56 protein-coding genes (2 of these 56 cut by a window edge) are annotated in these 54297 nt (G+C 65.1%); 30 read left to right on the top strand and 26 right to left on the bottom strand.

The genetic code is table 11. The features are described 5' to 3' along the window. The 5 genes from BRAGE_RS0132385 to BRAGE_RS0132360 form a co-directional block, all read left to right on the top strand. Positions 1-74, top strand: the 3' end of a protein-coding gene (locus BRAGE_RS0132385; RefSeq protein ID WP_027561035.1) for an NAD(P)(+) transhydrogenase (Re/Si-specific) subunit beta. 1324 nt of this gene lie to the left of the window's left edge; 74 of the gene's 1398 nt are visible here — the last part of the coding sequence; its start codon lies beyond the left edge, outside the window; the stop codon is at positions 72-74. A gap of 223 nt (positions 75-297) precedes the next feature. Continuing rightward, positions 298-1104 (top strand): alpha/beta hydrolase, encoded by an 807-nt coding sequence (locus BRAGE_RS0132375; protein ID WP_027561034.1) that lies wholly within the window; start codon positions 298-300, stop codon positions 1102-1104. 57 nt (positions 1105-1161) lie between these two features. After that, positions 1162-2259 carry a calcium:proton antiporter gene (locus BRAGE_RS0132370; protein WP_027561033.1) on the top strand — a complete coding sequence of 366 codons (1098 nt, stop codon included), beginning with the start codon at positions 1162-1164 and terminating at the stop codon, positions 2257-2259. 28 nt (positions 2260-2287) lie between these two features. After that, positions 2288-2572, top strand: coding sequence for a cupin domain-containing protein (locus BRAGE_RS0132365; RefSeq protein ID WP_027561032.1), 285 nt, complete (start codon positions 2288-2290; stop codon positions 2570-2572). Between the two features lie 94 nt (positions 2573-2666). After that, on the top strand, positions 2667-3590 hold the full coding sequence (locus tag BRAGE_RS0132360) for a hypothetical protein (RefSeq protein WP_027561031.1): 924 nt from the start codon (positions 2667-2669) through the stop codon (positions 3588-3590). Positions 3591-3619: 29 nt separating this feature from the next. On the opposite strand, the gene BRAGE_RS0132355 is transcribed toward BRAGE_RS0132360, so the two are convergent. Both BRAGE_RS0132355 and rpsU read right to left on the bottom strand, forming a co-directional pair. Further along, positions 3620-4270, bottom strand: coding sequence for a tetratricopeptide repeat protein (locus BRAGE_RS0132355; RefSeq protein WP_027561030.1), 651 nt, complete (start codon positions 4268-4270; stop codon positions 3620-3622). Between the two features lie 223 nt (positions 4271-4493). Then, on the bottom strand, positions 4494-4790 hold the full coding sequence (gene rpsU / locus BRAGE_RS0132350; RefSeq protein WP_008546194.1) for a 30S ribosomal protein S21: 297 nt from the start codon (positions 4788-4790) through the stop codon (positions 4494-4496). Positions 4791-5051: 261 nt separating this feature from the next. Between rpsU and aqpZ the strand changes: the two genes are divergently transcribed. Further along, positions 5052-5774 carry an aquaporin Z gene (gene aqpZ / locus BRAGE_RS0132345; RefSeq protein WP_027561029.1) on the top strand — a complete coding sequence of 241 codons (723 nt, stop codon included), beginning with the start codon at positions 5052-5054 and terminating at the stop codon, positions 5772-5774. A gap of 49 nt (positions 5775-5823) precedes the next feature. On the opposite strand, the gene BRAGE_RS0132340 is transcribed toward aqpZ, so the two are convergent. Together BRAGE_RS0132340 and purE are read right to left on the bottom strand one after the other, a co-directional pair. Continuing rightward, positions 5824-6930: a 5-(carboxyamino)imidazole ribonucleotide synthase gene (locus BRAGE_RS0132340; RefSeq protein ID WP_027561028.1), complete on the bottom strand. Its 1107-nt coding sequence runs from the start codon at positions 6928-6930 to the stop codon at positions 5824-5826. Then, positions 6927-7415, bottom strand: coding sequence for a 5-(carboxyamino)imidazole ribonucleotide mutase (gene purE / locus BRAGE_RS0132335; RefSeq protein WP_027561027.1), 489 nt, complete (start codon positions 7413-7415; stop codon positions 6927-6929). Before purE ends, BRAGE_RS0132340 begins: the two co-directional genes overlap by 4 nt. Before the next feature lie 141 nt (positions 7416-7556). On the opposite strand from purE, the gene BRAGE_RS0132330 reads away from it, so the two are divergent. Then, complete coding sequence (locus BRAGE_RS0132330; RefSeq protein WP_027561026.1) at positions 7557-8288, top strand: GGDEF domain-containing protein; 732 nt, start codon at positions 7557-7559, stop codon at positions 8286-8288. 60 nt (positions 8289-8348) lie between these two features. Here BRAGE_RS0132330 and BRAGE_RS0132325 read toward each other — a convergent pair whose 3' ends face one another. The 3 genes from BRAGE_RS0132325 to BRAGE_RS0132315 form a co-directional block, all read right to left on the bottom strand. After that, the gene (locus tag BRAGE_RS0132325) at positions 8349-8600 is read right to left on the bottom strand and encodes a hypothetical protein (protein WP_027561025.1); all 252 of its coding nucleotides are present in this window, start codon (positions 8598-8600) and stop codon (positions 8349-8351) included. A 21-nt stretch (positions 8601-8621) separates the two neighbouring features. Beyond that, complete coding sequence (locus BRAGE_RS0132320; RefSeq protein WP_027561024.1) at positions 8622-8837, bottom strand: hypothetical protein; 216 nt, start codon at positions 8835-8837, stop codon at positions 8622-8624. Positions 8838-8978: 141 nt separating this feature from the next. After that, positions 8979-9185, bottom strand: a complete 207-nt coding sequence (locus BRAGE_RS0132315) for a YdcH family protein (protein ID WP_008546179.1) — start codon at positions 9183-9185, stop codon at positions 8979-8981. A 328-nt stretch (positions 9186-9513) separates the two neighbouring features. On the opposite strand from BRAGE_RS0132315, the gene BRAGE_RS0132305 reads away from it, so the two are divergent. After that, positions 9514-9693 carry a YdcH family protein gene (locus tag BRAGE_RS0132305; RefSeq protein WP_025034152.1) on the top strand — a complete coding sequence of 60 codons (180 nt, stop codon included), beginning with the start codon at positions 9514-9516 and terminating at the stop codon, positions 9691-9693. A 115-nt stretch (positions 9694-9808) separates the two neighbouring features. On the opposite strand, the gene BRAGE_RS0132300 is transcribed toward BRAGE_RS0132305, so the two are convergent. Continuing rightward, on the bottom strand, positions 9809-10912 hold the full coding sequence (locus tag BRAGE_RS0132300) for an NAD(P)/FAD-dependent oxidoreductase (RefSeq protein ID WP_027561023.1): 1104 nt from the start codon (positions 10910-10912) through the stop codon (positions 9809-9811). A gap of 202 nt (positions 10913-11114) precedes the next feature. On the opposite strand from BRAGE_RS0132300, the gene BRAGE_RS0132295 reads away from it, so the two are divergent. From BRAGE_RS0132295 to BRAGE_RS0132265, 7 genes are all read left to right on the top strand, one after another. Next, entirely contained in the window at positions 11115-13802 is a 2688-nt protein-coding gene (locus tag BRAGE_RS0132295) for a sensor domain-containing protein (protein ID WP_027561022.1), read from the top strand. Between the two features lie 135 nt (positions 13803-13937). Beyond that, a complete protein-coding gene (locus BRAGE_RS0132290; protein ID WP_027561021.1) occupies positions 13938-15398 on the top strand; it encodes a glycerol-3-phosphate dehydrogenase in 1461 nt (486 codons plus the stop codon). A 74-nt stretch (positions 15399-15472) separates the two neighbouring features. Next, on the top strand, positions 15473-16642 hold the full coding sequence (locus BRAGE_RS0132285) for an ABC transporter ATP-binding protein (protein WP_027561020.1): 1170 nt from the start codon (positions 15473-15475) through the stop codon (positions 16640-16642). Continuing rightward, positions 16639-17553: an ABC transporter permease gene (locus tag BRAGE_RS0132280; RefSeq protein WP_027561019.1), complete on the top strand. Its 915-nt coding sequence runs from the start codon at positions 16639-16641 to the stop codon at positions 17551-17553. Before BRAGE_RS0132285 ends, BRAGE_RS0132280 begins: the two co-directional genes overlap by 4 nt. A 3-nt stretch (positions 17554-17556) precedes the next feature. Next, positions 17557-18369 carry an ABC transporter permease gene (locus tag BRAGE_RS0132275; RefSeq protein ID WP_027561018.1) on the top strand — a complete coding sequence of 271 codons (813 nt, stop codon included), beginning with the start codon at positions 17557-17559 and terminating at the stop codon, positions 18367-18369. A 100-nt stretch (positions 18370-18469) separates the two neighbouring features. Further along, a complete protein-coding gene (locus tag BRAGE_RS0132270; protein WP_027561017.1) occupies positions 18470-19453 on the top strand; it encodes a TRAP transporter substrate-binding protein in 984 nt (327 codons plus the stop codon). Positions 19454-19469: 16 nt separating this feature from the next. After that, positions 19470-21497, top strand: a complete 2028-nt coding sequence (locus BRAGE_RS0132265; protein WP_027561016.1) for a methyl-accepting chemotaxis protein — start codon at positions 19470-19472, stop codon at positions 21495-21497. A 59-nt stretch (positions 21498-21556) separates the two neighbouring features. Here the strand turns inward: BRAGE_RS0132265 and BRAGE_RS0132260 are convergent, their stop codons facing one another. From BRAGE_RS0132260 to BRAGE_RS0132245, 4 genes are all read right to left on the bottom strand, one after another. Beyond that, positions 21557-22408: a carbohydrate ABC transporter permease gene (locus BRAGE_RS0132260; RefSeq protein ID WP_027561015.1), complete on the bottom strand. Its 852-nt coding sequence runs from the start codon at positions 22406-22408 to the stop codon at positions 21557-21559. Further along, positions 22405-23277 (bottom strand): carbohydrate ABC transporter permease, encoded by an 873-nt coding sequence (locus tag BRAGE_RS0132255; RefSeq protein WP_027561014.1) that lies wholly within the window; start codon positions 23275-23277, stop codon positions 22405-22407. Before BRAGE_RS0132255 ends, BRAGE_RS0132260 begins: the two co-directional genes overlap by 4 nt. Before the next feature lie 94 nt (positions 23278-23371). Beyond that, a complete protein-coding gene (locus BRAGE_RS0132250) occupies positions 23372-24757 on the bottom strand; it encodes an ABC transporter substrate-binding protein (protein WP_027561013.1) in 1386 nt (461 codons plus the stop codon). Between the two features lie 207 nt (positions 24758-24964). Continuing rightward, positions 24965-26887: an AsmA family protein gene (locus tag BRAGE_RS0132245; protein ID WP_027561012.1), complete on the bottom strand. Its 1923-nt coding sequence runs from the start codon at positions 26885-26887 to the stop codon at positions 24965-24967. Positions 26888-27159: 272 nt separating this feature from the next. Between BRAGE_RS0132245 and BRAGE_RS0132240 the strand changes: the two genes are divergently transcribed. The 4 genes from BRAGE_RS0132240 to BRAGE_RS57215 are packed head-to-tail and all read left to right on the top strand — an operon-like array spanning position 27160 to position 29191. Beyond that, a complete protein-coding gene (locus tag BRAGE_RS0132240) occupies positions 27160-27867 on the top strand; it encodes a CoA transferase subunit A (RefSeq protein WP_027561011.1) in 708 nt (235 codons plus the stop codon). A gap of 15 nt (positions 27868-27882) precedes the next feature. Then, the gene (locus BRAGE_RS0132235; RefSeq protein WP_027561010.1) at positions 27883-28533 is read left to right on the top strand and encodes a CoA transferase subunit B; all 651 of its coding nucleotides are present in this window, start codon (positions 27883-27885) and stop codon (positions 28531-28533) included. 22 nt (positions 28534-28555) lie between these two features. After that, positions 28556-28921: a hypothetical protein gene (locus tag BRAGE_RS57220; RefSeq protein WP_231164212.1), complete on the top strand. Its 366-nt coding sequence runs from the start codon at positions 28556-28558 to the stop codon at positions 28919-28921. 18 nt (positions 28922-28939) lie between these two features. After that, a complete protein-coding gene (locus BRAGE_RS57215; RefSeq protein ID WP_231164213.1) occupies positions 28940-29191 on the top strand; it encodes a GNAT family N-acetyltransferase in 252 nt (83 codons plus the stop codon). 166 nt (positions 29192-29357) lie between these two features. Here the strand turns inward: BRAGE_RS57215 and BRAGE_RS0132225 are convergent, their stop codons facing one another. The 3 genes from BRAGE_RS0132225 to BRAGE_RS0132215 all read right to left on the bottom strand — a co-directional run bounded on the left by BRAGE_RS0132225 (position 29358) and on the right by BRAGE_RS0132215 (position 31838). Beyond that, on the bottom strand, positions 29358-30236 hold the full coding sequence (locus BRAGE_RS0132225; RefSeq protein WP_027561009.1) for an SUMF1/EgtB/PvdO family nonheme iron enzyme: 879 nt from the start codon (positions 30234-30236) through the stop codon (positions 29358-29360). 53 nt (positions 30237-30289) lie between these two features. Continuing rightward, complete coding sequence (gene nirK, locus BRAGE_RS0132220) at positions 30290-31387, bottom strand: copper-containing nitrite reductase (protein ID WP_027561008.1); 1098 nt, start codon at positions 31385-31387, stop codon at positions 30290-30292. Positions 31388-31631: 244 nt separating this feature from the next. Further along, the gene (locus BRAGE_RS0132215) at positions 31632-31838 is read right to left on the bottom strand and encodes a hypothetical protein (RefSeq protein ID WP_027561007.1); all 207 of its coding nucleotides are present in this window, start codon (positions 31836-31838) and stop codon (positions 31632-31634) included. Positions 31839-31997: 159 nt separating this feature from the next. Here BRAGE_RS0132215 and hemN point away from each other — a divergent pair, with 159 nt between their 5' ends. After that, a complete protein-coding gene (hemN, locus tag BRAGE_RS0132210; protein WP_027561006.1) occupies positions 31998-33350 on the top strand; it encodes an oxygen-independent coproporphyrinogen III oxidase in 1353 nt (450 codons plus the stop codon). A 178-nt stretch (positions 33351-33528) separates the two neighbouring features. Beyond that, positions 33529-33726 (top strand): DUF1858 domain-containing protein, encoded by a 198-nt coding sequence (locus BRAGE_RS0132205; RefSeq protein ID WP_027561005.1) that lies wholly within the window; start codon positions 33529-33531, stop codon positions 33724-33726. A 294-nt stretch (positions 33727-34020) separates the two neighbouring features. Here BRAGE_RS0132205 and BRAGE_RS0132200 read toward each other — a convergent pair whose 3' ends face one another. Continuing rightward, entirely contained in the window at positions 34021-34731 is a 711-nt protein-coding gene (locus tag BRAGE_RS0132200) for a Crp/Fnr family transcriptional regulator (protein WP_027561004.1), read from the bottom strand. Positions 34732-34859: 128 nt separating this feature from the next. On the opposite strand from BRAGE_RS0132200, the gene BRAGE_RS0132195 reads away from it, so the two are divergent. Next, entirely contained in the window at positions 34860-36071 is a 1212-nt protein-coding gene (locus BRAGE_RS0132195; RefSeq protein WP_027561003.1) for an NnrS family protein, read from the top strand. 1 nt (position 36072) lies between these two features. Here BRAGE_RS0132195 and BRAGE_RS0132190 read toward each other — a convergent pair whose 3' ends face one another. Then, positions 36073-37089, bottom strand: coding sequence for an AraC family transcriptional regulator (locus tag BRAGE_RS0132190; RefSeq protein WP_027561002.1), 1017 nt, complete (start codon positions 37087-37089; stop codon positions 36073-36075). 206 nt (positions 37090-37295) lie between these two features. On the opposite strand from BRAGE_RS0132190, the gene BRAGE_RS0132185 reads away from it, so the two are divergent. Together BRAGE_RS0132185 and BRAGE_RS0132180 are read left to right on the top strand one after the other, a co-directional pair. Continuing rightward, positions 37296-37916 carry a response regulator transcription factor gene (locus BRAGE_RS0132185; RefSeq protein WP_027561001.1) on the top strand — a complete coding sequence of 207 codons (621 nt, stop codon included), beginning with the start codon at positions 37296-37298 and terminating at the stop codon, positions 37914-37916. Between the two features lie 174 nt (positions 37917-38090). Next, entirely contained in the window at positions 38091-39773 is a 1683-nt protein-coding gene (locus BRAGE_RS0132180; RefSeq protein ID WP_027561000.1) for a mucoidy inhibitor MuiA family protein, read from the top strand. A 146-nt stretch (positions 39774-39919) separates the two neighbouring features. On the opposite strand, the gene BRAGE_RS0132175 is transcribed toward BRAGE_RS0132180, so the two are convergent. Genes BRAGE_RS0132175 through BRAGE_RS57210 form a run of 4 tightly spaced genes read right to left on the bottom strand, consistent with a single transcriptional unit; the run spans position 39920 to position 42971 of the window. Beyond that, complete coding sequence (locus tag BRAGE_RS0132175; RefSeq protein WP_027560999.1) at positions 39920-40720, bottom strand: heme ABC transporter ATP-binding protein; 801 nt, start codon at positions 40718-40720, stop codon at positions 39920-39922. Further along, positions 40717-41811 (bottom strand): FecCD family ABC transporter permease, encoded by a 1095-nt coding sequence (locus BRAGE_RS0132170; protein WP_027560998.1) that lies wholly within the window; start codon positions 41809-41811, stop codon positions 40717-40719. Before BRAGE_RS0132170 ends, BRAGE_RS0132175 begins: the two co-directional genes overlap by 4 nt. After that, positions 41808-42758, bottom strand: coding sequence for a heme/hemin ABC transporter substrate-binding protein (locus tag BRAGE_RS0132165; protein ID WP_027560997.1), 951 nt, complete (start codon positions 42756-42758; stop codon positions 41808-41810). Before BRAGE_RS0132165 ends, BRAGE_RS0132170 begins: the two co-directional genes overlap by 4 nt. Positions 42759-42764: 6 nt before the next feature. Further along, positions 42765-42971: a hemin uptake protein HemP gene (locus BRAGE_RS57210; protein WP_027560996.1), complete on the bottom strand. Its 207-nt coding sequence runs from the start codon at positions 42969-42971 to the stop codon at positions 42765-42767. 260 nt (positions 42972-43231) lie between these two features. On the opposite strand from BRAGE_RS57210, the gene BRAGE_RS0132155 reads away from it, so the two are divergent. From BRAGE_RS0132155 to BRAGE_RS0132130, 6 genes are all read left to right on the top strand, one after another. Next, positions 43232-45574, top strand: coding sequence for a TonB-dependent hemoglobin/transferrin/lactoferrin family receptor (locus BRAGE_RS0132155; RefSeq protein WP_027560995.1), 2343 nt, complete (start codon positions 43232-43234; stop codon positions 45572-45574). A gap of 98 nt (positions 45575-45672) precedes the next feature. Next, positions 45673-46008, top strand: a complete 336-nt coding sequence (locus BRAGE_RS0132150; RefSeq protein ID WP_027560994.1) for an antibiotic biosynthesis monooxygenase family protein — start codon at positions 45673-45675, stop codon at positions 46006-46008. A gap of 29 nt (positions 46009-46037) precedes the next feature. Then, positions 46038-46541 (top strand): heme utilization cystosolic carrier protein HutX, encoded by a 504-nt coding sequence (gene hutX, locus BRAGE_RS0132145; RefSeq protein WP_027560993.1) that lies wholly within the window; start codon positions 46038-46040, stop codon positions 46539-46541. Positions 46542-46567: 26 nt separating this feature from the next. Further along, positions 46568-47344 carry a tonB-system energizer ExbB gene (gene exbB / locus BRAGE_RS0132140; protein ID WP_027560992.1) on the top strand — a complete coding sequence of 259 codons (777 nt, stop codon included), beginning with the start codon at positions 46568-46570 and terminating at the stop codon, positions 47342-47344. A gap of 4 nt (positions 47345-47348) precedes the next feature. Then, complete coding sequence (gene exbD, locus BRAGE_RS0132135; protein WP_027560991.1) at positions 47349-47795, top strand: TonB system transport protein ExbD; 447 nt, start codon at positions 47349-47351, stop codon at positions 47793-47795. After that, positions 47795-48622, top strand: coding sequence for an energy transducer TonB (locus BRAGE_RS0132130; protein WP_027560990.1), 828 nt, complete (start codon positions 47795-47797; stop codon positions 48620-48622). Before exbD ends, BRAGE_RS0132130 begins: the two co-directional genes overlap by 1 nt. A 56-nt stretch (positions 48623-48678) precedes the next feature. Here BRAGE_RS0132130 and BRAGE_RS0132125 read toward each other — a convergent pair whose 3' ends face one another. The 5 genes from BRAGE_RS0132125 to BRAGE_RS0132105 all read right to left on the bottom strand — a co-directional run. Beyond that, complete coding sequence (locus BRAGE_RS0132125; RefSeq protein WP_027560989.1) at positions 48679-50034, bottom strand: esterase-like activity of phytase family protein; 1356 nt, start codon at positions 50032-50034, stop codon at positions 48679-48681. A gap of 163 nt (positions 50035-50197) precedes the next feature. Then, positions 50198-51169 carry an MBL fold metallo-hydrolase gene (locus BRAGE_RS0132120; protein WP_027560988.1) on the bottom strand — a complete coding sequence of 324 codons (972 nt, stop codon included), beginning with the start codon at positions 51167-51169 and terminating at the stop codon, positions 50198-50200. 99 nt (positions 51170-51268) lie between these two features. After that, positions 51269-52165, bottom strand: a complete 897-nt coding sequence (locus tag BRAGE_RS0132115; protein WP_027560987.1) for a carbohydrate ABC transporter permease — start codon at positions 52163-52165, stop codon at positions 51269-51271. Next, the gene (locus tag BRAGE_RS0132110; RefSeq protein WP_027560986.1) at positions 52158-53114 is read right to left on the bottom strand and encodes a carbohydrate ABC transporter permease; all 957 of its coding nucleotides are present in this window, start codon (positions 53112-53114) and stop codon (positions 52158-52160) included. Before BRAGE_RS0132110 ends, BRAGE_RS0132115 begins: the two co-directional genes overlap by 8 nt. Before the next feature lie 139 nt (positions 53115-53253). After that, a protein-coding gene (locus BRAGE_RS0132105) for an ABC transporter substrate-binding protein (RefSeq protein ID WP_027560985.1) crosses the window boundary here: on the bottom strand, positions 53254-54297 show its 3' portion. 306 nt of this gene lie beyond the right edge of the window; only the last 1044 of its 1350 coding nucleotides appear in the window; its start codon lies beyond the right edge, outside the window; its stop codon occupies positions 53254-53256.

Here is a 54297-nt window from a genome sequence, read left to right as displayed (position 1 = left end):
TCTATCGCGACAACACCATGATGCTGCTCGGCGACGCCAAGAAGGTCACCGAGAACATCGTCAAGGCGATGTAAGGCAAGAGGATGTGAGGCTACGGCGATGGCCTTGAACCGGGAGTGGCATCGCCTTCATCGCATGCCGCCCCAAGCCACGCGCGAGCAACGGATCCGGTGGCACGTCGCGCACGCACAAGCCTGTGCGTGCCGCGCCATTCCCGCCAGCATCAAGTCCGAGGTCGAGAAGCTGCTCAAGCCTCGGCGCGCCAAATAGCAGGGCAGATCTGGATTGCGCATCGCGATGACAATCCTGAAATGGATCCTGATCGTCAGCGCCGCTTTCTATCTGATCGGGCTGGCCGTGCTGTTCTTCAAGCAGCGCGATATGCTGTTTCCGATCCCGCCGGTCGGCCGTACCGCGCCTGCCGCCGCTGGCCTTCCCGAGGCCGAGGAGCATGTGCTGACGACCGCCGATGGCGAGAAGGTCATCGTCTGGCACGTGCCGGCCAAGCCCGGGCGTCCCGTGGTGCTGTTCTTCCACGGCAATGGCGATTTCCTCGCCGGCCGCGTCGCCCGCTTCAAGGCGATCACCGCTGACGGTACCGGCCTCGTGGCACTTTCGTTTCGCGGTTACGCCGGCTCGACGGGATCTCCGAGCGAGCAGGGCCTGCTGCAGGACGCCGCAGCCGCTTACGCGTTCACCGCGCAGCGTTACAGCGCCGATCGTATCATCGCCTGGGGCTTTTCGCTCGGCACCGGCGTGGCGGTGGCCATTGCGGCCGAACATCCCGTCAGCAAGCTGATCCTGGAAGCACCCTATAGCTCGACCGTGGATGTCGCCGGCTCGATGTTCCGCTTCGTGCCAGTCAGCCTGCTCATGCGGGATCAGTTCCGGTCCGACCAGCGCATCGCGCATGTCACGGCGCCGCTCCTGATCATGCATGGCACCAACGATCCCGCGATCCCGATCGCCTTCGGCGAGCGCCTGTTCGCGCTGGCGCATGAGCCGAAAAAATTCGTCCGCTTTCCGGGCGGCGGCCACGAGAACCTGGACGATTTCGGCGCGATGCAGACGGCGCGCCAATTCATCAACGCTCCCGGAGGCTGACGGCGGCGATTGCATGTCGCATAATCCCGTCGATTGACATTGGGGGGGCACGACGACATGAGCGCACACGGACCGATGCCGCGGTCGGCCTGGCTGTTTCCTGCACTGGCGGTGCTGCTGTTCCTGATCGTCACGGCGACGGGCTACGGCTTCACCGTTTCGGTCGGCGGATTCGTGTTTGCGGTCGTCCTGCTGGTGATCCTGTTCGGGACCGTGTTCGCAGCCGTGCATCACTCCGAAGTGATCGCGGAGCGGATCGGCGAGCCTTACGGGACGCTGCTCCTGACGCTCGCGGTGACCATCATCGAGGTCGCGCTGATCACCACGATCATGCTGGGCGACAAGCCGGCGCCGGAGCTCGCGCGCGACACCGTGTTCGCGGTGGTGATGATCGTCTGCAACGGGCTGGTCGGCCTTTGCGTCCTGATTGGCGGGCTGCGCTACCGCGAGCAGGGGTTTCAGGTCTCGGGCGCCAACGTCTATCTCAGCGTCCTGTTCGTGCTGGCGACCATGACCCTGATCATGCCGAACTACACGCTGACGACGCCGGGACCGGTCTTTTCGGCGCTCCAGCTCGGCTTCGTCGACCTCGTGACGATCGTGCTCTACGGCGTGTTCCTCTACACCCAGATGGTGCTGCACCGGGACTATTTCGTGCACGAATCCGAGGGCGGCGAGGGTGGCGCTGGCCATCTCTCGGCAAACATGCTGGTGCTCAGCATCGTGCTGCTGCTGATTTCACTCGGCGCCGTGGTGTTGCTCGCCAAGAAGTTCTCGGTGGTGGTCGATGCCGTCGCCGTCATGATCGGCGCGCCGCCGGCCTTTGCCGGCCTCGTGGTCGCGCTCCTGATCCTGATGCCGGAGGGCGTCTCGGCGATCGCGGCGGCGCGCAAGAACGACCTCCAGAAGAGCATCAACCTGGCGCTCGGTTCCTCGCTTGCAACCATCGGCCTGACCATCCCGGCGGTCGGGATCGCGACCTATGCGCTCGACCAGCCGCTCGTGCTGGGCCTCAACCCCCAGAACACGGCGCTGCTGTTCCTGACATTCTTGCTGAGCATGCTGACTTTCGGCACCGGCAGGACCAACGTGCTGTTCGGGCTGGTCCATATGGTGGTATTTGCCGTCTACGTGTTCATGGTGTTCGTGCCCTGAAGCGCCACACCCCCAAGCAGAGGTTCCAATGCTAGCCGCCGGCTCCGAGGTTCAGATCGACAATGAAGAGGTCCGGGTGACCGAGTGGCGGCTCGCGCCTGGTAGCGCCACCGGGCATCACACCCACGGCATGGACTACGTCATTGTGCCCGTGGTGGCCGGGGAGATGACCATCGTGGCGCCCAATGGCGAGCGCTCCAAGGCGCAGCTTGCGGCCGGGAAATCCTACTTCCGCAAGGCGGGCGTCCAACATGACGTACTTAACGAAACCTCAACCGAGATCGTGTTCCTTGAGATCGAGCTGAAGCCGTAAGGATGGCATAACCATTTGCCATCGATCCGTCGCAGTTGATCCCTTACAATGCCCCAAAGTTCCCGCATCAGATCGCGCGGGGAGTGGCCGAGAAATGCTGAAATACCTCGCTAAAATCTCGATGGATATTTTCCCCTCGGTGCTCGCGACGATCATCGGGGCCTACATCGTTAACCACTACATCAACGCCAAGCCCGCCGACGCCCCTGCGGCCGTGGTCGCCCCCACTGATGCCGGCAAGAGCGGCAGCAAGCCTGCCGACGTCGCCAACCTCCCGGCGCCCGGCGTCAAGGCCAAGGGTGTCTCCGAGAAGAGCGTGACCGAAAAGGCGTCGGTCGAGAAGCCCGCCGACAAGCCCGATACCAAGGCTGCGGACACCAAGGCTGCGGACGTTGCCCCCGCCGAGACCGCTTCGCACGGTCGCACTCCCGCCCGTGAGAAAGCCGCCGCCAAGTCGACCCCGGCAGCTCCCGCGCCCGCCGCACCGGTGGCGGAGGCCAATTCGGCACCGGCTGCCGCATCCCCGGCCGCGTCGCCCGACGCCAACGATCTGGCGCGCGCCGCCATCGAGCGCCTGCGCAAGTCGCCTGAGGGCAGGGCCGCCGAGGCCAAAGCTGCCGAGACCAAGTCTGCCGAGACCAAGCCAGTCGAGAGAGCCCCGGAGTCTGCGGTACGAGAAGCCGCCCGTACCCCGGAGGCTCCCCGTGTCGTGACGGCGGAGCCGTCTGCGGTCCGTCCGCTGCCGCCGCCGATCACGGTGTCCACGCCGTCGCCCGAGGCGTACGGCAATGGCACCTCCTCGCCGCCCTACACGGCTTCGGTCGGCAATGACGACCCGAATCGAATCACGCCGCCGGCCGACATTCCCGTCCCGATGATCGCGCCGCCGCTCGACCTGCGAGCCGATGCCGGCGCGTCCATGCCGTCGCAGAAGAAGACCAATGTCGCCGACGAGATGCTGTCGGGCATGAAGTCGATGTTCCACGCCGTTCTGCCGAAGAGCGGGACCCCCGACTAAGAGACGGCGCCTGCGCGGCGCCGAAACCGTCAGCCGCCGACGCGGGCGAGACCGCTGCGGGCGGTATCGTCGCGTGGACGAAGAGCGACCGCCTTGTTGTAGGATGCCGCCGCCTTGGCCTTGTCGCCGAGCCGTTCATAGGCCTGACCGCGGGCGGTCCAGATCTGGGCATTGTGCGGATCGGCCTCTGAGGCCTCGTCCAGGTCGTCCGCGGCCTCCTTGAATTTGCCGAGCGCGAGATAGCTGTTGGCGCGGCCGAGCAGCGGCTCGACCTTCTGCGGGTTGAGCCCGCTCGCGGCGCTGAAATCGGCGATGGCGAAGTCGTGCTGGTTATTGCCCTGGTAGATCAGGGCGCGGCCATAGAGCGCCTGCGCATTGTAGGGATCGAGCCCGACCGCGCGATTGAACTCGTCGAGCGCCGCCGCGGTCTCGCCCGCCTTGGCGAGGGACTGGGCCTTTGCAGTATGGGCCTGGGCCTCAGTGACGTTGCCGGCGCTGACCGCGCTCTCGGCGGCGGCGGCCGCCTTGGGCGCCTCCTGCGGCTTGTCCTTCTCCGGCATCAGCGATCCCAGGTCGAAGGAGCAGCCGCACAGCGCAACTCCCATCAAAGCCAGCGCGAGCGGTTGCTGCCAGATCTGGCGGAGCCGCGCCAAGCCGCGCTCGGGGAAAAGGGAGGCCATCTACCGTTCGCTCGCGCTAGAGCATGATCCGGAAACGTGCACAGCGCTCTTCCGCAAAGATCATGCTCGAACAACAACCTGAAGCGCGATGACGATTCGTCCCAATCTCATCGCGCTCCAATCCGCATCGGTAGTGCCCGTTCCCAGAAAGGCACCCCTCACAAACAATAACGCGGGCCAGGGGCCCGCGTCATCGAAAACTGAAGTCTTATGAGTTTGGCAATCAGCGCGGTCCGCGCGGACCAGCACCCGGGCCGCCGCGGCCGCCACGATCACCGCCGGGACCGGCGCCGAACACCGGCTTCGGCTTCATCGGCAGCAGGCCTTCGCGCTGCAGCTTCTTGCGGGCCAGCTTGCGCGCACGGCGCACGGCTTCGGCCTTTTCGCGGGCCTTCTTCTCGGACGGCTTCTCGTAATGACCGCGGAGCTTCATCTCGCGGAAAATCCCCTCGCGCTGCATCTTCTTCTTCAGCGCCTTGAGGGCTTGATCGACATTGTTATCGCGAACGAGAACCTGCACGCGGCATCCTCTTCAGTGGATCGGATTTGAATTCTGGTAAGTCAAAGGGGATGGCGAAACGCGCAAGCCCTTAACCTGAGGGCGCGGATGTATCAGACAAAACCCCTGATGTCCACCGGCCAAGCGGGTTTTCGGGCCAAGTTCAGCCATTAAATACGGCGAAAATGCCCTATGCGGTCCTATTTTGGGGTGATTTGGCGCCCAGGGCGGGCCGTTTTCCGGAAGTTGATCCGGAGATCTTGCAATCAGGGGAGACGCCACATGGATATGAAGAAATACGCCGCCGAGGCCATCGGCACATTCTGGCTCACATTCGCGGGCTGCGGCAGCGCGGTGATCGCGGCCGGCTTCCCCCAGGTCGGCATCGGTCTGGTCGGTGTCTCCCTGGCGTTCGGCTTGAGCGTCGTCACCATGGCCTATGCGATCGGCCACATCTCGGGTTGCCACCTCAATCCGGCCGTCACCGTCGGGCTTGCCGCCGGCGGGCGCTTTCCGGCCGGCCAGATCCTGCCTTACGTGATCGCGCAGGTCTGCGGTGCGATCATCGCCGCAGAGCTGCTCTATGTGATCGCGAGCGGCGCCCCCGGATTCGACGTCACCAAGGGCTTTGCTTCCAACGGCTATGACGCGCATTCGCCCGGCCAGTACAGCATGGTCGTGTGCTTCATCACCGAGGTGGTGATGACCATGATGTTCCTGTTTGTCATCATGGGCTCAACGCACGGCCGCGCGCCCGCGGGCTTTGCGCCGCTCGCGATCGGGCTTGCGCTGGTGATGATCCATCTCGTCAGCATCCCCGTCACCAACACTTCGGTGAATCCGGCACGTAGCACCGGCCCGGCGCTGTTCGTCGGCGGCTGGGCGCTGGCGCAACTCTGGCTGTTCTGGGTCGCACCGCTGATCGGCGGCGCGCTGGGCGGGGTGATCTATCGCTGGCTCAGCGAGGAGCCCGCCGGCGTCGTCGCGGGCGTGAAGACGGCCTAGCCGAGAGGCGGGATCGCAGCTTCAAACAATAGTCGCAGCTGCGGTCCCGCTACTTGAATTTCGGCGGCCTGACTTCAGTGACATGGCCCATCTTGCGGCCGGGGCGCGGCGCGCCCTTGCCGTAGACGTGCACGGTCGCACCCGGCACGCTCAGCCACTTCTCGTAATCGTGGATCTCGTCGCCGATCAGATTGGTCATGGTGACGACCTCGCCGTGACGCACGGGCTTGCCGAGCGGCCAGCCGGCGATGGCGCGGATGTGCTGCTCGAATTGCGAGACCGACGCGCCATCGAGCGTCCAGTGCCCGGAATTGTGCACGCGCGGGGCGATCTCGTTGACCAGCACCTTCGGCCCGGTGCCGTTGGCGAGCACGAACATCTCGACCGCCAGCACGCCGACATAGTCGAGCGCGGTTGCGATCTTGCCGGCGATGCTGCGCGCTTCCTCGGCGAGCGCATCCGGAATCGGCGCAGGCGCGCGCGAAATCTTCAGGATGTGGTCGCGGTGCTCGTTCTCGGTGACGTCGAAGCACTCGACCTCGCCCGTGGCCGAGCGCGCGGCGATCACGGAGATCTCGCGCTCGTACGGGATGAAGGCTTCCAGGATCGCCGATTTGGTGGCGAGGCTGGTCCATACCTTGGCGATGTCGTCGCCTTCGCGGATGATGGCCTGGCCCTTGCCGTCATAGCCGAAGCGGCGGGTCTTCAGCACCGCCGGCAGGCCGATCCTCAGGATCGCCTCGCGCAGCGAGGAGACCGAGGTGACGTCGGCATAGGCCGCCGTGCCGATGCCGAGCTTGGTCACGAAATCCTTCTCGGCGAGGCGGTCCTGGGTGGTCTCGAGAATTTTGCGGTTGGGCAGCACCGGGCGGCGCGCGTCCAGCACCATTGCAGCTGCGGACGGGACGTTCTCGAATTCATAGGTGATGACGTCGACGTCGCCCGCGAACAGCTCCAGCGCCTCGACGTCAGCATATTCGGCGCAGGTCGCGTTCAGCACCACGTCGAAGGCCGGCGAATCCGGATCGGGCGAGAATATCTGGCAGCGCAGGCCGAGCCGCGCGGCGGCCATGGCCAGCATTCGCCCCAATTGTCCGCCGCCGAGGATTCCGATGGTGTCGCCGGGCTTCAGCTTCACCTGCTTTGCGTCAGTCACGCCTTGTCCTCCGGGCGCTCGGCAACCGCCTCGGTCTGCGCCTTGCGCCAGGCGGCGAGGCGATCCGACAGGGCCGGGTCGGACAATGCCAGCACAGAAGCGGCAAGCAGCGCCGCGTTGATCGCGCCGGCCTTGCCGATGGCGAGGGTGCCGACCGGGATGCCCGCGGGCATCTGCACGATCGAATAGAGCGAATCGATGCCCTTGAGCGTCCGGGACTCGACGGGAACGCCGAACACCGGCAGTTCTGTCAGCGCCGCGGCCATGCCGGGCAGATGAGCCGCGCCGCCGGCGCCGGCGATGATGACCTTATGGCCGGCCGCCTTGGCGCCCTTGGCGAAGGCAAACAGCCGGTCGGGGGTGCGGTGAGCCGAGACGATGCGGGTGTCGGCGGCAATGCCGAGCGCTGCGAGCGTGTCGGCGGCGTGCCGCATCGTCTCCCAGTCCGACTGGCTTCCCATGATGATGGCGATCGGCGCGGTCATGACTTCAATTGTGCTCGGAAAATAGAAAGATAGGCCAGATTAACGGTTCCGGCCGGCGGCTCGCAAGGCGGTGGCAAGGAGAAGGGAATGCACTATCCTGTCTTGGTGAATCCCCGCAAGCCTTCATTGAGCAGGATGCCCATGAAGAAACCAAAAAGGGCAAGTGCTGCGAAGGCCAAAAGGGGCCGGAAGACCAGCGCCAGCCGATCCAAAGCCGCTCCCAAGCGCGCCGCCAGGCATTCTGTCAGGCATTCTGCCAAGCCGGCGCGGCGCGGGGCGTCCGACGGCGGCGCCAAGGAGAGCGCAAAAACGATCCGCGACCTGCGGAGCAAGCTGAAGGCGGCCTTGCTGCGGGTTGCGGAACTCGAAGACGCTGCCGATACCGATTTCCTGCTCGAGATTCCGAACCGGCGCGGTTTCGAGCGCGAGCTCGTGCGCGCCATCGCCTACATGAAGCGCTATCGCGCCAGCGGCGCGCTGATCGTGCTCGACGTCGACCGCCTCAAACCGATCAATGATTCCTACGGCCATGCGGCCGGAGACGAGGTGCTCAAGGCGATCGCGGCCACGCTGACGCGGCAGGTCCGCGCTTCTGACGTAGTCGGCCGGCTCGGCGGCGACGAGTTCGCGCTGCTGCTCTGGAATCTCAGCGAGACCGATGCCAAGGCCAAAGCCGCGGCTCTCGAGCAGGCGATCGACGAATTGTCCTTCAGCTTTCGCGGCCAGGGCGTGACCGCGGGCGCATCCGCCGGCGTTGCACTGCTCGGAGCGCAGTCCGATGCAGGCCGCGCCCTTGAGGAAGCAGATGCCGCCATGTATGTGCGCAAGGCGCGCCGGCGGCACGAGCCGCGGATCAGGCTCGTAAGTAGCTGAGCATGATCCGGAAGCGTGTGCAGCGGTTTTCCGGAAAGATCATGCTCAAACAATAATCCTCTAAAGCGTCGCGAGATCTTCCGGCACGTTGCCGAATTTGCGCAGCAGCGTGGCGTCGCCGAATTCGCCGGTCATGGGATCGCCGCTGCGGCTGAACGCGACCGCACCGATATGGCCTGCAACGTGGGCCATGATCTCGGCGCGCCGCAACGCGGCCGTCGAGCTCTGGCATTCCTCCGCGGTGCCTGCGACCGGCGATCCGTCGGCATCGATCAGGAAGGGCATTGCAACGTAGTAGGTCACGTCCGACATGGCGTTGCTCCGGGAATAAAATCAGGCGGCGCTACTGCTCCGCATCTTGCTGCGTGAGGTCTCTGGAATGCAGCCGGCCGCAATCGCCGCCTGCAACTCCTCGAGCTCGGCTTCGAGATATTCGTTGGCCATGATCAGCGCCTTGATGGTGCTGCGCAGATTGCCGTCGCACATCGCGATTGCCTGATCGCAGGCCTGTTCGTAATGGCTGTTGTCGAGAAGGGCGGTTGCCGACATCTGCGTTGTCCTTGTGTGGACTCCTTGCGGAGCCCTTGGGCGTTTCCTGGGGGCGTAGGGTGCTTGAATGTTCCTATTTTGTTCTTTTGGAGTCAAGCGGATTCAGAGGCGCGCAAGGCCGCCGCGAAACGCCAGCGCGGATCAGGCGATGATGTCGGGCGTGATCTGGTCTTCGATGAACGCGATGCGGTCGCGCAGTAACAGCTTGCGCTTCTTCAACCGCTGCAAGCGCAACAGGTCGGGGGCGGGCGATTGATGCAATGCATCGATCGCCGCATCGAGATCTCGGTGTTCCTGCTGCAACCGGGTGAGCTCGGCTTCGAGCTCACGCTCGTCTTCATTGGTCATGTCTGCGGTGGCCGAAAACCGATGGGCTTGAGATTAAGGCTGTGGATGCCCTGTGGAAATTATCGTCCTTGCGCGGCGTGATCGCAAGCGATCTCGGGCCGTTGCTCACCGATCTCCCGCGGGATATTTCAGCGATTCGCGGCAGCGCTGCGCAAGCGCATTGATATCATGGATTTTTCCAGCGCGGTTCCTTACTCACCGTTCGTTACATATGAATTTTCAAAAATGAAGCTGAGACGACGGATAGATATCGACAGAACGAATCGGTGATGTAGAGTTGCGCGTCCGGATCGAATCCTGAGGTTCACCCCTACCGAGGAGGTTTCGAATGACAATTCAGGCACATCTGGTTGAATTGGAGCGGAAGCACAAACTTCTCGAAAACGAATTGCACGAAGCTCTCGTGCACCTTTCAACAGACGACCTGCAAATTGTTGAGTTGAAGCGCCGGAAGTTGATGGTCAAGGACCAGATCGAGCGTCTGAAGCAAGGCGATACGCTCCACTAGTAACCCCCGTAACAGCATTGAGTTGACCGCACCCTTTCACGCAGGGATGGACGCTGTTGCGCTCGTCCCTGCCGGAAGGTGCGACACCGCGCAAGCAAGGATGTTTGCGCGGCGCTTAGAGTCCTGCAAGCTCGGCGACGTGATCGGCGATCGCGAGCGACGACGTCAGTCCCGGCGATTCGATGCCGAACAGATTGACCAGACCTTCGACGCCGTGATCGAGCGGGCCTTGCATCAGAAAATCCTGCGTGGCGACCGCGGGCGGCACGATCTTCGGGCGAATGCCCGAATAGCTCGGCATCAGCGCGCCGTCAGGCAGCGTCGGCCAATATTTGCGGATCGCCGGATAGAAGCGCTCGGCGCGTGACGGGTCGACCTCGTAATTGATCGTCTCGATCCATTCGACGTCGGGGCCGAAACGCGCCTGCCCTGCCATGTCCAGCGTCAGATGCACGCCAAGCCCGCCAGGCTCCGGCACCGGATAGATCAGGCGCGAGAACGGCGCCTTCGCGTTGCAGCTGAAATAGTTTCCCTTGGCGAGATAGGCCGGCGGAATCCGGTCGATCGGCATGCCGTCGATGAGACGCGCCACCGTGGTTGCCGAAAGCCCCGCGGCATTGACGAGCAGGCTGCACTGCAAGGTCATCGGCGCTTCGCCGCCGGCGTCGATCTCGATCACGCCGCCGGCCGCCTTGGCGCGGATCAGCGGCGTGTGAAACGCGAAAGCCGCGCCGGATTCCTCGGCCTCGCCGCGCAGCGACAGCATGTAGGCGTGGCTGTCGATGATGCCGGTCGAGGGCGAGAGCAGCGCGGCGTCGCAGGCCAGCGCCGGCTCCAGCTCGCGTGCGGCCTCGCCTGATAGCAGCTGCATGTCGAGCACCCCATTGGCCTCGGCATGCGCCTTGATCGATTGCAGCTTCTCGGTCTCTTTCGGACTGGTCGCGACGATCAGCTTGCCGCAATTCTTGTGCGGGATGCCGCGCTCGGTGCAGTAGCGGTAGAGCGCGTGCTTGCCGCTGACGCACATGCGCGCCATCCAGCTGCCGGCGCGGTAGTAGATGCCGGCATGGATCACCTCGCTGTTGCGCGAGGAGGTGACGGTGCCGATCGCCTCGGCCGCCTCCAGCACGATGACCTCGCGCCCGGCCTGGGCGAGCTTTCGCGCCACCGCGAGCCCGACCACGCCGGCTCCGATGACGACACAGTCGACCCTATCCATGGTTGTGCAGCATGTCCGCTGGAAGCGCTGGTGGTATCAAACCCGGCTGCAACGGCGCGGGGCCGTTGTCCGTTAAGGAAGCATTTATCATGTCAGGGCAATTGCCGTATTTCACGTCACATTTTTCTGTTGCGCGTACAGGCGTTTACCCGATCCAAACCCGCGAGGCCAGACAATCCGACGTTGAAATCGCGGGTGGCTGATGGCTGAGAAGAACTGGCACGTGGGCAGCACGCTTCCGATTGCTGTGCAGGCCGTGCTGTGCCTGGCCGGCGCGGTGGCGCCCGCGCGCGCCTATGCGCTCTCGGACAGCTTCGCCCCGCCGAGCTATCTCGGCCAGCTCGATCCGAGCGTGGTCTGGGAGGCCCTGATCGCGGGCATCGCGATCTGCGCGTTCCTCGCCGCCATTGTGCTGTGGATCCATTCCTCGCTGCGGCGGACCAGGCGCCTGCAACTGCGGCGCAATGCCTTCGTCTCCTCCGCCATGAACAATCTCAACCAGGGCGTGGTGATGACGGATGCGCAGCGGCGCATCATCTTCTGCAACGACCGCTATCTGGAGATCTACGGCCTGACCCGGTCGGATCTCCGCGCCGGCATGACCGGCTACGACATCCTCGAGCTCAGGCGCAAGCGCGGCGTGCTCGGCGGCGTCTCCGACGAGGAGTTCTACGAAAAGGCGGCGAGCCCCAACGGCCTGGTCACCGAGCTGCCTGACAACCGAGCCATCCTGGTCAAATATTTCATCCTGCCGAACGGCGGGTCGGTGGCGACCCATCTCGATGTCAGCGAGCAGCGCAAGCTGTCGCGGCAGCTCGCCTCCACCAAGCAATTCCTGGAGACGGTGCTCGACAACGTGCCGGCCTGCGTCGCCGCCAAGAGCATCGAGGACGGCCGCTACATCTTCGCCAACAGCGCCTATGAACGCTTCTGGGGCTTTTCGCGCGACCACGTCGTCGGCAAGAACGCGCGCGAGCTGTTCGCGCCGAAATCGGCCGCGAGCATCGAGGCGACCGACCGGACCGCGCTGCTGGCGCCGGACGGGCAGTATCGCAACGAGTTCGAGGTCGAGCGCGGCGGCGAACGCCGCATGGTGGCCTCGATCCGGATCGTGGTCCGCAACGAAAGCAACAAGCCCGAATTCCTGATGCTGGTGTTCGAGGACATCACCGACCGCCGCTCGCTGTCGCAGGAGCTGGAGAGCACCAAGAAGTTCCTTGAGCTCGTGGTCGACAACATCCCGGTGGCGCTGATCGTCGAGCAGGTCAAGGATGGCCGCTATCTGCTCGCCAACCGCAGCGCCGAGACGATCCTCAACCGCAGGCGCGAGGAAGCCACGGGCCTGACCGCATCCGACATCTTCAATCCCAAGGAAGCCAAGCTGATCATCGCGCGCGACGAGGCCGCGATCAAGAAGCGCGGCATGATCACGGAAGAGCACCCGATCTCCACCAAGGACGGCCTGCGGCTGTTCCTGACCCGCCGCGCCACCGTGCTCAGCGATGCCGGCGAGCCGCAATACCTGATCAAGACCCACGAGGACGTCACCGACCGCCGGCAGACCGAGTCGCGCATGGCGCATATGGCCTATCACGACGGCCTGACGGACTTGCCGAACCGCGCCGCCTTCCTGCAGGCGCTGACCCAGATGATCGAGGCCTGCGAAGGTACCGGCGAGGAGTTCGCCGTCCTCTGCGTCGATCTCGACGGCCTCAAGGAGGTCAATGACGTCTTCGGCCATGCGCTCGGCGACAAGCTCCTGATCGAGGTGGCCCAGCGGCTCCAGGACTCCGCGCGCGGCGGCGTGGTGGCACGCCTGTCCGGCGACGAGTTCGGCCTCATCATCGACGGCAAGCAGCCGGAGGCGGGCCTCGCGCTGGCGCGGCAGATCGGCGAGGCCGTCGCCCAGGAATTCCAGATCGACGGCCGGCCGGTTCGCGCCGGCGTCACCACGGGCATGTCGATTTTCCCGCACAATGGCGCTGACGCGGCCTCGCTGCTCGCCAATGCCGGTGCGGCGCTGTTCCGCGCCAAGCAGAAGTCGCGCGGCACGATCAGCCTCTACCAGCCGGAGATGGACCAGCAGATCCGCGACCGCCGCGTGCTGCACCAGGACCTGTCGATGGCGATCAAGAACGGCGAGCTCTCACTCGCCTTCCAGCCGCAGGGCGTCGCGCGTCACAGCGTCGCCGAAAGCGACATCATCGGCTTCGAGGCGTTGGCGCGCTGGCAGCATCCGGTGCGCGGCCAGGTCTCGCCGGCCGAATTCATCCCGATCGCGGAAGAGAGCGGCCTGATCGTCGAGATGGGCGAGTGGATCCTGCGCGAGGCCTGCCGCGAGGCGGCATCCTGGCCGAATCCGCTCCAGGTCGCAGTCAACCTGTCGCCGGCGCAGTTCATGCACGGCGACGTGGTCGGCCTCGTCCATTCGATCCTGATCGAGACGGGCCTTGCGCCCGGCCGGCTCGAGCTCGAAATCACCGAGGGCGTGCTGATCGAGGACTTCGATCGCGGCCTGGCGCTGCTCCGCCGGCTGAAGGCGCTCGGAGTGCGCATCTCCATGGACGATTTCGGCAGCGGCTATTCCTCGCTGAGCTATCTCCAGGCGTTCCCGTTCGACAAGATCAAGATCGACCGCGCCTTCATCATCAATCTTGGTCGCAATCCGCAATCGGCCGCAATCGTGCGCGCCGTGATCGATCTCGGCCACGGCCTCGAAATGTCGATCATCGCCGAGGGCGTCGAAACCGTCGAGCAGCTCGCCTTCCTCGCCAAGGAAGGCTGCGACGGCGTGCAGGGTTATCTGCTCGGCAAGCCGCTGCCGATCGAGAAATATGCCGGCCTCGTCGGCCGCGCCGAGGCCATGGAGCTTGCGCTCAAGACCGGCTAGAGCGTTTTCGAGCGAAGTGGCCGCCGGTTCGCGTCAAGAAAACGCGTCAAAATAAGAATCTAGAGCCCCGTTCTGATTTCATCGGAACGGAAATGGCTCTAGTGATGGTGAGCTTCGCTCCCACCCGACGGCTTCATGGCGGATTACGACCTTGCGATCATCGGCGGCGGCCTGAACGGTGTCAGCCTCGCCCGCGATGCGGCCGGCCGCGGCCTGCGCGTCATTCTGCTGGAGCAGGGCGATCTCGGCGGCGCAGCCTCGTCGGCGACGCCGCGGCTGGTCCATGGCGATCTGTCGGTGCTGGAGCGCCGCGGGTTCTGGCGGGTGCGCCGGGCGCTCGCCGAGCGCGGGATCTGGCTTCGGATTGCGCCGCATCTGGTGCGGCCGATGCGTTTCGTCATCCCCGCCCATTCCGAGGAGCGCCCGCCCTGGCTGCTGCGTGCCGGCCTGTATGTCTATGACGGACTCACGAAGCGAGGCGGCCTGCCGCCGTCAGCGACCCTCGACATCACACATCATCCCGTCGGTAACGCGCTGAAACGTCCGTTCGGCATGGCGTTCGAATATTCGGACTGCGTGGTCGACGATTCCCGCCTGGTGGTGCTCACGGCGCTGGACGCCGCCGAACGCGGCGCCGCGATCTGTACCGGGGCGCGCTGCGTGCGCGCCGACAGGACCGACACCTGGCGGCTCGCGGTGGTCGATCGCGGCCACCGCCGCATCATTACGTCGCGCGCTCTCGCCAACACCACCGGCGCCTGGACCTCGATGGTCGCGGACACCGTGCTGCGGCAGCCGCAGCCTGCGATGGCGGCCACGCAGATGAGCCAGATCATCGTGTCGAGGCTGTTCGAGTCAGACAATGTCTACGTCTTCCAGAACAGCGATGGACGGCTGATCTTCGCACAGCCCTTCGAGCGCGACTTCACGCTGGTCGGCACGGTCACGCACGCGTTCACCGGCGATCCCGCCATCGTGGCGATGCCGGGTGCCGATGTCAGCTATCTCTGCGAGGCGGCGAGCCGCTATTTCCGTGAGCGTGTTGCCCCGACCGACGTGGTCCGGACGGTCTCGGGCGTCAACCTGACGCTGGCGTCCGCACGCGGGCGCGACGGCACCACGCTGTTCCACGCACGCCGGCGCAAGGCGCCGCTGATCACGATGTTCGGCGGCGACGTCACCACCTCGCGCCTGCGCGCCGAGCGCGCGGTGACGCGGCTGACGCCGTTCTATCCGATGTCGCGACCCTGGACGGCAGGTGCACCGCTGCCCGGCGGCGATTTCGCCTGGGATCGTTTCGACACCGAGGTCGACCTCGCGCGTGATCGCTGGCGCTTTCTTACCGAGCCGCAGGCCCAGCGTCTCGTTGCGGCCTATGGCTCGCGCCTATCGACGGTACTCGGCGAGGCGCACACCGGCGACGATCTCGGCCCCGCGTTCGGACCCGAGCTGACCGGCGCCGAAGTGCGCTATCTCATGACCCACGAATGGGCGCGCTTCCCGGAGGACATCCTGTGGCGTCGCTCCAAGCTTGGCCTGACCATGCCTCAGGCGGACCGCGATGCGCTGGCGGCGTTCATGGCGAACGTGATGTGAGGATCCATCCCGAACCGGTTGAGCAAAGGCCAATCGGCCGCTAGCGTGCAGCGGAATCGGGGTTGGCAGGGACCATGACGGACGAGTTGCCCAGAAGGGATGCCGCGGCGGCGGCCGGCGGAAATGCGCTTCCTGGGGCGGGCCAGCCGCTATTGCGCATTGAGAACGTCGCCAAGACCTTTGGGACGTTCCGGGCCGTGGACGGCGTCTCGCTGGATATCAAGGCCGGCGAATTCTTTGCGCTGCTCGGGCCGAGCGGCTGCGGCAAGACCACGCTCTTGCGCATGCTCGCCGGCTTCGAGGCACCGGACGAGGGCCGCATTTTGCTCGGCGGCAAGGACATCGCGCAGGCGCTGCCGCATGAGCGTCCCATCAACATGATGTTCCAGAACTACGCGCTGTTCCCGCACCTCTCCGTGCGCGACAACATCGCCTTCGGCCTGAAACGCGCCGGCATGGCGCGCGCCGAGATCGCGACGCGCGTTGCGGAGATGGTCGCGCTGGTGAAGCTTGGGGGTCTTGAGAAGCGCAAGCCCGACCAGCTCTCCGGCGGCCAGCGCCAGCGTGTGGCGCTGGCGCGTGCATTGGCGCGCCGGCCGCAACTCCTGCTGCTCGACGAGCCGCTCGCAGCGCTGGACAAGAAGCTGCGCGAGAGCACGCAAGGCGAGCTGATGGAGCTGCAGCGCCGGCTCGGCATGACCTTCATCATCGTCACCCACGACCAGGAGGAGGCCATGACGATGGCGAGCCGGATCGGCGTGATGAAATCAGGCAAGCTTGCCCAGGTCGCGCGTCCCCGCGAGCTCTACGAGGCGCCGCGCTCGCGCTGGATCGCGGAGTTCGTCGGCGACATCAACCTGTTCGACGGCGAGACCAGATTGCGCGACGGTCATCGTCTGGTCATCGGCACGCGTGATGCGGGTCCGCTGGTGGTGGCCGAGCCGCGCGAACCGGTCGGCGCAGGAAAATTTGCGGTCGCGATCCGCCCCGAGAAGGTCAAGCTGTCGCGGCGTGCACCCGTGAGCGAGGCCGGTCGTGAAACCGCGATCAACGCTCTCGACGGCGTGATCGACGACATCTGCTATCTCGGCGGCACCACCACCTACAAGGTGAAGCTCGACACCGGCGGGCTGATTGAGGCGTCTGTCGCCAACAGCGCGCGCCTCGACGTCGACGCCTACAGCCTGGACCAGCGCGTTGTCGCCTGGTTCACGCCCGACGATTGCATGGTGCTGCCGTCATGAGCTCGCGCCGCATCTTCGCAAGGCCTGCGCGCTTCGCCGCGATCGCGCCCTATGTCTGGATGGTGCTGTTCTTCCTGGTGCCGTTCGCCTTCGTGCTGAAGATCAGCCTGTCGCAGACCGCAATCGCGCAGCCGCCTTACGAGCCGGTGTTCGACCTGACGGCGGGATGGGAGGCGCTGAAGTCCGCCTTTGCCGCGCTGTCGATCGATAACTTCAAGCTGCTCGGCTCTGACGACATCTACGTGTTCGCCTATGTGCGCAGCCTCACTGTCGCCGTCACGGCGACCGCGCTGTTGCTGCTGATCGGCTATCCCATCGCCTATGGCATGGCGCGATTGCCCAAGCGCTGGCAGGCGGTGGCGATGGTGCTGGTGATCGTGCCGTTCTGGACCTCGTTCCTGATCCGCATCTATGCCTGGATCAACATCCTCCAGCATGACGGCCTGCTCAACCAGATCCTGCTGGCGCTGCATCTGGTCAGCCAGCCCGTGGTCTGGCTCTCCACCGACGGCGCGATGTATATCGGCATCGTCTATTCCTATCTGCCGTTCATGATCCTGCCGCTCTACGCCACGCTCGCCAAGATGGAGCCGGCGCTGGAGGAGGCGGCCTCCGATCTCGGCGCACCGCCCTGGCAGGTGTTCTGGCTCGTCACCTTTCCGTTGTCGCTGCCCGGCGTCGGCGCCGGCGTGCTGCTCTGCTTCATCCCGATCGTCGGGGAGTTCGTCATTCCCGACCTTTTGGCCGGCTCCAATTCGCTGATGATCGGCCAGACCCTGTGGCTCGAATTCTTCACCAACAAGGACTGGCCGGTCGCCTCCGCCGCGGCGATCGTGCTGCTGGTGGTGCTGCTGCTGCCGCTGCTGCTCTACGAGCGGCTGCAGAAGCGGCAGCTGGAGCAGGGGCGCTGAGCCATGCGCAAGGTCTCCCGCCTGTCCCGCTTCAACGTCGCCTCGCTCGCGCTGGGGCTGGCGTTCCTTTATCTGCCGATCCTGATCCTCGTCATCTATTCCTTCAACGCCTCGCGGCTGGTGACGGTGTGGGGCGGCTGGTCGCTGCGCTGGTACCGCGAGTTCTTCAATGACCGCGCCATGATCCAGGCGGCCTGGATGAGCTTGCGGGTCGCGGTCGCCTCCGCGACCATCGCGACGCTGCTCGGCACGCTCGCGGCAGTGGCGCTCTCGCGCGGCGAGCGGTTCCGCGGCCGCACGCTGTTCTCAGGCATGCTCTATGCGCCGCTGGTGATGCCGGAGGTGATCACCGGCCTGTCGCTGCTGCTGCTGTTCGTGGCGCTGAATGCAGAGCGCGGCTTCTGGACGGTGACGATCGCGCATACCACGCTGACGATGTGCTTCGTCGCGGTGGTGGTGCAATCCCGCCTCGGCTCGCTCGACCGCTCGCTGGAGGAAGCGGCGATGGATCTCGGCTGCAACCCGGTCCGCGCGTTCGTGTCCGTGACGCTGCCGCTGATCGCGCCCGCGATCGTCGCAGGCTGGATGCTGGCGTTCACGCTCTCGCTGGACGATCTCGTGATCGCCAGCTTCACCACCGGCCCAGGTTCGGCGACGCTGCCGATCCGGATCTATTCGGAGGTGCGGCTCGGCGTGAAGCCCGAGATCAACGCGATCTGCACGCTGGTGATCGGCCTGATCGCGGTCGTCATCGTGATCGCCTCGCTCGCCTCGAAACTGTCGAGCTCGCAGGGCGAGAGCGCGGCGCCGCTGTAGCCGTCCAACACATCATATATGGTGCTCAGGCACCACCTGACATAGTTAACAATTCATATAGCTTATCTGGCTATCGTCACCTCGCTTGGGGAAGAGGGCGATGAAGCGGCTTTATATTGGTGTGGCCAGCACGGTTCTGGCGTTACTCTGTCTCACTGTTCCGCCGTCGGCTGCTGCGACCCAGATGGTGTCGCTGGTGTACAACGGTTCGCCGCAGTCGCCGCAGCAGATCGGCTCCGACGAATTCCGCCGCAAGCTCGCCGAGACCGCACAGGGCCGCATCATCCTCGATGCACGCGCCGGCAACGCGATGGGCAGTGAGACGGCGATCCTGGCCGCCATGCGCAGTGGCGTGGTCGACATGGCGACGCTGTCGGGCTCGGTGGTCAGCTCCGCCGTGCCGGAGTTCGGCGTGTTCGACGTGCCGTTCCTGTTCCGCGATGCCGCGCAGGCCAAGGCTGTCGCGGAGGGGCCGGTCGGCGCGCTGTTCGCCAAGCATTTCGCCGACAAGGGATTGGTGCTGCTCGCGATCGGCAAGCAGGGCTTTCGCAACGTGACCAATTCGAAGCGGCCGATACAGACACCCGCGGATCTCCGGGGCCTGAAGATCCGCGTGCTCCCGAACGAGGTCTATCAGATGACCTTCAAGGCGCTGGGCGCCGAGGTCGTGCCGATGGAATTCACGCTGGTGTATTCCGCACTGAAGGACGGCCGTATCGACGGGCAGGAGAACCCGGTCGCGACGATTGCCGCCAGCCATCTCGAGGAGGTGCAGAAATATGCCAGCCTGACGGGCCATTTCTTCGCTCCCATTGCTTTCGTTGCCAATCGCGATGCGTTCCAGGCTCTCACGCCCGCGGACCAGGTCGCGATCATCGCCGCGGCAAAGGCCGGCGCGGAGGCGACCTGGAAGAGTGGCGTCGCGGAGGAGACGAAGAAAATCGAGGAGCTTCGCAAGGGCGGCATGGAGATCATCGAAAAGGTCGACCGCCAACCCTTCATCGATGCCGTGAAGCCTCTCGAGCCCGAGTTCGAGAAGCGCTTCGGCAAGGATCTGCTCGCCCGGATCCGGGCGACGCCGTAATCGCGCGGGAAACATCATGAACCTGTCATTGATCCTGTCACGCATCGGCATTCGCCCGCGCATCTTCGGCGGCTTCGCGCTGGTGCTGGGTTTCCTCTGCGTGCTGGCGCTGCTCGCCGTCATGCGGCTGTCCGAGATCGGCGGCACCGTCGGAGAGCTCGTGACCAGCGCCGACGGCGATGCCGGCATGGCGCGCGTGCACGCCGCGCTGCTCACGGCGAACGTCACCGTTGAGAAATTCGTCCGCACACGCAATCTCGGCGACCGCGATAGCGCCATCAAGGCGATCGACGGCTTTGGCCAGACCTTTGATCAGGTCGATCAGCAGTTCGGCCGCCTGCCGGCGATCGCCGCCGGCCGCGCCGCTCTGGTGGATGCGCTCGGGACCTATCGAAAATCCTTCACGGCAGTCGCGGGCGCTGTCGACCGTTTGCGCAACGCAAGCACCAAGAGCGAGGCGCTCGGTGCCACGGCTGGTCTCGATGTCGGCGCGATCAATGTCGCGCTTGTCAACCAGCCCGACCGTCTGCTCCAGCCCCTGCGTCTGGCCGGCACGGTGGATGCGATGCGGGTCTCGGTGCTGCGTTACACCATCACCCAAGCCCAGGTCGATGCCGACGATGCCGGGCTGACGATTGGCTATGTGCTGGCCGCGGTGGCCGATAGCGAGGCGGAGATCGCCGACGTCGAGGCGCCGCGACTGAAGAATCTGATCGCGGCCCTGAAGAAGGTGCTCACCGATCAATCGGCGACGCTGACCGAGCTGTCTGCCGCGATGGGCGAGTTGCGCAAGGCGCAGGCCGATCTGGTTAAATCCAGCAGCGCGATCGACGCCAAGGCCGCCGAGATCAGCAGGGCTCTGGGTGCGACGCGCACCGAGCAGAGCCGGTTGACGGCTGGGTCGGTCGATCAGACGCGCAATCTCGTGTTCACGGTCGCAGCGTCCGCGCTCGTGCTGGGTGCATTGCTGGCCTGGTTGATCGGACGCAGCGTGTCGCGGCCCATTGGCCAGATGACCTTGCGCATGCAGAGCCTCGCGGCGGGCGAGCTCGACGAGGCAATCCCGGGCGGCGGGCGCGGTGACGAAATTGGTCACATGGCTGGCGCTGTCGAAGTGTTCCGCCGGAACGCACAGACCGTACGACGCATGGAGCAGGAGTCTGCCGCGCAGCGTGCCGCAGCAGAGACGGAGCGTGCGGCGATGATGGCGCAGCTTGCCGATCGCTTCGATAGCGGCATGGAGGGCGTCATTGGCGGCGTCTCCAGCCGTGCCGAGGAGATGGGGCAGAGCGCCGCGAGCCTCGCCCGCGTTGCCGAGCGGGGCCGCTCGCTGGCCGAGCAGGTCGCCGCGACATCGGCCCAGGCGTCCTCGAACGTGCAGACCGTTGCGGCGGCGACGCACGAACTGGCAGCCTCGATCAAGGAGATTTCCAGCCAGGTCGCGCGCTCCGTATCGGTGTCGGACCAGGCCAAGGAAGAGGCCTCGCGGACCGAGGCCCTGATGCGCGCGCTGTCGGATTCCGCCGAGCGGATCGGCACGGTGGTGCAGCTGATCCAGGCGATCGCGAGCCAGACCAACCTGCTGGCGCTCAATGCGACGATCGAGTCGGCGCGGGCCGGCGACGCCGGCAAGGGCTTTGCCGTGGTCGCCAACGAGGTGAAGAGCCTCGCGACCCAGACCGCGCGCGCCACCGAGGAGATCGCAGGGCTCGTCGCCGAGATTCAGAACTCGACCGGACAGTCGGTCGCCGCGATCGGTCAGATCGGCAGAACCATCGCCGAGATGACGGAGATCGCGACGACGATTGCCTCCGCCGTCGAGGAGCAGGGTGCGGCAACCAGCGAGATCGCCCGCAATGTCGAGCAGGCGGCGAACGGCACGACAGCCGTGACCGACCAGGTCGGCGCCGTTCGCACCGTGGCGGGTGAGACCGATGCCGGCGCCGAAGCCGCGCTCACGGCCGCGTCGGCGTTGCAGGATCAGGCCCGCGCGCTCAAGAAGGACGTCGCGGAGTTCCTGCAGACGGTGCGCAAGGCGGGGTGAGAGCATCTCCCCGCGGCCGCCCTCCTATGGGCGCACCGCGGGAAGTGCACATCTGACATTCAGGACTTCACCGCACCCGCGGTGAGCCCGCCCACCATGTAGCGGCGGAAGGCGTAATAGACCGCGGCTGGCGGCAGCGCGTAGATGAAGCCGGTGGTCATCAACAGCTCCCACGGCGAGTCGTCGGCGGCGAGGAAGTTGCCGAGCGCCACGGGCAGCGTGATCTCGCGGTCGTTCGAGAGCAGCAGGAACGCGTAGAGGTACTCGTTCCAGGCCAGCAGCACCGCATAAGTGCCGATCGCGACCAGCGAGGGCATCATCAGCGGCAGGTACACCAGGCGGAAGATCTGCAGCGTGGTCGCGCCGTCCATCACCGCGGCCTCATCCAGCTCGACCGGGAGCTTGTCGGAGGCCTGCTTGAGCACCCAGATCGCATAGGGGCTGGCGATCGTCACCATCGCCAGGATCAGCGACCAGTGATTGTTGAGCAGGCCGTAATTGCCCATGGTGCGGTACATCGGCACGGCGAGGAACGCCGCGGGGATGAAATAGGTGAACAGCGCGAGGTTCAGCACCATGCGCCCGCCCGGCACCTTCAGCCGCGAGATCGAGAACGCCGCGGCCGTGGCGACGAACAGCGTCAGCACGCCGACCGCGGCTGCGATCAGCGTCGAATTCCAGAACTGCACGTAGAAGTCGCGCAGGAAGTAATGCTGCTGCTTGAACACGATCTCGAAGTTGTGCAGCGTCGGGTGGTCCGGCCACAGCTTGCCCGAGAACGCGTCCTCCTTCGGGGAGATCGCGAACAAGAACATGTGATAGATCGGAATCATCGTCCACAGGAAGACGGGAATGCCGATCAGGAGCAGCCGCGCTTCCGTCGCGACGTCACGGAGAGAGGGAAGCTTCATCGCGACAACCGTTTCATCATGAAGTACACGAGCGGCAGGACGAACGGCATCGCGCAGACGATGGAGGCCATCGCGAGCGAGAGCTGGTCTAGCCGGAGATAGCGGATACCGAGCGTCGCCAGCACATGCGTGAGGTCGGCCGGACCGCCGCCGGTGAGCAGATAGACGCTGTTGAAGTCGCCGAGCGTCCAGATCATCGAGAGCAGCGTGCAGGTGATGTAGAGCGTCTGCATCGACGGCCAGGTGATGTAGCGGAATTTCTGCCACCAGCTCGCGCCGTCGACCTCGGCGGCCTCGAACAGGTCGTGCGAGATCGCAAGGCGTCCGGTGATCAGGATCAGCGTCCAGAATGGCAGCGACTTCCAGATGTGCACGCCGATCGCCATGCTCAGCGCCACAGTCGGGTCGTTCAGCCAGTTCGGGCCGTCATCGCCGGTGAAGGAGAAGATGAGGTGGTTGATCACGCCCCATTCGGGGTTGAGCATGAAGCGCACCGACAGGATGGTCGGGATCGACGGCACTGCCCAGGGCAGGATGAAGATCACCGAGAGCCATTTGATCCAGGTGCGCTGCATGGCGAAGAAGCCGGACAGGAACAGCGCGATCAGCATCTTGATGTTGATGCCGATGACCAGAAAGATCAGCGTGTTGACTGCGGCACGCGCGAAGATCGGGTCGTTGTACAGCGCGACATAGTTCGCCGGAGCGCGCGCCAGCCATAGCCCGTAGCAGACGGGATAGACGACGAAGGCGAGGAAAACCAGCAGATAGGGCGCGAGCAGGATGATGCCCCAGACCTGCGCCGGGGTCAGCCGCGACGACAAGGGTGGGCCGGGGAGTGCCTGATCGCCAGAGAGCGTGATCGCCATTCTTTCGGACTCTTTGAAAGGACTTCCGGCCGCACGAGGCGGCCGGTGTTGGTCTTACACCTCTCCCCGCAAGGCGGGGAGAGGTGAGGACGAGTTAACCCGCGACCTGCTTGATGCGGGCGATCAGCTCGTCCACGGCCTTGTCGACCGGGACCTTCTCGCTGACCACACGGTTCATCGCCTTCGCCCACACGTTCTCGTTGTTGAGAATGGTGAACTTCCAGTTCTTGGTGAAGTCGAACGCGGCGGTGCCGCCGGTGAACTGGGCATAGACCGCCTTGCGATGCTTGTCGGCCTGCCAGAACGGGCTGGCCTGGCTTTCCTTCGTCACCGGGAACCAGCGGCCGAGCGCGCCCTCGATATAGGGACGGACATTCTCTTCCTGGAGCAGGAAGCTGATGAACTGCTTGGCCTCGGCCTTGTTCTTGGCCGCGGTGAAGATCAGCCCGGTCTTGACGTCGGAGCGGTAGCGGATGGTCGATCCATCGGGCGCCTTCGGGAAGGACGCCGTGACGATGTCCTGCTCATAGGCCTTCTTGCCGGCGTCGCGCTGCTCCTGGGTCAGCGCCTGGTTCTGCGAGTCCTCGAACCACTTCGCCGCGATCGAAATCGTGAAGTTGTGGGTCATCACGATGGTCTTGTTGTGGAAGGCGACGTTGTTGTCCGGATCCTTCCAGGTGGTCGAGGACGGCGGGGTGCAGCCCTTGATGTAGGTGTCGGTGTAGTCCTTCAGCGCACTGATCAGGTTCTCGCGCACCTTGGGATCGTCGACCAGCAGCTTGCCGTCGTCGTCGACCAGCTTGACGTGGTAGGCGTCCATGAAGGTGTAGAACGACTGGAAGGCGTCGGTGGACTCCACGCCCATCGGCTGGCCGACGCCGTAGATGCGCTGGCCGGTCGCCTTGCGGATCGCCGGCTGCACCTTGTCGCACCAGAACGTCCAGTAGCCCGCCCAATCGGTCGGGATGTCGGAAAGCTTGAAGCCGGCCTTCTCCAGCATGTCGTTCCAGATCTCGACATGCATGCTCTGCTGCTTCAGCGGGAAGCCGTAATAGGCCTTCTTCTTGGCGACGTCGTTATAGAGGATCGAGGCATCCAGCGTGTTCTGCACGAACCGGTCCTTGATCGGCTCCATGACATCGCTGAGGTCCTCGAGCTTGCCTTCATAGGCCCACTTGCCCTGCGCCTGCACGTCATAGGAATCGGAATAGGCGACATCGGGCACGGTGCCGGCATCGAGCGCGGCGACCGTCTTCGGAATCATGTCCTGGATCGCGTATTGCGACAATTCGACCTTGATACCGGTCTTGGCTTCGAATTTCTTGATCGTCTCGATCAGCGCGTCGTCTTCGGAGCGGTAGAAGCCCTTGCCCCACCAGACCGTAATCGTCTTCTGCTGCGCAAAGGCAGGTGCAGTGGCGGCAAACAGCCCAGCCGCAGCGACCGCCAATGACACTGCGCCAATAACCTTGGATCTCACGTTTTTCTCCCTCAAACGGCCGGAGTTTTTAACCGGTCGTATAAAACACTAGCGCATGGCGGTGAGCCGATCTAGCGGCATCTTGTCAGACCTAGGTCGTGGGGTCGCGGGCGGGATGAGATGCTTAATGCGTGCATCGATCCAATCGCCGCATCAATTCGGCCGGATCAATTCGCAGCCGATCGGCCGATGTCGGCCGATCCGTCCTCAATTGGATTTCGCGTTCTCTTTGGTGTTCTCGGCCGTCGGCGAGTCCGCCGGCGCGGGGCGCTTGACGCCGGTGATCTTCTCGATGACCGAGCGCACCGTATCGCCGCTCTTGTCGTCCTTGCCCTTGAGCAGCGGCGCGGCGAAGGGCGAGCGGCGGATCAGGACTTCCGAATCGGGGAAGATCAGGGGATCGTCCCAAGGGCCCTGCACCACGAAGGGCAATTGGAAGCCCGAGGACGTGTTGAGGCTCGCGACGCCCTTCATGTCGTATTCGCGCGTCGGCACCGACGCGGTGCCGGTCAGCGTGATTTTCGCCGACGGTCCCTCGATGCGGATGTCCTCGGCGGTCGCAACCCCGTCGGCGAATTTCAACGCGATGGTGAGGTTGTCGTAAGGCGTCGAGCCGTTGCGGAAATTTCCGCCGCCCGACAGCGGCCGCCGCTCCAGCCGCTTCAGCAGCTGCTCGGCGTTGATGCCGGCGATCGCACCGTCATGCCCGGTCACGGTGGCGGTGCCGTCGAGCGACTGCACGAGGCCGAACGGGCTCGAGCCCGAGGCGACGAGGGAGACGTTGATGTTGCCACGGCCGGACAGCTTGTTGAGGCCGAACAGCTCGGAGGCGCAGGCCTGGAGGTCGACATCGGTGAACTGGAATTGCGCTTTGACGTCGGCGACGGTGTCGGAGCGCGCGATCCCGAACGAGCCCTTGGCGATGCCGCCATAGACCTGGGCCTCGCCGACCGAAAGCGCCAGCGTGCCGTTGCGCAAATTGGCGCCGATCGCGGTACGGCCGAGCCTCGATGCGCCGACCGTCAGCCTGGCTGCCGACAGGCGCATGTCGAGGTCGGTGGTCGAGAGGCCGTTGAGATCGAACAGCTGCCTGTTCCAGTCGCGCGCGCCGCTCGCGAGCAGGCGGAAGGTGGAGATATAGGGCGTGAAGTCGAGCGCGTCGGCGGCGAGCGTCGCCTGCAGTGTCTGCCTTCCGTTGTTGGCGTAGGTCATGACGCCCTCGGCGGTGTTGCCGTCGAGCTCGACATTGACGTTGGTGAGCGCGATCGAGGCGCCCACGACGTTGGCGCGCGCCTTCAGCGCGAAGCGGCCGAAGCCGCCGCTGCCGGGCTGCGGCTGGCCGGTCCAGCGCAGCGCGCTGCGCAAGGACGGGCTGTCGATGGTGAGCGTGCCCTCCATCATCGGGCTGGTGCGGTTGGCGACGCTGCCGTCGAAGGCGAGCTTGAGCGGGGTGCTGGCGATCCGCGCCTTCAGGCCCGAGCGGTCGCCGGAGAGGGCGGCGACGAAATCGGAAAAGCTGATCGAGCCGTCGACGCGTTCGCCGCGCCAGTCGAATTGTCCGGTCGCGGCGAAGGAGCGCGAGATCGAGGGCCAGGCCAGCGACAGGTCGATGTCCTCGAACTTCTCGGTGGCGTGGGTGGCAGCGTCCTCGTAATTGAGCACGCCGTCCTGGATCCGGATCTCGGAGAACGAGACCTGGTTGTCGGCGCCCGGCTTCATGGTCCGCGCGATGGTCTGGATGAAGGGCGTCCAGTTGCTCTCGCCGTCCGGCTTCAGGCTGACATGGATGCGCGGCCGCAGCAGCGTCAGGTCGGCGATCTCGAACCGTTGCAGCAGCAGGGGCAGCAGCCGCAGATTGGCGGTGAGCACGTCGACATGGAGCGCGGGATCGCTGGTGCCGCCGCCCTTCAGGCCGACGTCATGGAAGGAGATGTAGCTCGCCGGCAGCACCGAGATGTCGATGTTGCCCGTGACATTGAGCTCGAGCCCGGTGACGTCGCGGATCTGCGCCTCCACGGCCTTGCGCAGCGCGTCGCGGTTGATGAGCCATGAGGTCGCGATCAGGGCGATCAGCGCGACGCCGAGCAGCGCCGCGATCGGCGTCCCGAGGCGCTTCATTCCTTGGGCCATGGTCAATGGCATGTCCTGGTCGGGTTGGTCGTTGGAGCCAGAAGGGCGGGCCGGGAAACCTGCGTACCCACTCCCAACCCCCGCAACTTGATCGGTTTTCTTGTCGCTTTCAAGGCCGCGGGCGGGTCTGCCCACGGTGTGGGCAGCTTCTAGCACCGGTGACCTGAACGGAGAACCCCGTATCATTGACGGCTTCGGAGGATTTCGCCTAATAATCGCCGCCAATAAGGCGCGACGCCTGCCAGCCCAAGGTTCAGTCGAAGGTTTTTTGCATGAACAAGGTCTATCCCGACGCCAAGTCGGCTCTCTCTGGCATTCTCAAAGACAACATGATGATCATGTCGGGCGGCTTCGGCCTCTGCGGCATCGCCGAGGAGCTGTCGGACGCGATCCGCGAGTCCGGCGTCAAGGGCCTGACGGTGGTGTCCAACAATGCCGGCGTCGACGGCATCGGCCTTTCCCGCCTGCTGGAAACCCGCCAGATCAAGAAGATGATCTCGTCCTATGTCGGCGAGAACAAGCTGTTCGCCCAGCAATTCCTCGCCGGCGAGCTGGAACTCGAATTCAATCCGCAGGGCACGCTGGCCGAGCGCATCCGCGCCGGCGGTGCCGGCATCCCGGCCTTCTACACCAAGACCGGCGTCGGCACGCTGATCGCCGAAGGCAAGGAAGTGAAGGAGTTCGACGGCGAAAAGTACCTGATGGAGCGCGGCCTGTTCGCCGACCTCGCCATCGTGCACGCCTGGAAGGGCGACGCCGCCGGCAACCTGATCTACCGCAAGACCGCGCGCAATTTTAACCCGATGATGGCGACGGCCGCGAAGATCACCGTGGCCGAGGTCGAGCATCTGGTTCCGGCCGGTGAACTCAATCCCGACCACATCCACACGCCCGGCATCTTCGTGAAGCGCATCGTCGAGGTCGGCACGGCCAAGAAGCGCATCGAATTCCGCAACACCCGCCCGCGTACCGCCGCCTAAGCGCAGGAGACTCACATGGCCTGGACCCGTGAACAGATGGCTGCGCGCGCCGCGAAGGAACTGCGCGACGGCTACTACGTCAATCTCGGCATCGGCATCCCGACGCTGGTCTCGAACTACATCCCCGAGGGCGTCGACGTCAGCCTGCAGAGCGAAAACGGCATGCTCGGCATGGGCCCGTTCCCCTATGAGGACGAGGTAGACGCCGACCTCATCAACGCGGGCAAGCAGACCGTCAGCGAGCTGCCCTCGACCTCGTATTTCTCGAGCGCGGATTCGTTCGGCATGATCCGCGGCGGCCACATGGATTTGTCGATCCTCGGCGCCATGCAGGTGGCCCAGAACGGCGATCTCGCCAACTGGATGATCCCGGGCAAGATGGTCAAGGGCATGGGCGGCGCGATGGATCTCGTCGCCGGCGTCAAGCGCGTCGTCGTGGTGATGGAGCATTCGGCCAAGGACGGCTCGAAGCTCCTCAAGAAGTGCAATCTGCCGCTAACCGGCGAGCGCGTGGTCGACATGGTCGTCACGGATCTTGCCGTCTTCACTATCGACAAGCACGGCGACGGTGGCATGGCCCTGATCGAGCTCGCCGACGGCGTCACGCTCGACGAGGTCAAGGCCAAGACCGAAGCCGAATTCCGCGTCGCGCTGAAGAATACGTAAGGCGATCGCGAAGGGGGCGCGCATGACGATACGGTCTGCGCGTCCCGACGACGCCGCTTTCATCGCAGTGACCATCCTGCGATCGATGCGCGGCTACCGGCCGCACGGCTGGTTCGACGTTGCGCTCGGCTGGCCCGAAGCGGAATGCCTCGATTTCATCGCGCGCGTCGCGGTCGCGCGCGCAGTGTCGATGTGGCACGTCTCGCAGTTCTGGATCGCAGAGGTCGATGGCAAGCCGGGCGCGGCGCTTTGTGCCGTGCCTGCGGCCGGCACCGGTCCTGCGGCCTGGCGCGCGATCGAGGAGGTCGCTTCCGCGACCGGGCTCCCTGCTTCCGAGCTCGACGCCATCCGCCGGCGCGGCGCCTACACGCGCGCCTGCTGGGTTTAGGGCGGCGAGGGCGACTGGATGATCGAGCATGTCGCAACCGATCCCGCCTATGGCGGCCGCGGTCTGGTGCAGGCGCTGATCGCGCACGCGCTGGATCAGGGGCGGGCGGCCGGATTTGCCCGGGCGACCGTATCGTTCCTGATCGGCAACATGCCTGCCGAGCGCACCTACGCCAAGGCCGGCTTTGCCTTCGCGGAAGAGAAGCGCGATCCCGCGTTCGAGGCGATCATCGGCGCGCCCGGCTTTCGCATGTTTGCGCGCGCGATTTGATCGCGGGTAGTTTCGGCACGCGACGCTGTCATGCCCCGGCTTGACCGGGGCATCCAGTACGCCGCGGCTTCTCGAATCTTTCGCTGACGTCTCGGAATACTGGATCGCCCGATCAAGTCGGGCGATGACACCGAGCGTGTGGTACCCGCGCCTCAACGGCGCGTCGCTACGACCTCGCCGCCCACACCTTGCCCCAGCGCGCCGACACGCTGGCGACCCACGACGGCTCCTCGCGCACCAGGCGGAAGCCGAGATTGGCGGGTGGCACGCCCTGCGCGCAGCCGCCGGCGCGAGCGTCGCGGATGAAATCGGTGACGTAGGCGCGGTGCGCGCCCTCGGCGACGCGCACGCCGCAATTGACGGTCGGACGTCCGGCATTGCCGGCTTCGTCGATCCGCGCGCGCACGAAGCAGGTCGAGGTCCACTCCCAGACATTGCCGGCGATATCAGCGATGCCGTGCTCGTTCGCGCCGAACTTGCCGAACGGATAGGCCGTGGTGTCGGAGAGGTCGCGCTCGGACTCGCGCTCGTAACGGCTGAGCCAGCGCTTTGAAGGGTCCTCGGCGTCCACCGGCGCGCCGTCGTCCTTGAATCTGGAGCCCGCGGCAAAGGCCCATTCCGCATCGCTCGGCAGGCGATAGGTGTGGCCGGTCTTGCGCGACAGCCAGGCAGCGTAGGCTTCGGCATCGTGCCAGTTCACCTGCACGACGGGGTGATCGAACGCGATCGCGACGCCGCGATCGAGCGCGCGGCAGCCGCCGTCCTGCACGCAAAGCTGATAGTCGGATGACGAGACCTGGTGCCGCATGATGTGCAGCGGCCGGTTGAAGCGCAGTGCGCGCAGCGGCACTTCCGCCTGCTGCCCGGCGCGGGTGAAGTCGCCTGCCTCGCGATAGGCGAAGCTGCCCGGCGCGACCCTGACGATGGCGGGCTCCGTCGCCGTGCCGTGCACCGCCATGTCCGAGACCAGTGGCGCCATAGCGATCGGCCCAGCGAGGCCAGCGGCGCAGGCCAGCGCTAACTTCAGCTTGAATGCGATCAACATGGTCGTCCCCCGAAAGGAAGAAGGGGCCGGTGATGACCGGCCCCTTGTCGTCTCTAGTTGGTGTTGGGAGCCGGTATCTCCGCGGGCGCCTTCACCTGGGTCATCAGGTCGTCGTTCCACTTGCCTTCGACCTTGAAGTGCGCGGTGGCACCGAGGTCGGCCGCTTCGATCAGGTTATGCGTGACGTAGGCATAGATGCCGGGCTGCAGGAACTTGTACAGCGCAGCGCCGGCTGAGCCGCCGCGGATGAACCAGGTCTCGAGCCCGGTCTCAGGCGCGTTGGAGAACTTGCCGGTCTCCCAGACATAGTCGCCATGGCCGCCGATCAGATGCGGACGGCTGTCGCGATTGGCCTGCGAATGCACGATCAGCACGTTCTCGCCGACCTTGGCCGTCAGCGCGTTCTTGCCGGTGAGCGCGCCGACCTTGCCGTTGAACACGACATGGGAGGGGATCAGCTTCTTCATCACCTCTTCGGTCTCGGTGAAGGCCTCGCCCGGCGAGTCGTAGGACTTGAACTTGCCGTTTTCGTCGCGCGGCACATACATGTCCTGCTCGCCGATATAATAGACCTTGTCGTATTTCAGCGCGTGGCCCTTGCCGTCGTTCAGCCCGTCGCGCGGCAGCACCATCACTGCGCCGTTCATGCCGGAGACGACGTGCCAGGGGATCATCGGGCCGCCCGGGGCGCAGTGATAGACGAACACACCGGTGCGCGTTGCCTTCCAGCGCAGCACGACTTGCTCGCCGGGATTGACCAGCGTGAGCTCGGCGCCGCCGAGCGCGCCGGTCGCGGAGTGGAAGTCGATGTTGTGCGGCATGGTGTTGGTCGAAGGATTGACCAGCGTCAGCTCGACATAGTCGCCTTCATGCACGACCATCAGCGGGCTCGGCATCGAGCCGTTGAAGGTCATGGCCTGGAAGGTCGTGCCCTTGTCGTCGATGACCACCTTCTTCTCCTCGATGGTCATCTTGAATTCCATGATCTTGGGGCCTTGCGTCGTGGCCTGTTCGTGAGGGTGCACGAAGGGCGGAGCGACCAGCTCGACCTTCTGCCGCGGCAGCTTGAGATCGCTGGCAGCAAAGGCGGGTGTCGCGAGCATCAGGGCGGTCGCGGCGGCGCTGATCAATGCGGCTCTGCGGGTGAACATCGGAAAGCATCCTTCATGTGAAAGGGTTTTTGATGACGGATGCAGTGTGCGCCGATCTACGCAAGCGTGTTTGCGCTGCGACAAGCTTTTGCCGGATTCGGCTCCGGTGAATTCCTTAAGAGGTTTGCCGAGGCGATGTCGGCGGTGTGGAGAACACGACGACACTCGCGCGACATCGGCCGCGCCAGCGGCAAGTCGTTCGCATGTTCAGTCGCGTCTGATCGTGAATGGGTGGATGCGCGGGCTAGAGCAGATGGATCGCAATCCAGACCGTGCCCCAGACCGCAAGGGAGAGCGCGGCGAAGACCGCCGCCATGACGGCCAGCACGCGCACGAGATGACCAGCGCCGGCAGAGGGAGCCGCCGGCACGGGACGAAAATCGTCGAAGCGCGGGATATGGCCGCGAATGCCGATCAGCCAGAGAACGAGATCGAGCGCGAACGACGCCATGGCCTATCTCCTGGAAGCGATGATTAAACGTCATCATCGGCCAAATCCGGCGCTCAGACTTTGAGCAAGCGCAAGGTGGCTCATCCGGAAACGGGTAATCCAATGCCATCCGGGACCTGCCGCGCCATGGCGCGGCATTGATTTACGAATGGATAAGACATGAGGACCGATCTCGCAGCGAGCTACGGCGAAGAACGTCTGCCGCGCTACACCAGCTATCCGACCGCGCCGCACTTCTCGCCGGCGATCGGCGCGGACACCTATGCAAGATGGCTGTCCGAATTGCCCGCAGGCGCCAGCGCGTCGCTTTATCTGCACGTGCCGTTCTGCCGCGAGATGTGCTGGTATTGCGGCTGCCATACCCAGATCGTCCGCCGCGACGGGCTGATTGCCGCCTATCAGCGCACGCTGCGCAGCGAGATCGCAGAGGTCGCCGAAACCATCGGCCGTCGCATCAAGGTCGAGCACATCCATTTCGGCGGCGGCACGCCGACGATCATGGCGCCCGAGGCCTTTGCGGAGTTGGTGGCGGCGATGCGCCATTCGTTCTTCGTGCTCCCGTCGGCCGAGATCGCGGTCGAGATCGATCCGCGCACGCTGACCGCCGAGATGGTCGACGCCATGCGGCTCTCCGGCGTCAACCGGGCCAGCCTCGGCGTGCAGAGTTTTGATCCCATCGTGCAGCGCGCGATCAACCGGGTGCAAAGTTATGAGCAAACGGCTGTTGTCGTCGACATGCTCCAGCGTGCCGGCATCAAGGGGATCAATTTCGATCTGATCTATGGGCTGCCGCACCAGACTGTCGCTTCGTGTCTGGACACCGTGCGACGCTCGCTCGAGCTCGGGCCCGATCGCTTCTCGGTGTTCGGTTATGCGCATGTGCCAGCTTTCAAGAAGCATCAGCGCATGATTGACGAGAACCATCTGCCTGACGGTCTTGCCCGTCACGACCAGGCCTGCGCGATCGCCAATGCGTTGAAACAAGCCGGCTATGTGCAGATCGGCCTCGACCATTTCGCGCGGCCCGACGATGCCATGGCCGTGGCCTTCGAGGACCGGACGCTGCGACGCAATTTCCAGGGCTACACCACCGACAAGGGCGAAGTCCTGATCGGCTTCGGTGCCAGCGCGATCGGACATCTGCCGCAGGGCTATGTCCAGAACGAGGTGCAGATCGGCGCTTATGCGCAGAGCATCGCATCGGGCCGCCTCGCCACCGCGAAGGGCTACGGGCTCACCGACGACGACCGGCTGCGCGCCGACATCATCGAGCGCATCATGTGCGAGTTCAGTGCCGATCTCGGCGACATCTGCGCGCGCCATGGCGCCGAGCCGAAGGCGATGCTGCAATCGGCCTCGCGCCTGAAGCCGCTGATCTCGGACGGCGTGGTGCGGCTCGACGGCGACCGCCTTGCGGTCGCAAGCGACTCGCGCTTCCTGGTGCGCAGCGTTGCCGCCGCGTTCGACGCGCATCTGGATCCGGGCAAGCAGTTGCACAGCCGGGCGGTGTAGCTCCGTCATTCCGGGGCGCGCCTCTTGGCGCGAACCCGGAATCCATTTCACCGTATGACCTGCTGCCCGATGGATTCCGGGCTCGCGCTTCGCGCGCCCCGGAATGACAGCCCAGCTTGCGCTCCAGCAAAGAAGCCTAACGCCGCTCCGCTATCGTCGCTTCGGAACGGAGTTGTCCATGCCTTTCCGATCCGACGATCTGGTCGATGACATCATGCGTACGGCGCCGCACACGATCCGCGTGTTCCTCGCCTTCAGGATGGCCTGTGTCGGCTGTCCGATCGCGACCTTCCACACCGTGGAGGACGCCTGCCGCGAGCACGGTATCGACCAGGACAAATTCCTCGCCGCGCTGTGCGAATGCGTGCCGGCGTGAGGCGGGCTGGAGTTCGCGCGGGCCGCGCGCGAATTCCCGGGTGAGGGCGGTCTATCGCCGTAAGCGGAAGCGCCCTCACCCCTAATTTCCGAGCTCGAGGTGGCGTTCACCTCTCCCCGCTTGCGGGGGAGAGGTCGGATCGCCTCGGCGATGCGAAGCATCGTCCGGTGCGATCCGGGTGAGGGGGTACAGGTCCCACCGCGATCTCACGTATGGATAGAGCCCCTCACCCCAACCCTTCCAGCGCGAGCGTAGCTCGTCGCGGCCCCGTAAGAACGGGGAGAGGGAGAGGAGCTACGCCGGCCCGCTGTCCACCGTCCGTTCCGACAGCAGCACGATCCGGTGCGGGTCGCGCAGGATGATGCGCTGGCGGCCGCTCTCGACGAGGCCCTGGCTCTCCCAGCCGCTCAGGATGCGGCTCACCGTATGCAGCGTGGTGCCGGTCATCTGCGCGATGTCCTGGCGGCTGATCGGGAAATCGATCTCGATGCCGTGGTCGAGCTTCTTGCCGGATTGCTTTGCGAGCCGCAGCAGCGCATGCGCCACGCGCTGCTCGACCTGCTGGGTCGACATTTCCAAAATGCGGGTATGGCTCTCCTGCAGCCGCGCACCGACGGTTTGCAGCGTGTTGGCAGCGAGCGAGGGAAATCGCTCGACCAGCCGCGGCCAGGCCGAATTCGGCCAGATCAGGACCACGCTGTCATCGACTGCCATCGCGGTCGCGGGATAATGCGCGGCGCCGATCGCCATCGCGAGCCCAAAAGTCTCGCCCGGCGCGACATAGCGCACCACGATCTGCTCGCCGGTCGGCGTGGTCTTGGCGGCGCGGACATGGCCGTGCAGCAGCAGGAAGAAGGATTGCGCGTCCGCGCCCTGCTCGAAAATGGCGGCGTTCTTGGGATAACGCGCCGAGCGGGCCTCGCGCAGGATCTCCTCGAGGTCCTCCGGCTTGACGCCGGCGAATAGCGGCAAATGCGCAACCAGCGATGTGTCGACCTTGGCCATTCTGCCTCGTTGGCATCAGGGAGTGTGATGGCACCTGCAATCGTCAGGCAGTTTGCGATAGCGCAAAACGGGCCGGCCGGACGGCAGTATTTTTCCAGACAACGGTCCGAATTCACAGGAGTTGTCCCATGGCTGGCGCCCGATCCCGTAATTTTCAGGGCTCGCCGCTGTTTGCGAACAGTTTTCGGCCCTTTTTCCTTTTGGCCGCGATCCAGGCGGGGCTGTCGATCCTGGCCTGGCTGCCAATGTTCTATGGCGAGCTGTCCGTGAGTTCGGCCTTCGCGCCGCGCGACTGGCACGTCCACGAGATGCTCTACGGCTTCCTGCCGGCGGTCATCACCGGCTTCCTGTTCACCGCGATCCCGAATTGGACCGGGCGACTGCCGATCCAGGGCACGTCGCTCGGCGCGCTGCTGGTGGTCTGGCTTGCCGGACGTGTCGCGGTGACGTTGTCCGCCGAGATCGGCTGGGCCTTCGCGCTCGTCGTCGATGCCGCCTTCCTGGCGCTGATCGTCGCAGCCGCAACGCGCGAGATCATCGCGGGCGGCAATTGGCGCAATCTGCCGGTGGTGGTGCTGGTGCTCGTGCTGCTCGCGGGCAACGTCGCCTTTCATCTCGAAGCGCATTATGAGGGCGCGGCCGATGTCAGCATCCGCGTCGGCATCAGTGTGGTGATGCTGCTGATCGCGCTGATCGGCGGCCGCATCATCCCGAGCTTCACGCGCAACTGGCTGGTCAAGTTCAATCCCGGCCGCCTGCCGGTGCCGTTCGGACGTTTTGACGGCGCGGTGATCGGATTGAGCGCGCTGGCGCTCATCTCGTGGATCGTGGCGCCGCTGAACATGATCACCGGCGTCGCGATGGCGCTCGTCGGCGTGCTGCATCTGGTTCGGCTCGCACGCTGGGCCGGCGATCGCACCACGCGCGAGCGGCTGCTGCTGATCCTGCATGTCGGCTACGTCTTCGTGCCATCGGGCTTCATCCTGAATGCGCTGGCCACCTTCGGCGAGCTGCCGCCGAGCGCGGGCATTCACGCCTGGATGGCCGGTGCAGCCGGGACCATGACGCTCGCTGTGATGACGCGTGCGAGCCTCGGCCATACCGGACAGGCGCTGACGGCCTCGCCGGCGACGCAAGGTATCTATGTCGCGATCATCGTCGCGGCGCTGGCGCGGGTTGCCGCCGTGGTGCTGCCGGCGCATGGCGATGTGCTGCTGCACATCGCCGCCTGCGGCTGGATCGTCGCCTTCCTCGGCTTTGCAGTCGCGTTCGGACCGTTGCTTGCCGGCAGCCCGCGGCGCGCGCTTGCCATCATGGGCGTGCCGGCTCCGGCACGCTAAGTCAGGCTGCGTTCGCCGCCAGCGGCCGCGCGCCCTTGCGCCATTCGGTGATGCTGCAGCCGAAGCGGCCGCGGAACCAGCGCGCCATCGCGCTCTGCGCGGAGAAGCCGAGTTGCGTGGCGATATCGGCCAGCGGCCGGTCGGGATCGTCGATCAGCTGGATCACGAGATCGGCGCGCTGCGCATCGAGGATGGCGGAGAAGCTGGTGCCGCCTTCGGCGAGATGCCGGTGGATGGTGCGGCGGGTGCAGGCGAGATGCTCGGCCACCCGCTCGACCGTACAGTCGCCGCTGGCGAGCAGGCTGCGCACGACCTCGTCGACCTTCCCTTCCCAGCTTGCCGGCCGGGTCTCGATCGCCTCGATGCGCTTGCGCAAGTAGCTCGCGATCAGCGGATGCGCGCTCGGGATCCGCCGCTCCATGTCGTGCGCCGACAGCAGGATCGCATCCTCGTCGGCATTGAAGACCACACGGCAGCCGAAGAAATCGCGGTAGCGCTTGCGGTCATGCGGCGGCGGATAATGCAGATGCACCTCCTGCGGCCGCCAGTCGCTGCCGAACAGCGACTGGATGATGCGGTGGATGCTGCCGAGCGCCATGTCGATCGACTGTCGCGGCGCAGTCGGCCGCCGGCCGCGCAGATGCAGGGTGAGGGTCACCGTCTGCTTGTCCTTGATGACGTCGAGCTTCATGCCGTCGTGATGGACATGAATGAAGCGCGAGAACGCCGCGATGGCCTCGCCGACGGTCGCCTGCTCGCGCACGATCAGGCCGACCGCGCCGAAATTGGTGAGGCCGCCGCGCTCGGCGAGCCGCAAGCCGAAATCTTCGGCACCGGAAGCTTCTGCCGACAATTCGAGCAACCGGCGCAGGCTCGTCACGGCAATGGGGGTATCGGGCTTGTCGAGCACGGCCAGCGGCAGTCTGACCTTGCGCATCATCTGCTTCGGGTCGAGCCCGACCGACCGGGCGACCTCCGCGTAGTAGCTCAAGCCTGCGCTGCGAATGAGATCGGCCATGTGAACCGCTCGTGCCAGCCATTCCAGCAGATGTCCCGAAATGTAAAGTTTCTGTCCCGATCCGTCAAATCCGGGAACACGATGGAACATACATAAGGGAAACCGAAAGCACCGGCGTGAATGCCGTGCTCACGACGGTGTGGCAGGGCGATGCGGCCCGCTTCCGTCTCGGACCCATTTGACCAAGACATTGCTGGATCGGGATTATGCCTGGGAACATGCTTTCCAAGGGTGAGGTATTCGTCATCGACACCGACGCCGCCTCCCGCGAACAACTTGCCAACGCGCTCCAGCAGAGCGCGTATGACGTGATCTGCTTTGCCGATGGCGCATCGCTGCTGTCGGAAGCCAAGGCGCGGATGCCCGCCTGCGTGCTCCTGGAGATGCCGCCGGATCGCTCGGCGCTCGACGTGCTCAAGCGCCTGCGCGAGGAAAACTGCATGGCGCCGGTGCTGGTGACCTCGGCGAACGGCAGCATTTCCATGGCGGTCGACGCCATCAAGAGCGGCGCGGCCGACTTCATCGAAAAGCCATTTCGCACCCACGACATCGTCGGCCGGATCGATGCCGCCATCGACGAGTTCGGCCAGCCTGCCTCGAACCGCCAGCGCTGGCTGCCGGGCTGCGAGCCCCTGACCGGGCGTGAAGGCGACGTGCTCGAGCATCTCGCCGCCGGCCTCACCAACAAGGAGATCGCCCGGCGCATGCATCTGAGTGCGCGGACGATCGAGGGCTATCGCGCCAGCATCTTGAAGAAGGCCGGCGCGAAGAACGTGACCGATCTGCTCCGCCGCATCTTCGGCCAGAGCTCGTCCGCTCAGGCCTGATGGCCTTCCGCCGCGGGGCAATGACTTGTTCCGCGGCCATGGTGCGGCCGCAGGCGCGCCCCATGGAAACCTCAATCGAACCGGTTCCTTCGCTGCCGCGTCCAACCATGTTGGCGAGGCATTTGATCGCGCGCGTCCGGCTGGCGGCGCGGCGATACCGGCAGAGAGGAATTCATGCGCATCACCGCAAGATGTTTGGCAACGACGAGCCTGGTTCTGGTGACCGCGGCGTTCGCGTCGCATTCATGGGCCGCCGATGTGGACGCCACATCGGCCATCGACGTCGTTACCGTGTATCCGGATGGCGCTACGGTCACCCGTGTCATCGCGCTGGACCTCGCTTCCGGTGATTCAACGTTGGTCGCCAGGGACTTTCCACTTTCGCTCGATCCGTCCTCGCTCCGCGTCGAAGGCGAAGCGGGCGCAAAAATCACCATTGGCGCCATCGACGCGCGAACACCACGCGCGGCGCCGGTCAACCTGCCCGAGCTGGAAAAACGCATCGAGGCCTTGAACGACCAGCGCGCCGATTTGCAAGGCGCGATTGAATCGGCCGCCGCGCGGCGCAAGTTCGCCGAACATTTTGCGGAGGCGTCTCCCGTGGGCATCGGCGAGAAGGGCGAGGCGCGGCCGATCGCCGAGTGGCGCGCGGCCTTTGCCGCGGTCGGCGAGGAAATCGCCAGCGCCGATACCGCCAGCCGCGAGGCCACGCGCAAGATACGCGAGCTCGATCGGCAGATCGCCCAGCTCGAGGTGGAACGCAATGCCAAGCCGCCGAGCAAGCTCGAGGTGCGCATGGACATTGCCGCGACGGCTGCGACCAAGGCGACGCTGCGGGTGACCTATACCGTGCGCAATGCGCGCTGGTTGCCGCTCTACGGCGCCCGGCTCGACACCGGCGCGAAGGATCGCAAGCCGCAGCTCGAACTGGTCCGCCGCGCCGAGGTCACGCAATCGACCGGCGAGGACTGGTCGAACGTTGCGCTTGGCGTTTCCACGGTCCGCCTCGGCCGTGGCGGTAGCGCGCCGGAGCTAACTTCGCTCGTTGCGCAATATCCGCAGGTGCCGAAGCCGTTGGCCGGCAAATTGTCGGAGAGCGCACCGGTGCGCTCCGCAATGGCACCTCCGCCGGCTGAGCCTGCGCAAGCCGATCGGGTCCAGCAGTTCCGCTTTGGTGGAGGAACGAGCTTCGGGGAGCTAGAGGCAACCGCCGAAATCGGTGGCTTCCAGGCCACTTTCAAAATTCCCGGCCGCGTCAGTCTCGGCGCCACCGAGGGCGCCAAGAGCCTGCGCATCGCTTCGATGACGGTGCCGGCCGATCTCGCGGTGCGCGCCGCGCCGGTGGCGGATCCTACCGCATTCCTCGAAGCCAGCTTCAAGCAGACCGACGACACGGCGCTTTTGCCGGGCAAGGTCGCGATCTATCGCGACGGCGTTTTTGTCGGCCGCGGCAAGCTCTCTGCCTCTGCCAAGGACGACATCGTGCGGCTCGGCTTCGGCGCCGACGACAAGGTTAGAATCGAGCGTGCCGTGCTCAAGCGCAACGAAGGCTCGGCCGGCCTCCTCGTGACGACGTCGAAGACCGACGAGCGTTCGTTCAAGACGACGATCCGCAACGGCCACGACTTCCCGATTCGCGTGGCGATCGAGGATCAGCTGCCGGTCAGCGAGAACGAGGACATCGTCGTCGAGATGCTGCCCGCGACCACGCCGCCGACCGCAAGCAACATCCGCGACAAGCGCGGCGTGCTGGAATGGTCGTTCGACGCCAAGCCTGGCGAAGTCAAGGACATCAACTTCGCCTGGCGCGTCCGCTGGCCGAAGGACAAAGGCATGGTGATCGCGCCGGCGGGGTAGGGTGCTAGGCGCGAAGGAAGTGCGCTCCCTCTCCCGCTAGCGGGAGAGGGCGGGGGTGAGGGCTCTGTCCTCTAGGGGATTGTCCCGTTGCGGAGACACCCTCTCCCCAACCCTCCCCCGCAAGCGGGGGAGGGGGCGCACCGTCATCATGGTCGTGCCGCCGCCTGCATCGATTGCGGCAGCACGTAAGGCACGCCGTCATCGCCCGTGTGAACGACGGCGTCGATCTCGAAAATATCGCGAATCCTCTCGCGCGTGACGATGTCCGCGCGCGGGCCGTCGGCGGTGAGCCGGCCGCCATTCAGCACGACGAGCCTATCGGCGAAGCGGATCGCGAGGTTGAGGTCGTGCAGGATGGCGATCACGGCGGTGCCGGCGGCCGCGCGGCGGCGCGCTGCTTCGACGAGGTCGATCTGGTGGCGCAGGTCGAGGCTCGAGGTGGGCTCGTCCAGCAGCAATAATCCCGGTCCGTGCTCGGCCTCGCCGCAGGCGAGCTGCACCAGCACTCGGGCGAAATGGGCGCGCTGCTGCTCGCCGCCCGACAGCGTCGGCAATTGCCGGTCGCGGAAATGCGCAAGACCCACCTCGTCCAGGGCAGCATCGACGAGCGCGCCGGCCTCGCGCGCGCTGCGCTCGCCCGCGCCCATCAGCACGATCTCCTCGACCGCGAAGGGGAAGGTGACGTTGATGTGCTGGGACAGCATCGCGCGGCGCCCCGCAAGCTCACGCGGCGTGTAGCTGCTGATGTCGCGCTGCTTCATCAGCACCTCGCCCGCGCTCGGGCGTAGATCGCCGGAGAGCAGCCGGAGCAAGGTCGATTTGCCGGCGCCGTTCGGGCCGATGATTGCGACCATCTCGCCGGCCGTAACCGTCAGACCGACGTTATCGAGCAGCGTTGCGCGACCGGCGCGCTTGCTTAAGCCCCGCGCCTCGATCACGGCGCTCATAGCGCGGCGAGCCCGCGCTGTCGCAGCAGGATGCCGAGGAAGACCGGTGCGCCGACCGCCGCGGTCAGGATGCCGATCGGCATCTCCGCGGGCGCCACGATGGTGCGCGCCAGCGTGTCGGCACCGACCATCAGGATCGCACCGAGCAGCACTGAAGCGGGCAGCAGCAGGCGGTGCGCCGGCCCGATCACGAGGCGCAAGAGATGCGGCACCACGATGCCGACGAAGCCGATCACGCCGCTGATCGACACCGCAGCACCGGTCATGGCGGAGACCATCACAATCGAGATTTTCTTGAGACGCTCGACATCGACGCCGCCGTGAAAGGCGTCGGCCTCGCCGAGCACCAGCAAATCGAGACCGCGCGCGATGAACGCGCAGGCGGCAAGCCCGATGACGAGGACCGGCGCGAGCACGGCGGCCTTGGTCCAGGTCGCGCCGCTCATCGAGCCCAGCAACCAGAACGTGATGTCGCGCAGTTGGCGGTCGTCGGCGATGAACACCAGGAGCCCGATGCCGGCATTGGTGATGGCGGTGATGGCGACGCCGGCGAGCAGGAAGATCGCGATCGAAGTCCGTCCAGCGCGGCTGGAGATGCCATAGAGGATCGCAGTCGTTGCCAGCGATCCCGCGAAGGCCGCGAGCGGCAACAGCTCGGCCTGGAGGAAGCGCAGCGTCTCGCCGAAGCGCGAATCGGTGAAGACGATCGCGCTTGCGGCCGCCAGCGCGCCGCCGCTGGAGACACCGACCAGCGCGGGATCGGCGAGGGGATTGCGGAACAGGCCCTGCATGATTGCCCCGGCCGCAGCGAGCAGCCCGCCGACCATCGCGGTCGCCGCGATCCGGGGAATGCGGATCGACCATAGCACGAGCTGGTCGCGCGCGGTCATGGCATCGGCGGGTGTGCTGCCGGCAAAGCCGAGCGCCGCCGGCAGACGGGAGAGGGGAATGCCGGCCGCGCCGACCGTTAGCGCAACAACTGCGGTGACGACCAGCACGGCGAGAAGGAGGGGGATCGCGACCGATGTGAACCGACGGCCCGCACCAGCCCGTCGCGAGCTCCGCGCGTCCGCTCCGAACGCCACGCTCATTGGCGGCAATTCGCCGCCGACAAAGCCGACGTGAACGCGCCGCCCTCGGCCAATGTCGGATAGAGTTTGACGGAGAGATCACGCGCCGCCGCCGCCGTACGCGGCCCGAAGCCGAGCAGATAGAGCCCGTCCATGGTGATAAAGCTCTTGTTGGCGGCGACCGGCGTCAGCGCGAAGCCGGGATGGGCATAGACCGCATCGGCCTGGAGCGAATCCTTGCCGCGTTCGATCGAGAGGACGACATCGGGCTTGGCTGCCACGATCGCCTCGTCGCCGATGATCTTGTAGCCGTCGTAATCGTCGACCGCATTGGCAGCGCCCGCGAGCTGGATGATCTCGTCGGCCGCGGTCTTGTGACCGGCAACCATCGCTCGCCCGTTCTGGAGCGACATCACGAACATCACGCGGACCGGCTTGGTCACCTTGGCGCGCAGTGTGCGAAGCTGGGCGAGATCGGCGCCGACTGCGGCGCTGAGGCACTCGGCGCGGGCATCGACGCCCATGGCGTGGCCGACCAGCTTGATCTTCTCGAGCAATCCTTCTTCGGAGAAGGTTTCCGGCACCAGCACCAGCGGCACCTTCGCGGTCTCCAGGATGTCCATTGTCTCGCGCGGCCCTGAGCCCTGGATCGCAAGGATCAGCGTCGGATTGAGCCCGAGCACGCCCTCGGCCGAGATCTGGCGCATGTAGCCGACATTGGGTTTGTCGTGCAGCGCCGCCGCCGGATAGAGGCTCGTGGTGTCGACGCCGACCAGCCGGCTCTCCAGCCCGAGCGCGTAGAGAATCTCGGTGATGGCGCCGCCGATCGAGACCGTGCGCGCATCATCGGTAACCGCAACATCGCGATTGCGTGCATCATGCACCGTGATACCGGCGGCGTGCGCTGAGGAGGCGAGCGCGATCGCGCCTGACAGCAGGAGGTTTGCGAGGGTGCGACAAAATGTCATTGCGATCTACTTCGTCAGGATCAGCTTGTTCTGCGAGGTCAGACGAAGGCGATAGCTGTCCTCGCCATGGGTGATGATGATCTCGCGCTCCGCCGCAAACAGCTCGCGGCTGTCGATCCGGCTCCCTCGCATGGTGAGGGTTCTCGTTGTTGCAGAAGGGCTTTGGGTCGGCCCTGCCGCATCGCCGCTATTGTCTCCGGACGCTGCCGACATGGTCGTGTGATGCGCTTTCGAATGCTTGAGTGCTGCCTGTTGTATAAGCGGCGCGAAGCGCATTCCAACGGCCGCAATTTACAATCGATATAAACTGCAACCTGATGTCATTGACCGCCTGAGTGTTGCCACGTAACCAATTGTGACAGCGGACAGCAGGTCCGCGACTCGAGAAAATCAGCCAGCCAGTCGTTCGCTTTGCGAACGCACGCCAGCCAAACGACTCCAAAAACTGAAGTGAAGTGCAGGCTGGGGCTGATATGGCTGACGGGGCTAGGTATTCGCGCGCCCTGATTTTGGGCGCGTCGGTGGTTTCAATGGCGGCGGTGATGCCGGCAAGCGGCTTTGCGCAGACCGCATTGGCGCAGACTGAAAACGCGTCACCGAAGCAGGCCAAGCGCAAGCCGTCCAAGCCGCAAGTTGCGCAGCAGGCAACCCCCGAGGCCTTGAACGCCCGCGCCCAGGCCGGCGGCACGGCGCCGGTTCAGGTGCTCGATACCATTACTGTCGCCGCAACGAAGACCAAGGAGCGCGCGATCGATGCGCTCGCGCCGGTCAGCTCGATCTCGCTCGACCAGATTCAGGGGCTTCAGCCGAACCGGCTGTCGGATATCTTCTATGCCGTGCCCGGCGTGTCGTTCCAGGAGCGCGGCGATGATCCCGCGACCGTCATCAACATCCGTGGCTTGCAGGATTTCGGCCGCGTTGCCGTCGTCGTTGACGGCGCGCGGCAGAACTTCCAGCGCACCGGCCACAACGCCAACGGCTCGTTCTTCCTCGATCCTGAATTGATCGGCGGCGTCGACGTCGTGCGCGGCCCGACCGCCAACATCTACGGCTCGGGTGCTATCGGCGGCCTGGTCTCGTTCCGCACCAAGGACATCAACGACGTGCTGCGTCCCGGCGAGCGCTGGGGCGTCGATCTCTCCGGCTCCTACGGCACCAACAATGCGCGCGGCCTCGGCTCGGTGTTCGGCGGCGTGCGCGCGACGCCCGACGTCGACATCTTCGGCGGCGCGGTCTACCGCACGCAGGGCAATTACAAGGACGGCAACGGCACCGAGATCGGCAACACCGGCAACCAGGTCGAAGCCGGGTTGCTGAAGCTCACGGTGCGCCCCGCGCTCGGTCACGAGGTCAAGTTCGGCGCCACCTTCCAGGACTATCAATACAATATCGGCCAGTTCAACACCGGCCCGGTGGCGACCGCGGCCCAGCGCGCGCTCTTCCAGGGCTCGTCGGTCTATGCGTCCGACGTCAAGAACTACACCGGCACGCTGACCTGGAACTACTCGCTGCCGAGCGACAATCTGTTCGACTCGCACGTGTCGGTCTATGGCAACCGCACCGATCAGGATCAGACCAAGACTTATCACTATTCGACCGCGGGCGCGGCCTTTTGCGGCGCCGGCAATTTCGGCAACAACATCTCGGGCTGCGTCGGCGACAAGCGCGGCTACACGCTGAACACGGTCGGCTTCGACGCCAACAACACCACGCGCTTCAACGTCGGTGACTGGCGCAATGCCGTGACCTACGGGGTCGATGCGTTCCAGGACGACGTGATCACGACCGACAGCCGCGGCAACTCCAACATCACGACGCCGAGCGGCATCCGCACCGTGTCGGGCGGCTTCCTGCAGCTCAAGCAGAACTACAGCACGTGGTTCGAGGCGGTGAGCGCGATCCGCTATGACCGCTACAATCTGCAGTCGGGCACGACCAATACCGGCGGCGACCGCTTCTCGCCGAAGATCACGCTCGGCGTCACGCCGGTCGCGGGCTTCCAGCCCTATGTCAGCTATGCCGAAGGCTATCGCGCGCCCTCGATCACCGAGACCGTGATCTCCGGCGCGCATGCCACCGGTGGCAGCCCGGCCTTCTTCCCCTGTCCGGATGGCACAAGTGGCCTGTTCTGCTTCCTGCCCAACCCGAACCTTCGCCCCGAGGTCGGCAAGAACAAGGAAGTCGGCTTCAACCTGAAGTACGACAACATCTTCACCGCATCCGACTCGTTCCGCGGCAAGATCAATCTGTTCCGCAACGACGTCAGCGACTACATCGATCTCGTCGCCTCGGCGCCGGTCCCGGTGCCGCCGTTCGGCTCGTTCAGCCAGTACTACCAGTACCAGAACATCGCCAATGCCCGCATCGAGGGTTTCGAGGCGGAGACCATGTACGATGCCGGCGACTGGTTCATCGGCGTCGCTGGTCACTACATCAAGGGCAAGAACGTCCAGACCAATATCGGGCTCGCTACCATCACCCCGACCAAGGTCGTGACGACCGGCGGTGTCCGCCTGCTCGACCGCAGCCTGGTGCTGTCGGCGCAGTGGGCGTCCTACGGTCCGAACAACGACATCCCCGCCGGCTATGTGCCTTCGACCGGCTACGATCTGATCAACCTCTACATGACTTACGCAGCGACCAAGGACATCGTGTTCTCGGCCTCGATCGACAATCTCCTGAACCAGTACTACCGGCCTTACGCCATTCCCGGCAGTTCGACCGACGGCACGTCGCAGAACGACGTGCTGTGGACCAGCCCTGGACCGGGCAGGGTCTACAAGGCCGGCTTGAAGATCCACTTCGGAGGTGCGTGAGCCAAGAGGCGCCGCAACATCGCCAATTCCGCCGGGCCGCGCTGATGCTCCAGCGCGGCTTCGGCGCGTTTTCGTCTTGAGAAGAAGGAGAGACTTTTATGTTCATCGCCATGAATCGCTTTCAGGTGAAGCTCGGCTCGGAAGCCGCATTCGAGACCGTGTGGCGCACCCGCGAGTCCTATCTCGGCAGCATGGCCGGCTTCGTTGAATTCCATCTGCTCAGGGGACCGGTCCTCGAGGACCACACGCTGTACTCCTCCCACACGGTCTGGGTCGACAAGGCCGCCTTCGAGGCCTGGACGCGGTCGGAGGAATTCCGCCGCGCTCATGCCCGCGCCGACAACAAGACCGGCGAAAGCCTCTATCTCGGCCATCCCAAGTTCGAAGGCTTCGAGGTCATCATGACCGAACGCAAGGCCAACGCGGCCGCTTAAGTTGCGGCCAGCTTGATGAGGAGCCGGACATGCTGAGCACCGATCTCGCCGAGCTCAAGGCGTATATGGCCGACAATCCCGGCGCGGTGATCGAGGACGTTGCGCGCGAGCGCAAGGTCACGCCGCGTGCGGTGATCGAGGCGCTGCCGTCCTCCATGGTCCGCATCGGCGGCGGCGCGCATTTTGCCGCCGCCATGCAGGACATCGCACAATGGGGCGAGGTCACGCTGATCGTCCACACGGACGATGCGATCTTCGAGTTCACGGGCAGCATTCCCGCGGGCGAGATCGGTCGCGGCTATTTCAACCTAATGCAGCCGAAGGGCCTGCACGGCCATCTCCGCCACGAGCGCTGCGCCGGCGTCGCCTTCGTCGAGCGTCCCTTCATGGGCAAGACCTCTGCCTTCGTCGCGTTCGTCAATGCCGACGGCGGCATCATGTTCAAGGTGTTCGTCGGCCGCGACGAGACGCGGGCGCTGCGAGGCGATCAGCTCGCGCGGTTCCGGCAGCTTGCGGACCGCATCGCGGCGTAGCCTCTTTCTATCCACGGGAGATCAGGATGCAGGGCATGTCCAGGCTTCGGCAAATGATCGTAACAATCGCGCTGGCGCTTGCGCCGGCACCGGCCTTCGCGATCGACGAGGCGCTGCTGCCGCGCAATCTGTCGCCCTGGGGCATGTTCCTCGGTGCCGACATCGTCGTGAAGACGGTGATGGTGGGGCTGGCCGTCGCCTCGCTGGTGACGTGGACGGTTTGGCTCGCCAAGAGCATCGAGCTGCGCCGCAAGGGCGCGCTGGCCCTGTGGCGCACGCGCGCGCTCGAAGGCAATATCAGGCTGGCGGAGGCCGCCGAACGGGCCGGCGATGCGCATGACGCGGTCGCCCAGCTGATCCAGTCCTGCGCAAAAGAGGCGGAGCTCTCCGGCGGCGTCCTCGACGACGGCCTTCAGGAGCGCGTCGCGCTGCGGCTGGAGCGGGTCGAGGCGGCGATGTCGAGGCAAATCGCGCGCGGCACCGGCGTGCTTGCGACCATCGGCGCCATCGCGCCGTTCGTCGGCCTGTTCGGTACCGTCTGGGGCATCATGAATTCCTTCATCGGCATTTCCGAGAGCCACACCACCAGCCTTGCGGTGGTCGCGCCCGGCATCGCGGAGGCGCTGCTCGCCACCGCGCTCGGTCTCGTCGCCGCGATTCCGGCGGTCGTGATCTACAATCACCTTGTCCGAGGCATCGCCAACTACCGCGCGCTGCTTGGGGACGCCTCGGCGCAGCTGATGCTGCTGGTCAGCCGGCAGCGCGACCACCGGGAATTCCGTTTGGCTCGGGCGGCGGAATAGGGCCATGGCTGCGAAGCTCGGCGCGCGCACCGGATCGTCGCTGAGGCGCGGCGACCCCGGCGATCTCGACGTCACCCATGAGATCAACGTCACGCCGTTCATCGACGTGATGCTGGTGCTCTTGATCATCTTCATGGTGGCGGCCCCGCTCGCCACCGTCGACATCGGCGTCGAGCTGCCGGCAACCGCCGCCGAGCCGCAGCCGCGGCCGGACAAGCCGACCTTCGTCACGGTGAAGCCGGATCTCACCGTCGCCGTCGGCGAGGACACCATGGCGCGCGAGGGTCTCGCCGCGGCGCTCGAGGCCGCCACCAAGGGACGCAAGGACGAGCGCATTTATCTCCGCGCCGACAAGGCGGTGAGCTATGGCGACCTGATGGAGGTGATGAACACCTTGCGCAATGCCGGCTATCTCAAGGTCGCTCTGGTCGGCCTCGACGGACGCAGCTGATGGCCGCGAACGCCTTTGCCCTGCACGAGCCGCTTGGCGAGCGCGAAACCGCGCGGTGGGGAGCATCGGCTGCGGTGATCGTGGCGTTGCATGTCGCCGCCGCGCTGATCGCGATGAACTGGATCAGGTCGCAGCCGGAGCAGGGCGTCAGCCTGCCGGCCATTCTGATCGACATGACGCCGGAGACGTCGGCGCCGCAGTCGACGCCGCTGGACATCGCGCCTGGGCCGCTGATGCAGCAGGCGGATGCGTCGCCGCCGGAGCCGATGCAGCAGCAGGTCGTCGAGGAGATGATTCCGCAGACGCCGCCGCAGGAAAAGCCGGACGTGGTTGCGCCGCCGGAAACGAAGATCGAGCCGGTTCCGCCGAAGCCGGAGCCGGCGAAAGTTGTGCCTGTCGAGAAGCCGTTGCCGGCGAAACCCAAGGTGGTTCGCCCCGACGCAAGGAAGCCATCGGATGCGACGCCCGCGCCGCGCACCAGCGCACCACCGCGCGCCGAGCGCGAAGCTCCGATGGCATCAGCCGTCAATGCGGGCTCGGTCGCTTCGGCGATCGCAACCTACAATCAACGGGTTCGCGCGCACCTGATGCGCTTCCACCAATATCCGGCAAGCGCCAATGGCCAGAAGGGCGTGGCCAGGCTGAGCTTCACCCTTGGCCGTGGTGGGCAGGTCTTGTCCAGCCGTCTCGGTGGCTCGTCTGGCGTCGCGGTCCTCGACGCCCAGGCCATGGCGATGTTGCGCCAGGCGCAGCCGTTTCCGCCGGTCCCGCCCGAGATCACCTATGCGACGGTCCCGATCAGCATCGGCGTGGCGTTCGGGTACTAGGTGACTGTCGGTAAGCTCCTCTCCCGCGCCTAGCGGGAGAGGAGCAGGGTAGTGCCTTACTTCGCCTTCAGGAAATCGGCGACTTCGAGCAGCATGAATTCGTCGTCGTCGGCCTTGTTGGGATCGCGGCTGGACGAGAACGGCAGATTGTTGTCGTTGCCGACGATGATATGGGTGTCGTCGACGCGATCGACGTTCTCAATGGTGAAGAACGGGAAGGTGTAGACGCCGTCGTTGAGCGGCTTCCTCGCCTTCTTGTCGGGGTCCTGGATCTTCAACAGGTCGATATAGCCGATCTTGCGCACGGGCTTGCCGACATTGGCGTCGGAGAGCTCGATCTTGTAGATGCGCTTGAACTTGGCGATGTCAGGGAAGCAGTTCTCGCCGCGCTGGCCTTGCGGGCAGGCCTTGTCGGCGGTGCCTTCGCCATTGTCACGTTCGATGATCAGGCCGGCCGTCGGGTCGATCATGTTGAAGTCGCCGATGGCGTTGCCGTTCTGCTCGAACACATATTGCCAGTAGCGGCCGGTGAACTTCTCGGCAGCGACGTCGAATTCGAGGATGCGGGAGGCTTCCTTGCCGTCGACCTTCTCCCAGTCCTTCTTCTCGGCATCCCACAGCGGCCCCTCGAGCAGGCCGTAGAGGAACTTGCCGTCCTTCGAGGACGCAAAGCCCTCATAGCCCTTGGAGCGGCGCAAATTGACGTTGGTGTAGGTCTGGCCCGGCGCGCCCGGCGTTGCCACCGCCCAATTGTCGGGCGAGCGCACCGGCTTGCCGTCGGCAACCGTCTCGAACACGCCGAGGATCTTGCCGGTCTTGTCCGCCTTCAGGATGTAGGGGCCGAACTCGTCGCCGATCCAGAAGACGTCGCCGATGATCTGGAAACCTTCGGTGTCAAAGTCGGAGCCGGTCAGGTAACGCTTCTGGGTGTCCTCATGCACGATGCGGAACGGCACCTTCTTGTCGGGATCGTGCAGGAAGACGGTCTCCTGGCGCTCGATCTTGCCGCTGGCCCAATCCATCTTGTAGCGGTTCAGATACAGCATCGAGTCCGGCGAGTTGGCGCGCGCCCCCATGCCGTTGTCGGTGATCACCCAGTAGCTGCCGTCGGCCATGTGCTTGATGCCGGAATGGCCCTGGAGAGGCTGGCCCTTGAACGGCAGCGAGACGCCGGTCGGACGCTCATAGGACTTGCCCATCACGGTGCCGAGCGCGTCGACGCGCTTGCCGGTGGTGTACTTGCCGGAGGTCTTGAGGTCGGCGGGCGCATCGGCCGGCGCGTCGATGAACGACTCGGCCGGCATGACCACGTGGCCGGCGAGCTTGGCCGGGAATTCGCCCTCGTTCTGGGCGAGCGCGGTGCTCGCGGTGAGAATGATCGTTGCGACGGAAGCAAGAAAGGTCGCGCGCATGTGCGTCTCCTGTTAGCGGACGACGCCTTATGCGGATCGCATATTGCAGTTTTGTGAAGCCGGACCAAACGCCGCAGCGCGCGTTTACTCCCTTACCGCGCGGCGCGCGATGGGCTGTAACAGTCGGTCGCAACGAGCGCGCGGCGCGCCATCGTGGCCATCTCTACACGCCTTCATAGACCAGTCGGGTGAAGAAGCCGGGATCGATGACGAACTGGCCCCATTTCGCGTCGAACGCGGCGGTCGGCTTGGCGGCAACGGCCTCGTCACGCGTTTTTCCCTGTTGCTTGAGATTGCCGACATTGTCCCGGATCGCGACCAGCATGTCGCGGAATTCCTGCAGTTCGGCCTTGTTGCTGACGGGCTTGCCGTGACCGGGAATGATGATGGTGTCGTCTTTGGCCACTGCCAGATTGGCGTCCGACGCCGCAATCATGCCGTTGATGCCGCCACCGGTCGAATAGTCGATAAACGGATAGATGCCGTTCCAGTAGGTATCGCCGACATGAAGGATGTTGGCCTCGGTGAACATCACGGAGATATCGCTATCGGTATGCGCAGGCCCGTAATATCTCAGCGCGAGCGACGCGCCGTTGAATGTCAGATCCTGGTTCTTGGTGAAAACGTCGACCGGCACAGCGTCTGACGGTGACGGCAGGAAGACGTAGTCCCAGTCCTCGACGCGCTGGATGCTGGCGAGATGCTTGCGGGTGTTTTCGTGGGCGATGATCTTCGCGCCTGCGGCATGCAGCCATTCATTGCCGTCGGCGTGGTCGAAGTGCCAATGCGTATTGATCAGTCGCGCGACCGGCTCGCTGCCGAGCTCGGCCAGCGCCTTGCTGAGCTGCGGGCGAGAGACGCCGATGCCGGCATCGACCAGGAGCTTGCCGTCGGGTCCGGTGAGGACCGCGATGTTGCCGCCGGATCCTTCGAGCACGCTGACATTGCCGCGCAGCTTGTAGGTCGTGATTACAGCCTTTGCCGCGCTGTCCTTGATCAGGCTGACGATGCCGCGGGCTTCCGCGAAGGCCTGCCGCGGCGTGAGCCATCCGGCACCGGCGGCGAACGCCGCGCCGCCGAGGCAACACATGCAAAAGCCGCGACGCGACAAGGAGTGGAGCTTTTGCGGTCCCATGCAATCCTCGCCTTCTCAAGCGACGATCAATGGTGCCAGTATTGGATACCGCCGTCTATCAGGATTGCACGATCGAATGCGTTCCTGCGCAGCCGCGGTTTACTCCTTTACCGCACCGGTCAGCGAGGACACGTAATAATCCACGAACAGCGAGTAGAAGATCGCGACCGGCAGCGAGCCGAGCAGCGAGCCCGCCATCAGCGCGCCCCATTGGTAGACGTCGCCGGTGACCAGCTCGGTCAGGATCGCGACCGGTACGGTCTTGTTGGCGCCACTCTGGATGAAGGCGAGCGCGTAGATGAACTCGTTCCAGGACAGCGTGAAGGAGAAGATGCCGGCCGAAATCAGGCCGGGCACGGCGAGCGGCAGCGTGATCCGGCGCAGGATCTGCAGCCGCGTGGCGCCGTCGACCAGCGCGCATTCCTCGAGCTCGTAGGGGATCGACTTGAAATAGCCGATCAGCAGCCAGGTGCAGAACGGCACCAGGAAGGTCGGATAGACCAGGATCAGGGCAAGCGGCGAGTCGAACAGGCCAAACTGCACCACGACGGTGGCCAGCGGAATGAACAGGATCGACGGCGGCACGAGATAGGCGAGATAGATGCCAAGGCCGACATAGGGACTGCCGCGGAAGCGCAGGCGCTCGATCGCATAGGCGGCGAGCGTGCTCGCGACCAGCGACAGCGTGGTCGAGCCGACCGCGACCAGCATCGTCGTCTTCAGCCAGCGCGGGTAGGAGGTGTTGAACAAGAGGTGCTTGATATGCGCCAGCGTCGGCGAGGAGATCCAGAACGGATTATGGTCCTTGTAGTTGAGCAGCTCCGCGTTCGGCTTGAACGAGGTGATCGCCATCCAGTAGAACGGAAACAGCAGGATCAGCACGAAGCAGCCGAGCGGCAGGTAGATCATCATCAGCCGCCGCAGCCCGGAATCCCAGGCCATGGTGTCGGGAGCGGCCTTGGCGACGGCAGAGCCTTGCGCGACGGTATCAGTCATTGCTCTCTCCCTGCTGCCATTTGCGGCGCGCCAGGCCGAAATAGGAGAACACCGTCGCGAACACCAGGAACGGGATCATCGACACCGCGATCGCGGCGCCTTCGCCGAGCTCGCCGCCGGCGATGCCGCGCTGGAACGCCAGCGTCGCGAGCAGATGGGTCGAGTTGACCGGGCCACCGCGGGTGATGGCGTAGACCAGCTGGAAGTCGGTGAAGGTGAAGATGATCGAGAAGGTCATGACGATGGCGAGGATCGGCATCATCATCGGGAAGGTGATGTAGCGGAAGCGCTGCCAGGCGCTGGCGCCGTCGAGCATCGCGGCCTCGTAGAGCGAGGGCGAGATGGTCTGGAGGCCCGCCAGCAGCGAGATCGCGACGAAGGGAATGCCGCGCCAGATGTTGGCGGCAATCAGCGAGAACCGCGCCGGCCAGGGCGAGCCGAGGAAGTCGATATTGCTCGATCGCCAGTGCAGCACGTCGACCAGCAGATAGGAGATGATCGAGAATTGCGGATCGTAGATCCACCAGAACGCCAGCGCCGACAGCACCGTCGGCACGATCCAGGGTAGGAGCACGATGGCGCGCAAGAGGCTCTTGAATGGAAAATGGTTGTTGAGCAGCAGCGCGAGCCAGAAGCCGAGTGCGAACTTCCCGAAGGTCGCCACCGCCGTGTAGAACACGCTGTAGAACACCGCGTTCCACCACAGGGGATCGGTGAGCAGGTACTGGAAGTTCTCCAGCCCGATGAAGATGCCGCGCTTGCCGATCGTGGTGTCGGTGAAGGCGAGCCAGATGCCGAGGCCGAGCGGATAGGTCAGGAACACCGCCAGCAGCCCGATCGCGGGCGCAAGGCACATCACGATTAGGAACGGCTTGTAGTCGAACAGCCGCACCAGCCAGGACGGCTGCCGCTGCGCGAGGGCGGAAGAGTGAAGGGTGGTCACGGACATCAGGTCGTTGTCCTGTCGTTGAAGATCACCACACCGTCATTGCGAGCGAAGCGACGCAATCCAGGCTGTCGCCGTAGCTACAGTCTGGATTGCTTCGTCACTTTGCTTCTCGCAAAAGCGGTTGCCTTGTCGTACGGCACTACCGGCCCTGCCGCCGGAAGTACCGCTTGCAGCGCTGTTCGGCTTCGGCGGCCGCAGCTTCCGGCGTCGCCGCACCGGTGGCGACCGAGGCGAACATCTGCACCGTCACATAGTCCGCGCGAACAGCGCCGGTGGCGGTCGAGATCGGACCCTTGTAACCGGCGTAATAGGTGCTGTTCATGGTGTCCTTGAAGATCGCGACCTTTGGATCGCCCTTCCACACCGCCGCATCGGCATAGGCCGCGAGCGGTTGCGACCAGTAACCGCTGTTGGCGTTGAGCCACGGCTCATACTGGTCCTTCTCCAGCATGAATTGCAGGAAGGCCTTTGCCGCGTTGGGATAGGGGCTGTGCTTGAACACCATCGCGTTCAGCGTCAGTCCCGACATCGGCGACCTCGGCGCAAGACCTTTCGGCAGCAACTGATGCTCGGAGTCTTCGGCGATGGCAGCGGTCGCCGGATCGTTCTTCAGCGAGAAATACAGCGAGACGCCGTTCGCGGTGAGCGCGATTTCCTGCGAGGAATAGGCGCGGTTGTTGCTGACGTCGTTCCAGGACGGCGTGCCGGCGATGAAGTTCGGAAAGAGCTCCTTGACGTAGTTCAGCGCCGCGATGGTTTCCTTGCTGTTGATGGTGACGTTGCCGTCCTCGTCCAGCAGCGCGGCGTTGTGCGACCACATCATCCAGTCGGCAAAGCCGTTGCCGTCGCCGACGGCGTTGCCGAGCGCAAAGCCGGCAGGCTTGCCGGCCTTGTGCAGCTTCCTGCAGAGATCCAGGAGCCCGGCATGGTCTTCCGGCGGCTTGTCGAACCCGACGGATTTGAGGATCGACTTGCGATAGATCAGGGGACCTGCGGTGGCGCCGAACGGGAGCCCGATCCAGGTATCGCTCTTGGCCTTCTTGCCATAGGCCTTCGCCAGGTTCTGCCAGCCGCCATATTTCTTGCCGAGATAGTCGGCGACGTCGGTGAGCTCGATCAGCTTGTCGATATAGATGTGCGGCGCGTCGGAGAAGCCGATGATGATGTCGGGGCCGGCGCCGGA

This window comes from Bradyrhizobium genosp. SA-4 str. CB756 (assembly GCF_000473125.1).
Taxonomy (GTDB): Bacteria; Pseudomonadota; Alphaproteobacteria; order Rhizobiales; family Xanthobacteraceae; genus Bradyrhizobium; species Bradyrhizobium arachidis.
This window is presented reverse-complemented; position numbering and strand designations above follow the sequence as displayed.

What these genes read in the sequence shown, in the direction of transcription:
- BRAGE_RS0132235 (WP_027561010.1), top strand. Translation starts at nt 27,883, where the DNA reads ATGGCCTGGACCCGTGAACAGATGGCTGCGCGCGCCGCGAAGGAACTG.
- BRAGE_RS0132190 (WP_027561002.1), bottom strand. Translation starts at nt 37,089, where the DNA reads ATGGCCGATCTCATTCGCAGCGCAGGCTTGAGCTACTACGCGGAGGTC.
- BRAGE_RS0132320 (WP_027561024.1), bottom strand. Translation starts at nt 8,837, where the DNA reads ATGTCGGCAACCGCCCTTCTCGACAACAGCCATTACGAACAGGCCTGC.
- nirK (WP_027561008.1), bottom strand. Translation starts at nt 31,387, where the DNA reads ATGTTCACCCGCAGAGCCGCATTGATCAGCGCCGCCGCGACCGCCCTG.
- BRAGE_RS0132360 (WP_027561031.1), top strand. Translation starts at nt 2,667, where the DNA reads ATGCTGAAATACCTCGCTAAAATCTCGATGGATATTTTCCCCTCGGTG.
- BRAGE_RS0132150 (WP_027560994.1), top strand. Translation starts at nt 45,673, where the DNA reads ATGTTCATCGCCATGAATCGCTTTCAGGTGAAGCTCGGCTCGGAAGCC.
- BRAGE_RS0132270 (WP_027561017.1), top strand. Translation starts at nt 18,470, where the DNA reads ATGAAGCGGCTTTATATTGGTGTGGCCAGCACGGTTCTGGCGTTACTC.
- BRAGE_RS0132275 (WP_027561018.1), top strand. Translation starts at nt 17,557, where the DNA reads ATGCGCAAGGTCTCCCGCCTGTCCCGCTTCAACGTCGCCTCGCTCGCG.
- BRAGE_RS0132170 (WP_027560998.1), bottom strand. Translation starts at nt 41,811, where the DNA reads ATGAGCGTGGCGTTCGGAGCGGACGCGCGGAGCTCGCGACGGGCTGGT.
- BRAGE_RS0132375 (WP_027561034.1), top strand. Translation starts at nt 298, where the DNA reads ATGACAATCCTGAAATGGATCCTGATCGTCAGCGCCGCTTTCTATCTG.
- BRAGE_RS0132370 (WP_027561033.1), top strand. Translation starts at nt 1,162, where the DNA reads ATGAGCGCACACGGACCGATGCCGCGGTCGGCCTGGCTGTTTCCTGCA.
- BRAGE_RS0132245 (WP_027561012.1), bottom strand. Translation starts at nt 26,887, where the DNA reads ATGGCCCAAGGAATGAAGCGCCTCGGGACGCCGATCGCGGCGCTGCTC.
- BRAGE_RS0132300 (WP_027561023.1), bottom strand. Translation starts at nt 10,912, where the DNA reads ATGGATAGGGTCGACTGTGTCGTCATCGGAGCCGGCGTGGTCGGGCTC.
- BRAGE_RS0132185 (WP_027561001.1), top strand. Translation starts at nt 37,296, where the DNA reads ATGCCTGGGAACATGCTTTCCAAGGGTGAGGTATTCGTCATCGACACC.
- BRAGE_RS0132330 (WP_027561026.1), top strand. Translation starts at nt 7,557, where the DNA reads ATGAAGAAACCAAAAAGGGCAAGTGCTGCGAAGGCCAAAAGGGGCCGG.
- BRAGE_RS0132295 (WP_027561022.1), top strand. Translation starts at nt 11,115, where the DNA reads ATGGCTGAGAAGAACTGGCACGTGGGCAGCACGCTTCCGATTGCTGTG.
- BRAGE_RS0132355 (WP_027561030.1), bottom strand. Translation starts at nt 4,270, where the DNA reads ATGGCCTCCCTTTTCCCCGAGCGCGGCTTGGCGCGGCTCCGCCAGATC.
- BRAGE_RS0132125 (WP_027560989.1), bottom strand. Translation starts at nt 50,034, where the DNA reads ATGCGCGCGACCTTTCTTGCTTCCGTCGCAACGATCATTCTCACCGCG.
- BRAGE_RS0132260 (WP_027561015.1), bottom strand. Translation starts at nt 22,408, where the DNA reads ATGAAGCTTCCCTCTCTCCGTGACGTCGCGACGGAAGCGCGGCTGCTC.
- BRAGE_RS0132225 (WP_027561009.1), bottom strand. Translation starts at nt 30,236, where the DNA reads ATGTTGATCGCATTCAAGCTGAAGTTAGCGCTGGCCTGCGCCGCTGGC.
- BRAGE_RS0132255 (WP_027561014.1), bottom strand. Translation starts at nt 23,277, where the DNA reads ATGGCGATCACGCTCTCTGGCGATCAGGCACTCCCCGGCCCACCCTTG.
- BRAGE_RS0132130 (WP_027560990.1), top strand. Translation starts at nt 47,795, where the DNA reads ATGGCCGCGAACGCCTTTGCCCTGCACGAGCCGCTTGGCGAGCGCGAA.
- BRAGE_RS0132205 (WP_027561005.1), top strand. Translation starts at nt 33,529, where the DNA reads ATGCCTTTCCGATCCGACGATCTGGTCGATGACATCATGCGTACGGCG.
- BRAGE_RS0132155 (WP_027560995.1), top strand. Translation starts at nt 43,232, where the DNA reads ATGGCTGACGGGGCTAGGTATTCGCGCGCCCTGATTTTGGGCGCGTCG.
- BRAGE_RS57215 (WP_231164213.1), top strand. Translation starts at nt 28,940, where the DNA reads ATGATCGAGCATGTCGCAACCGATCCCGCCTATGGCGGCCGCGGTCTG.
- exbD (WP_027560991.1), top strand. Translation starts at nt 47,349, where the DNA reads ATGGCTGCGAAGCTCGGCGCGCGCACCGGATCGTCGCTGAGGCGCGGC.
- BRAGE_RS0132195 (WP_027561003.1), top strand. Translation starts at nt 34,860, where the DNA reads ATGGCTGGCGCCCGATCCCGTAATTTTCAGGGCTCGCCGCTGTTTGCG.
- BRAGE_RS0132305 (WP_025034152.1), top strand. Translation starts at nt 9,514, where the DNA reads ATGACAATTCAGGCACATCTGGTTGAATTGGAGCGGAAGCACAAACTT.
- purE (WP_027561027.1), bottom strand. Translation starts at nt 7,415, where the DNA reads ATGACCGCGCCGATCGCCATCATCATGGGAAGCCAGTCGGACTGGGAG.
- BRAGE_RS0132110 (WP_027560986.1), bottom strand. Translation starts at nt 53,114, where the DNA reads ATGTCCGTGACCACCCTTCACTCTTCCGCCCTCGCGCAGCGGCAGCCG.
- BRAGE_RS0132280 (WP_027561019.1), top strand. Translation starts at nt 16,639, where the DNA reads ATGAGCTCGCGCCGCATCTTCGCAAGGCCTGCGCGCTTCGCCGCGATC.
- BRAGE_RS0132325 (WP_027561025.1), bottom strand. Translation starts at nt 8,600, where the DNA reads ATGTCGGACGTGACCTACTACGTTGCAATGCCCTTCCTGATCGATGCC.
- BRAGE_RS0132165 (WP_027560997.1), bottom strand. Translation starts at nt 42,758, where the DNA reads ATGACATTTTGTCGCACCCTCGCAAACCTCCTGCTGTCAGGCGCGATC.
- BRAGE_RS0132200 (WP_027561004.1), bottom strand. Translation starts at nt 34,731, where the DNA reads ATGGCCAAGGTCGACACATCGCTGGTTGCGCATTTGCCGCTATTCGCC.
- BRAGE_RS0132215 (WP_027561007.1), bottom strand. Translation starts at nt 31,838, where the DNA reads ATGGCGTCGTTCGCGCTCGATCTCGTTCTCTGGCTGATCGGCATTCGC.
- exbB (WP_027560992.1), top strand. Translation starts at nt 46,568, where the DNA reads ATGCAGGGCATGTCCAGGCTTCGGCAAATGATCGTAACAATCGCGCTG.
- BRAGE_RS0132175 (WP_027560999.1), bottom strand. Translation starts at nt 40,720, where the DNA reads ATGAGCGCCGTGATCGAGGCGCGGGGCTTAAGCAAGCGCGCCGGTCGC.
- BRAGE_RS0132120 (WP_027560988.1), bottom strand. Translation starts at nt 51,169, where the DNA reads ATGGGACCGCAAAAGCTCCACTCCTTGTCGCGTCGCGGCTTTTGCATG.
- BRAGE_RS0132265 (WP_027561016.1), top strand. Translation starts at nt 19,470, where the DNA reads ATGAACCTGTCATTGATCCTGTCACGCATCGGCATTCGCCCGCGCATC.
- hemN (WP_027561006.1), top strand. Translation starts at nt 31,998, where the DNA reads ATGAGGACCGATCTCGCAGCGAGCTACGGCGAAGAACGTCTGCCGCGC.
- hutX (WP_027560993.1), top strand. Translation starts at nt 46,038, where the DNA reads ATGCTGAGCACCGATCTCGCCGAGCTCAAGGCGTATATGGCCGACAAT.
- BRAGE_RS0132240 (WP_027561011.1), top strand. Translation starts at nt 27,160, where the DNA reads ATGAACAAGGTCTATCCCGACGCCAAGTCGGCTCTCTCTGGCATTCTC.
- BRAGE_RS0132290 (WP_027561021.1), top strand. Translation starts at nt 13,938, where the DNA reads ATGGCGGATTACGACCTTGCGATCATCGGCGGCGGCCTGAACGGTGTC.
- aqpZ (WP_027561029.1), top strand. Translation starts at nt 5,052, where the DNA reads ATGGATATGAAGAAATACGCCGCCGAGGCCATCGGCACATTCTGGCTC.
- BRAGE_RS57220 (WP_231164212.1), top strand. Translation starts at nt 28,556, where the DNA reads ATGACGATACGGTCTGCGCGTCCCGACGACGCCGCTTTCATCGCAGTG.
- BRAGE_RS0132365 (WP_027561032.1), top strand. Translation starts at nt 2,288, where the DNA reads ATGCTAGCCGCCGGCTCCGAGGTTCAGATCGACAATGAAGAGGTCCGG.
- BRAGE_RS0132180 (WP_027561000.1), top strand. Translation starts at nt 38,091, where the DNA reads ATGCGCATCACCGCAAGATGTTTGGCAACGACGAGCCTGGTTCTGGTG.
- BRAGE_RS0132115 (WP_027560987.1), bottom strand. Translation starts at nt 52,165, where the DNA reads ATGACTGATACCGTCGCGCAAGGCTCTGCCGTCGCCAAGGCCGCTCCC.
- BRAGE_RS0132315 (WP_008546179.1), bottom strand. Translation starts at nt 9,185, where the DNA reads ATGACCAATGAAGACGAGCGTGAGCTCGAAGCCGAGCTCACCCGGTTG.
- BRAGE_RS0132285 (WP_027561020.1), top strand. Translation starts at nt 15,473, where the DNA reads ATGACGGACGAGTTGCCCAGAAGGGATGCCGCGGCGGCGGCCGGCGGA.
- BRAGE_RS57210 (WP_027560996.1), bottom strand. Translation starts at nt 42,971, where the DNA reads ATGTCGGCAGCGTCCGGAGACAATAGCGGCGATGCGGCAGGGCCGACC.